Below are 48,493 nucleotides of genomic sequence, written 5' to 3'. Positions count from 1 at the left end.
CTTAAATGGGTAATTCTATTTAATAATACGATATCTATGGAATATAATTTTCGCCGTTGGTTTGTCTCGCTGACAGCTATGATCTGTCTTGCGCTGGCAGGATTTAATTATGCAGGTATAGACGTTGCTTACAATGATATAAGGGGAAACCTGGGCGCTACCTTAAATCAGGTCAGCCGGATCACAACTGTCTATATACTTGGTACTTTAATTATTGTTCCATTTAGCAGCTGGTTGTCTTCACAGCTGGGGCGAAGGAATTATTTAGGATGGGCTGTAATTTGTTTTACTGTCTGTTCTTTTTTTTGTGGTAATGCCACAAGTCTGGATATGCTGATAGTGTACCGGTTCCTCCAGGGGATGGGGGCAGGTGCAATGCTGGTATCTTCACATACTATTCTTACAGAGAGCTGGCCGATAGAGAAGTGTGCTACGTCTCAGCTATTAGTACTGGCGGGACTGGGTTTGGGAGCAGCATTAGGGAATCCTATATCAGGGTATATAACAGATGAATATTCATGGATCGTTATCTTTTTTGCAAATATTCCGCTGGGTATAATTGCCTGTCTGCTGGTATTTGTATTTGTGAAAAACGGCTCTGATAAAAAGGATGAGGATTGGCAGGCAAGGATTCTACTGACTGTAGGAGCATGTTGTCTATATGTAGGGTTGGAGCGATGTCAGTATGTAGGTGAGTTGAATGTGCCAGTGATGATATTGTTGTTGCTGGTGGGATTGACCGGGATAATTTTATTCATCTGGCGTCAATACCATTTATTGAATATTAATTTACGTGCCGGGTTGGTATTATTCTTATTTTATTCTTTTATATCAGGGATTCAGATAGTTATTTCCAATTCATCCTTAAATGCTTTGACCGCATCTAGTTACGATTCCTTTTGGGTGGTTGCATTGATACCTATAGTTGTCATACTTATTACTACTGCATTGATACAGCGGAACCGTAAGATGATCAGGCCTGTCATTATAGTAGGGATGCTGTTGTTGATGATTAGTTTATGTTTATGCTTGAAGGATGTGAGCTTTCCGGCGATACTGATCCTTAGTATAGCGGAGGCTATGTTATCTATATCAATCCTTACATTAGCGCTTTCAGAGCTGGAAGGGAAAGAGCTGGGTAGGGGAGTCGCTTATTATTATGTGATTGGGAAAATAGGTGGGGTTTTAACTTCACTGTTGTATTTTGTGATTCCTTATTTGTTGGAAATGTTTAAATAGTATGGATATAATAAGAATTTGAAAGATTGTATTGGATATCAGCATTCCATTGACGGCCATCATAATGCATTATAAACAATGGCACCTTCATAGTTATCATACTTTTATGCCATTGATATTGCCGATGGGTATTTTTTTATTAGCACACTGATATTTACTTTGTTGTTAGGGACCTGGAAATCCCGTCTTTACGATAGTTGGAACGAGTTTTTAATCGCCTATTTACTTGTTGGGTTCCTGATATTCTGGTTGCCATTGGCATTATTAATAAGTACGAATTATTATTTGGCAGATGAGGCGAAGCATTATGTAACAGTACCGGTGATAGCGCAGAGGACTGATACCAATAAATTAGGGAAGAGTTTTGGATGGGTAGAGGTAGAATGGAATGGGTATATGAAGCGTATAACTTTTTCTTATTGGAGGACCCTGAGAGATCGTCGTATAGATAGGGCTAGGTTTGTGATGTCTAGGGGGTATTGATGTGTATGATAAATATGAGTTGTTAACGGATAAATGAAATAATAAATTTCGATCAGGTGACGGTATTTGATGTGAATGAAATTAATTAACAATGACAGATACAGTTTTTTTTCACGAAGACAGTTATTGTCAGATAGAACTGCTACCTAAACAAAACTATCAGGATATTGGAAGCTTTCCTGTTCAGGAGGAAAACACATTTGGATTTGAGCATATGCTTGTTAGAGACAAACCATTGTTTCCAATAGTGAATTTGGGGATATCCACGCAGGAAATGGAATCATTGTTAGCCCGGAATGCGATTAATTATTTTCCGGTAGTGAATACCGGATATTCCACTTACCGTGTTGTAAAAGAGGATACTGTTGTGTATGGTTTTGAACGATTGTGGGTATTTGTTGAATCAAAGCAATCTATTGTAAAGAATGTATGGTTAGGATTTTCTTCTTTATTCACTGCTTCGGAAAGTTGTGATTACTTGTTTAAAGTGTTAGAATTGATAGGGGAGAAGTATCCATTGATACTTGTAGACTGGAATGGAGAGGTGATTGTCAGGTTGCAGGAAGTAGATGAGATACAGCATTATTTAGAGAGTGAATTTGGATTTAAGTTTTAATTGATTAATATAAGAAAATGAGAAAATTATTGGTAGAAACGAATGCATGAATTAAATTACTAAAAGTAAAGTTCCACTGGCTTAACCTATTAATACAAGTTCATGCAGTTAAACACCAAAGAAAAAATCTCGGGATTCCCCATTTTGAAAATCAGAAATCTTCTTAAGAGAAACCCAATTCTCAATGAGGTTATACATAATTTAAGTCCGGCTATATTGTTTAGGCTTCATACCAATATGCTCCTGAAACACTCTTGAAAAATGACTCAGGTTCGTAAACCCCAACTGATATCCTACATCCGATACCGACAGGTTGCCCTCTTTTAACAACAACGCCGCTTTTTTCATTCTACATTCCTGATAATAACTAAAGATACTATTCCCAAATATTTGTTTAAATAAAGATTTCAATTTAGTCGGGCTCATATTAGCCGCCAGTGCTAAATCATTTATCACCGGTGGAGTATCCAGGTGCTCCAACATCTCCTCCCTTATTTTGTAAATGGTAGCTATATCACGGCTATTCAACGCATACAAATGTTTTTCATCCCGCTTTTCCAATTCCATTAATAACCGGCACACCAGTTCCTCCGCTTTTATCCGCAGGAAAAACATTTTGAAACTCTCTGCCACAGATTGAGATACAATCTCGTTGACAATATCCTGCAAGGATGGATATATCATTTGTTCAAATAGCAAAGGTTGTGTATTCTGCAATAGACCTTCTAACACCGGTGACTTTGCGGACAAATCAAACAAACTCTTTAAATAATTTGAATCGACTTCGATGTTAATTGTGGAGGTATTTGTATGAATGGGGATAACAGTATCTGTATTCATACTTGTTGTAGTTATTAACACAGACGGTTGCTTTTCCGTTTCATCGAAAATATGCTGGAACTTAAAAAGGATCATACTCCTGGAAGCATTGATTTCAGGGTTTTCAATCACCAGGTTTTCCTTCAGTTCATAATTCATAATCATCATCCGGATGTGCTCATTAAAGACAAATCTGGTCACATATCCCTTACCAAACTGTTCAGGAATATCTAGTCTTCTATTCTTTACTGTTGTACCAAATAGGTGAGCGAGCGTATGGAGAACATTCATATAAAAGTCTGATACGACTATTTTTGAGTCAAAGGTAGCTATTTTATCTCTGATGGATGGTGGAACTTTACAGCATGAAAATAGCAATCCTCGGCGCAGGTCCCGTTGGCCTGACAATGGCCATCTTGCTTCAGCATCATGGTATAGATGTAACTGTTTATGAAAGAGATAAAGACCCGGAGGCAAGAATCTGGGGTGGTACGCTTGATCTACATGAAAGTTCAGGACAGCGGGCTTTGAGTAGAGCGGGCTTACTGGATAGGTATTTTGATAGGGCGAATACCATGGGTAGGAGTATAACTGACGAGTTGGGGAATTTACTTTTTAAAGTGAAACCGCATTATGACGCGCCTGAGATAAATAGGAATGAACTCAGGAAGATTTTATTGGAGGGTCTTAAGAGTGGGACTGTAGTATGGGATCGGAGGTTTGTTGGTCTCGAAGTAATCAATAACCAATGGCTCCTGCATTTCGACAATAGCACTACTGCTGCTGCGGATGTCGTAATTGGTGCAAATGGAGGTATGTCTAATGCCAGACAATATGTAACGGATGCTGTAGTTGAAGATACTGGTTCCTATTTCATCCAGGGCGAAGTTTATCAACCGGAGATAAAATGCAAAGCATTCTACGAACTGTGCGATCATGATATATTAATGACCGCAGCTGAAGGAAAGCAAATCGTAGCCAATCCCCGTAATAATGGCGCGCTTACTTACAATGTCATTTGCAGGAATGTTCCTGCATTAGATTATAAGGATACGGATAGTGTAGCCACTTTTCTAGCAGAAATGTTCCCTCACTGGGATGAATGTTACAGAGAATTGTTTCGTGCTACTTCATTCTTTGCAGGATTACCTACACGAAAGATATCATTGGATATTCCATGGAAAACCAATCGTCCATTGCCTATTACTTTGATTGGAGATGCCGCGCATTTAATGCCGCCTTTTGCAGGGCAGGGGGTGAATACAGGGTTGATGGATGCAATGATATTAGCAGAAAATATTACCAGTGGGAAGTTTGAAAGTGTTGCGGCTGCGATTGAAGATTATGAGCGGAAGATGTTAGTGTATGCTGGTGCTGCGCAGGCGGAAACTAGCAGGAATGAAATGGCTATGCAGGATAGTGGGTTTTCATTTATACGGAGATTTTCAGGGGAGAGTTAGATTGATGATTCTGGTAGGAAGAGAGGTCCAATAGAAAGGTGGATTAGGAATTTAATAAGCAAAAGATTTACCAGTGAAAGTTAGATTGATGATTTGGGCAGGAAGAGATGTGCAAGTGAAATCTACATTAGCAATTCATTAATGAAAAGATTTACCAGTGAGAGCTAGATTAATAGTTCTGTCAGGAAGAGATATGCAAGAGAAAGCTAGAATAGCAATTCAATAAGAAAAAGATTTACCAGTGAAAGTTAGATTAATGATTCTGTTAGGGATTGTGCTTATGAATGCGGTAGGTATGTCAATCGTTATCCCGCTGCTACCTTTTTTAATAGGTCAATATTTACCCAAACAACAAGTTGTTTTAGGTATGAGTGCTCTGCTATCTGTGTTTGCAGCATGTACATTTATCGCTGCCCCTATTTTGGGTGCATTGAGCGACAGGTATGGACGAAGAAATATCCTGATCATAAGTTTACTGGGTTCTGTCATCGGCTATGTCTTATTTGGCATTGGTGGCTCGTTATGGGTACTTTTTGTAGGAAGAATAATAGATGGGTTGACTGCAGGTAATATCAGTACGTTATTTGCCATCATATCAGATAGTACCAAACCTGAAGAACGTACAAAATGGTTTGGATATATGGGCGCCGTGATGGGAATAGGTTTGTTAACAGGTCCTGTATTAGGTGGGTTATTGGGAGCTATTGATTTGTCATTGCCATTTTTTATGACAGCTGGTATTATATCCCTTTCAGTAGTGGCCGTGTATTTTTGGTTACCGGAATCATTGCCCTCTGGAAAGCGTACAAAACAATTGAATGTTGATAGTTTCAATGTTTTTTCACATTTGAAGGATTTCAGGGAAATCAAATGGCTTCTGATTACAGGTATATTGTTTTATGCAGGTCTTGAAATATTCCAGTTCAATTTTACCATCTTCTTAAAAGATATTTTCAAATGGGGCCCAGCTTATATAGGCAGTACATTGACGGTGGCAGGTGCCTGTGAGATTATTTCCCGCTCATTATTATTGCCATTGTTACTAAAGCATTTTAGTGAAAGTATTGTGGGTGTTATAGGTTTAATAATGTTGGCTACAGGGCTTGCATTCATTGTCATCAGCATATTTATATCTTCTCTGATTATTATTACCCTTGCAGTAATATGCATCCTTGCTGGCGAAGGATTATTTGATCCTACTTATAATAGTCAGCTATCTCAATCTGTTGATGAAAGCAATCAGGGTAAATTACAAGGGGTTAATCAAAGTTTGCAATCCTGCACACGGGTATTGATCCCATTGGGCGCAGCCACTATTTATTATTCCAGTCCATTTTTGCTGTACACTATAGCAACACTCATTATCATCTTTTCAATTATTATCCATGAAAAAAGTCTTAGTCACCGGCGCCACCGGTAAAGTAGGTAGTCGCTTTGTAGCACGCCTGATAGAAAAGGGGTACGATGTTCGCATGTTGGTACGTAAGCCTATTACCTTAAATGCAAGTGGCATGATGGGTGATTTAGCAGCAATCATTAGTGATGGAGTATCAGTCAGCATCGGTGATTTAAATGATCCATCTACTATAGCGCCTGCTGTGATTGGTATAGATGCTGTCATTCACATCGCCGCGGCTTATAATCCTACACATGATACGAATCTAAAAGGGACAATGGCGCTGGTCAATGCGGCCATTGCTGCCAATGTTGAAAGGTTCATTTTCGTAAGCACCGCCAAAGTATATAGAAAAGACTATGGTCGTCCTGCTAAAGAAGATGATGTGCCGGATGTACATGAAGACAATGCTTACTTTGCTGGTAAAGTTGCTACAGAGCAGGCACTGCTTTCTTTACATAAGGATGTGCGTATATTAAGATTGGGTTTCGTCTATGGTGATGGGGATCTACATTTAAAAACAATGCAGGAGGACTTTCGCTTAAGGTCAATGGAAGAAAACCCGGACCCAAAGGCAACGGAGGAAAACTTGCAAGCAGAGGCAACGCAGGATAACTTGCGCTTAAGGACAAAGAAAGAAACCTCCCACCCCGCCGCCAGATTACACATGGTTCACCATCTTGATGTAGCTCAGGCTTTATTGCTATTATTAAATACAGATGGGCTGAATGGTGAAATCTTCAACCTGGGGGATGATGCACCTATGAGTTTTTATGAACTGGGGTTGGCAAATCCCACCAAAGAACCACTAATAGACCCATTTGCATACATTATGGATACTTCCAAACTTCGTTTTAAGATAGGGTTCCGTCCCCTCGTGCCCGCTTATCAGGTAGCCCGTGATTTGGATATTTTATAAATCATTGTAACTTTTTTGAGCTCATGCCCGTTTAATAGTCGACAACACCCACGATATATTCTGATTTGTAGCCGTAGCCGGGACAATAATTATCTCTTAAATTACTAATGGCATGAAACTTTCTAAATCGCTTCTTAGCGCCATCATGATTGGTATCGCCGTTCAAACTACTGTCGTTTCCTGTGGGAAAGACGAAGCGCCTAAACCCAAAAAAGATCAGACAAACAAACAAAATGTGTCTAAGCCAGATGAAAATCTGGGTAATTGCCCCGCTTGCGGAATGGGTTGATTACGTGTGATGGGGGCGTTGCATGAATGAGTTGATTGCGTGAAATGAATTCATTACGAGAATGGAGTCAATACAAAATATGGGTCAAATACGTGTAATAGGTCCATTACATGAACTGAGTTCATTACATGCAATAAGGTCATCCCCTGAAATGGCTTCATTTCCTGAAATAATTTGATTACTGAACATTGATATTTAACCGGTGCCCAAAGTATTATCTGCTGTCGCCTGTAATCTGGACGCAAACATCCTCGCTGCATGTTTGCCCCTCCTACAAGAATCCCGTATTGAAGCCATTGAATGGTCATTCGATGCCTTATACAAAATTAAAGAAGTACCTGACTGGTTTAGGGAACTGCTGACAGCCTTTAGCGATGAAAATCGCCTGATCGGTCATGGTGTCTTCTTTTCTCTCTTCTCAGGCAAATGGCTACCCGAACAGGAAGCCTGGCTCTCTCATTTAAAGCAGACATCCACTGCATTCAACTTTGATCACATCACTGAACACTTTGGCTTCATGACCGGAAAAGATTTCCACCATGGGGCACCGCTAAATATCCCTTATTCTGCTTCGACACTCGCCATTGGCAAAGACAGGCTGAAAAGAATCTACAACGCCTGCGGACGCCCTGTAGGTTTGGAGAACCTTGCCTTTTCGTATTCGCTGGACGAAGTCAAACGGCATGGCGACTTTCTGGATCAATTGCTTGAACCCGTGAACGGTTTTATCATCCTTGATTTGCATAACCTCTATTGCCAGCTTCACAACTTTGATCTGGCATTCGAAGAGCTGATAGCCCTGTATCCATTAGATAAGGTCCGGGAAATCCACATCTCTGGCGGTAGCTGGGACGATGTCGGCAACCGGACTATCAGAAGAGATACACATGATGAAGGAGTGCCGGCAGAGGTATTTCAGTTGCTTGAAATGACAATGCCCAAATGTCCACATCTGAAATATGTTGTGCTGGAACAATTGGGAAATGGACTCGTTACCGAGGCAAGCCGGTTGGGGTTTTATAATGATTTTTTGAAGATGCAGGAGATTGTGCACAAATCCAGCAATGAAATAGAGGCTAATCTTTTCCAAATGCAGGAGATCGTACCCAGATCCAATCATGATACTGGTGGCAATCTTCTTCAAACCCAGGAAATCGTACACAAATCCAATCGTGAAACTGAGGTCAATCCCTTTCATCCATTACTACCCCTCCCTATAGGCCCTGCTGTAGAAGACCTGCACCTCTACGAACAACAAATGGAACTCTCTTCCATCCTGGAAACAGCCCCTTCCAATGCCGCCGCCATGCAATTATTACAACACTCCTCCCTGGCTCATTCCGACTGGAAAATCGAACAATGGGATCCCTATATGATAGAAACCGCTGTTAAAATAGCCCGCAAGTGGAAGAAATAAAACCCTGGCTATATCTTTAGTATGATAATTTCAAAAACCTTCTTCATTTCTTTGCCGCTGCTATTTTGTCTTTAATATAGGTGATCTCATCAGCACCTAGTACATTTTTCTTCACTAAGTAACCTTCGCGTTTAGAAGGCTTTAAAATCAGGAACCCCGCCAGTTCTTTTGCTTCCCGGATATGTGACCAGGCCAGATCGCTTTTAAAATCTTCGCCCTGAATGTGTACGCCCTCATCATCAAACTCATACAGCATCTCCTGTTTCAGAAACGCATTTCTATATCGTTGTAATACCGCTATCACTGTGATAATGAACGGATAAAACAACATTGCCAGTGCATAGGGCATCGACATGTACAAGCCTTTATTGAAATTTGAAAGAAAACCATAATCTACCAGGGCTGGCATAATCAATGAATAGAGTCCCATTATTCCCAGTATAATAACAGTGGGTCTTCTGTACATATAGGCGATCAGGTATTTCGCATATTCAAGTCGGGTGATCTTAAAGCTGATAGAAAGTAGATTCTGCATGTTCCGAATATACTCATTTTACATAATACCAAATAAGTGCCGCCTGGCGGGCGGAACTGTGAATAGTACCTCCTGATGTAAAAGAAATGTCAGATAATAGGAGAATTGATGATTTTCGTCATTGAACATTTTGTCTTTTTTAGCTTTCGTAGTAATTTCGCGGCCGAATTTTCGAATAATTATCAAAGATCCCAACTGGAAATGAGTGACAGATTCTACTTTAGAGTCATAGGACTTTTTATTTTATTGAATGCCACTTTGTTATTTTGGAAAGCCTGGTTGTTAGACAATGGAGTTCACCACAATGTGTTACTTTTTGGCAACCTTGCTTTAGCTGCACTTTCAGCAGTAACCTACAACATGAGCCGTAAAGGTGTACAAGCCGAAAGCAACAGTGTATTTATGCTTCGGGTATACGGTGCAATGATTAGTCGTATGATGCTTTGTCTGGCTGGTATAACTATTTATGCCGTTGTGAACAGAGCACATACCAGCAGAATAACAATTTTTATGCTGATGGGCTTCTATGCAGTTTACGCTATTTGCGAGAACATCAGTCTGCAAAAGATCACCAGACAAAAGAATGAAACGTCTGTGAATCAGGAAGCTTTTTAAAAGCCTTAGCTGTACACCTGCCCGAACATTGCTTTGGGCAGGTGGATAGCTTATCCATCCAGATGAAAGCTCTTTTATTACTGCGTGGAATAGAAAAAGGCCGGAATTGCTCCCGACCTTTTTGTTAATTATATAATTGAAACGTATCCGGTTTCTTCTACTTCTTTCTGTCCATCTGCAGAAAGCAGGTAGTCCACGAATGTCTTCACTTTTGCGGCACTGCTGTTCTGATAGATGAAGAACAACGGACGCGCCAGCGGATAAGTCTTTGTCTTTACATGTTTAATATCGGGCGCAACATAGTTTTTGCCATCAAAACATACAGGCAACGCCTTTACTTTATCATTGATAAACGCCAGCCCCACATAACCAATTGCACCTTCCGTCGTACTTACTTTATTGAGGACAGTACCGTTTGTATGTTGGAACACCGCGAGTGTGGTGAACTCTTTCGTTTTCATGACAGCTTCTTTAAAGAACTCGTAGGTACCGGAGCTGCTCTCGCGGGAGATGATCATGATCTTCACATCTTTTCCACCCAGTTCTTTCCAGTTCTTCGCCTCACCTGAGAAGATCTTTTCCAGTTGTTCTCTGGTGATCTTTTCCACACCGGTGCCTGGATGTACGACTACAGCCAATGCATCGTCTGCGATCTTTACTTCGGTGATGGGGTGATTTGTTTCCTGAAACTGCTTCCTTTCTTTTTCGTTCATGTCGCGGGATGACATGGCGATATCGGTCGCACCTTTTTCCAGATCAGCAATACCTACGCTACTACCACCTTCGGTGATATTGATATCAAAGTTATCATTCTTCATGCGGAAGTAGCCTGCTACTTTTTGTGCCAAAGGCGCAATGGTAGTACTACCAGAGAGGTGGATGATGTTTACATTGGAGACCGCAGGTTTTGCTTTGAGGCTATCACCAACGGTTTGGTTTTTACTTTCATGGTTAGCATTACAAGCGCTCCACAGGGCGGCGCTCATCAAAAGCACAGTGATTCTTTTCATCTATTTTTCTTTTTCGTTTACGTCCTGGTGTCGGACTGTGTCCACTTACGGCGCAAGGTAAATACGAAAGATAAAACAGGGAAAATATATATATGAATATTAAGTTAAGTCTGAAAGCTTAATATGCAGGTACCGCTTTTTTGGCTCCTGCCACCTCATTACGCATGGGTTTTACGAGGTGCAGGACATTTTCAAGGATTTCATGCGCGGCATTTATTTCGTCTTTTTTATTGGATACGCTCTCGATATTGAACCCGACAGGCAGGTTTTTGGAGGCAGCGTAATTCAGTATTTCACCGGCTATATTGGTAGCGGTGTGGATAGACGATTGCAGGATATCTTTTGAATATTTCAGGTCGTTGTATACCCATTTAGGTACTTCGATGCCAAGCCATTCCATGAACTGAAGTGTTTTCAGGGAGCCGCAGGGTGTCAGTGTAAAAATGACCGGTGCCGGCCGGGTGTCATTGCTCAATGCATGGTAATGGTAGTCGGACATTACATTTTTGGTCTCGTTGATATTGTAAATACATTGAGATACAAAGAAGTTACATCCGTTCTGCATTTTGCTGAACATCCGGAGGTGTTCATCTCCTTTTTTAGTATGTCGCTCCGGAATGGCTACGCCACCCAAAAGGATATCCAGGCCCATTTCTCTTTTTACCTGGTAGGCGTCGGAGAGGGAGAAGTTGGTGGCCTGTAACTGTTGCTGGGATGAGGCACCTACAAATACAGTGGCTTCCAGATCGGTATTGCGTGATAACCAGTCGGCAAACATCTCTCTGGTATGGTTGGCAATACTCTTATATATTATTTTCGGTACCGGCAGGGTGGCCAGCAGTTCTTTGCTATATATTTCGGGTGATATAGTGGGGATAAAGGAAAAAGGACGCTCCTTATCGGTTCTAAGTGACTCATCCTGAATGTCGTATATGATCAGCCCATCGATTTCGAGGTCTTTTAAACGATCAATCTGGCCGCCGGCTATAATTGTCACCTTTTCACTTTCAGTAGTGATTTTTGGCGGGGTGAGGCTGTAAAAGACAATGCCTGACTTTCCGCTATTTATTTTGTGTTGTAAAGTTCCTTTCACGTTATTAATATACTTCGGAAAAGTATAAACTTGTCCGATTTTTCCAGGGAATTGTGAATTTTCATGTAAATATACTGCGAAGATGCTATTTTTTAGATTTTTATTATTGAGCCGGAGGGGTAAATTTTGAATTCACCTATGATCTATTTTGTTTCGGGGGTAGGTACCTTTCTGGCTTTACAGTCACGGAAGGGGTGGGGCTTTATGGAGAGGTTTCAAAGGTTGATCCTTGCGTTTAGCAGGAAAATCCCTTGTAATTACCGACTTTTGCATTTGGAAGGCATGCGCTGACCGCATTAAAATTGATACATCATTGGACCAATCAATTAGTTTAAACAAGTTTATCAGTGATACAGGGTATTGTTCACGTCGTGAGGCGGACAAACTCATCACTTCCGGCAGGGTATTATTGAATGACCGTCCGGCGTCGTTGGGTAACCGTTATAAGCCGGGAGATACGGTGGAAGTGGATGGGAGCCTGATCACTGCGGCGAAGAAAGAAAAATGTGTATACCTGGCGTTGAATAAGCCACCGGGTATAACAACGACGACTGAATTACATATCAAGGATAATATTATCAGCTTTGTGAATTATCCAAAGCGGATTTTTCCTATTGGCAGGCTGGACAAGGATTCTGAGGGACTGATCTTTTTGACGAATGATGGTGATATTATCAATAAGATCCTGCGGGCTGCGAATAATCATGAGAAAGAGTATATCGTAAAGGTAGATAAGGCGATTGATACTGCATTTTTAGACCAGATGTCTAAGGGTGTGCCTATACTGGATACGCGTACATTGCCTTGTAAGGTGCAGATGATGGGGAGACAGACTTTTAGGATTACGCTGACGCAGGGGTTGAACAGGCAGATCAGAAGGATGTGTGAATATCTGGGATATGAGGTGATTGGGTTGCAACGTGTACGTATTATGAATGTGAAGCTGGATAAGCTGCCGTTGGGGAAATGGAGGCATTTGACGGAGACGGAGCTGGCGAATTTGAATGAGAGCATAGCGGATTCAGGTAAGGTGAGTGAGAAGGAGAAGAAGGCGGTGGAAGAGGAAGGATTTGGGGCGTTGATACCGAATCGGCATAAGATGAAGGCCGGGAAGGGGAAGGCGGATGGAGAAGGGAAGTCTTTTGAGAAAGGGAAGGTAGATGGAGAGGGGAAACGGCTTGGGAAAGGAAGGTCAGAAGGAGAAGGGAAAGCGGTTGAGAAGGGGAAGGCAGGTGGAGAAGAGAAGCGGTTCTGGAAAGGTAGGTTAGTGGGAGGAAAAAAGCAGTTGGGTAAAGCGGATGGAGAAGGCAAGCAGCTTGGAAAGGTAAAGGGAAATCGTGAAGGCAAGGTATTTGAGAAGGCGGAAGGAGAAAGGAAACGGTTTGGGAAGGCGGATAGTGAAGGGAGGCAATCTGGAAAGGAGAAGTCTGCTGGTGAAGGGAAGCAATTCGGAAAAGGTAAACCAGCCGGTGAAGGGAAACAATTCGGAAAAGGTAAACCTGCTGGTGAAGGGAAGCGAATTGGTAAAAGTAAACCGGCAAGTGTAGGAAAGAAAACTACCCAGCCCGGGAAAAGCAAACCTGCCAGCGGTGGTAAAAAAACTGGCAATCAAGGGAACAATCGAGGTAGACGATAACTATAAAAGGAGAAGACGATAATAGCAAACGAGAGAGGCTAATAATAAAAGAAGGAGACAATAATAGCAAACTAGTTAGACGATAACAATATAAGAGGCAGACGATAACCAAAAAAGTTTTTTTCTTTTATCCCTGCCTCCATAATTTTGCGGTATGAGTCAGAGTATCACCTTATACCGCGTCTCTCAGGAGAATTTTGAGGTAATGAAAGCAAACCCGGAAGGGACCACTATATTAGAAATTTCCAAAGACAATATCGTCTTTCCACAAACTTTTGAAGGACTTAGATTTGTCTTATCCAAAGAGCAGGATGAAACAACCAAATCCTTACTGGACCAGTTGTTTTATCCTGTAACTTTTATAGGAAGAGAAGTGGATCTTGACAGCATTGAAATGTTGTCAGAAGATCTTGACCTGGAAAGTACCGCTATTTATTATAACGATGGGGAAGTTGTTGCAAACATGCACGCTTTTTTAAACAATATATCCATCGAGCAATTCCATCAATTATACGACCCACAGGAGCTCAACGAGAATGATGTTTATCCTCGCAATGTATGGATCGAAGATGGTGCACCTGATAGGGCATTTACCAGAAAACACCTGGCAAACGAATTTACCGGGCTGAAAGATTTTATGGCAGCTGCAAAGGCTGATAATGATTATGTTTTGTCGTTAGTCTGGTAGTATTTACCAAACTCATAGCACCCCAAAAAATGGAGCGAATAAAACGTTGATTGTCGTAAGCATTGTTTTAATTCAATCTCTCCCATCTACATTCATCTCTTCCATAGATGTATGTAAAAGTATCTCCTGAATCAGAATTTGGTATATTATAGGAGTGGCATTAAAATTCCTTTATTTTAGTGTTATGGATTCCATTACCCTTACAAAACACCAGGCCAGAAAGATCATCCTGAATGCCGCCGGACTTGCCCGTAAAGCCCAATTTGGGAAGGGGCGGGAGGCTGTTTACAAATTGATCGACCATTTAGGTTTCGTACAATTGGATACGAACTATGTAGTAGAACGTGCCCATCACCACGTGATGGCTGCCCGCATACCTGACTATCAAAATGAATGGCTGGCTGACCTGTGTGAAGACGGCCGCATCTTTGAATATTTTATATCAGATTCATGCTTTATGCCAATGCATGACTTCCGTTTTTCACTGCCCGTAAAAGAAGCTTTTAAGAAGCACGGAAAGGTAGCTACCCAGGCAGAAGGCAGGTTAATGAAGCAGATGATGGACCAGGTAGAAAGGGATGGTGCTGTGATGGTAGGCGATTTTGAAAATGACCGTCAGGAAGCCAGTTCCGGCTGGTGGGATTGGCGGCCGGCAAAAGTGGCATTGGAGCGGTTATATTTCACCGGAGAGTTGATGATCAGTCGTACGAAAACCTTTCAGAAGGTGTATGATCTACCCCTCAACTTAGTGCCTCAGGAAACCGACAAAACGATGCCTGGGGAGGCTGAATTTGCCCGTTATGTAATCCGCCGTACATTGGGTGCATTGGGAATTTCTACGGTCAGGGAAATGGCCTGGAGAGCCCGTAGGGTGAAAGGGAACCTGGTGAAAAAGGAGCTTGAAAAGATGGTGCAGACCGGGGAGGTGAAAAAGTTAGTTGTCGAAGGATTGAAGGGCCCTTACTATATGCTGCCTGACCAGCAAAAGGATGTGAAGATCTCCAATGAAGTCTTTATTCTTTCACCATTTGATATTCTTAATATCTTCCGTCACCGATTGAAAGACTTCTTCAATTTTGATTACCAGGTTGAATGTTTTGTGCCTGCGCCCAAGCGGGTGTATGGGTATTTTTCATTGCCGGTATTGGCGGGTGACACCTTTATAGCAAGGATGGATGCCAAAGCCGACCGGAAGCAAAAAGTGCTGATTGTGCATAACCTGCATTTTGAGGATGTTGATCCAGATGAAAGTGTGATTGACAAGTTGATCCAGTCTTTGAAGGCATTTGTGCGATTTAACGGATGTAAGACTATTGTTTTTACAAAATCTAATAAGAAAACTTATTTGAAAGCTATCCGCAGTGGGTTAACTGATACCCACATAAACTAGCCTGATGTTAATCATTTGACATATACTGATTATTATCGGTACATTCACCGTATGTCAAAGTCAAAAGATGTTGTAGTAGCGCTTTCAAAAAAGCACCCCGAAACAGGTGAGCCTGCCCAGACAGGTCACACTTTCGTAATTGGAACCTTAGGTAACAAAAAAGGATTCTATGAAATAGAAACTGAGAAACTGAATAAGTTTAAAGATGCAGATCTGCAACAGGAGCTATATAAGCTGTTGCACCCGCAGACGCATCATTAATTGATGTACATATCGTTTACGTTATGATTCCACCATTGTTTTTTAGTGGGACAGGGGTAATTTATTTTAAAAAGATATTGACTTTGTTCGAATGATGTGGTATTGTATCGTGGCGGTATTGTAAAATTTCCCCGTATCATCCCCTGCAAAGGAACGCGTAAAGAATTTAGAAAGATTCTTCTCATTTGTCATAAATTAACGCCAGTATCATTAGCACTATTGGCAATATCATAGCCAGTCTTATTACCAATTTCGAAGGCATTAGTTTTTCACCAATGTATACCTTGAATTTTTCAAGTATGGCGTGCTTTATTTCTGCTGGCGGCGCCTGCCAATCTACGTCATCCAGTCTTACTCTCTTAAGCAAGTAATTCAATAACCGCTTCTGCAATTTATTGGTATTTGTATCTTTTTGTACTTCCAGTTTCAGTGCTTTTATGGATTCCTTCGCATTAATTTGCTTTTCACCACGTAGCCATACCCGATCCAGATAATCGCTTATTTTATCAATAAAAAAATCGCCCAGCTTATTATCCCACACGAGGAACAACGCTGTTTTAATGGTATATCCCGAAGCCAGTGAAGGGAACAACACAAACCCTGCCAGTGAAATCACAAATAATAGGCAGGACCAGAATGCAACATTAAACAACACAAATACACCCAGGACTGCACCCACTCCAACAGCACGTGCGCCAGCATATCCAGGTCCCGGCTGGGACCCTATTATATTAATTGAAACAATTAATCCTACAACAGAAAGGAGTAAACCGGGTATAACAACGCGTAGCCATGCCAGTAGGGAACGGGTGGCGATCTTTGTAAATAGAGAAATATTGGTCTTCATGGGGCAAAAGATATAACAAAAAATCCGAAGATACAATCTCCGGCGTTTGCAAAATTAATTCGGTATTTTCTCAAACAGAATAGGATGAAGCAAAGCCCATCACTCAATCTTTTTGTAAAAAATACCCGTGGGAGATATTATGCACAGCCTCCCAATGGCCAGTTACGCCAATGATTGTTAGCTGGTTTTGTTGGTTTATAACAAGAGATATCTCCTGATTCCAGTAAGGTCGCAATCTGCTGAAACGTTTCATTCTCAGAAGGTTTTTCCTCCTCAATAATATCCGGATGGCACCATTCGTCCACCTGCATGATCATTGGAATATCCTGCCCAAAGCATTCGTATATTTCCTTTTTAGTGGCCAGAAATGATGCCTTGTATTCTGGAAGACAGGCACGCATAAATTCATATACTCTTACAGCAGGCGGATTTGTTAACTCCACATCCCGCGAAGCATAGAATGCCGGATCTTTTGGTATGCTTATTTTTTCGTCTCTGAGCAGCAAGGAATGTACTTCGGGATTCAGTGTGCCAAATGTATCTGTGATAAAGGTAGGACCTTCATCGCTGTCAGCCGTTGTGAGCAGGACGTTTGAGTTATTTAATCCTGGATAAAAGGGGAGACTGTTACCATAAATGTACAGGCAGTTCTCCACGCCGCTATGACCGTTAAAGCGGTAGTGATAGCCAACCACTTCAACGGCTATTACCCATCTTTCTGTATTACCGAATACAGAGAGTCTTGATACAACAGGGTAGATATATCCATTGTCAAGTATCGGGAAGTTGTAATCTTTTGCGCAGGTATCTAATTGATCGAGTATGTCACTGGCCGAATATTTTGCGGTTTGCATAAGGATTTTTAATAAGTATGAATATTTATAATTCTTTCCATTGGCGCTTACGTCTTCAATATAATTCAGTACTGTACGCGGTTGCATTGGTAATAGCCACGGAACCAATGTTAATATTATTTACTTTGCTCTTGAATATTGTTTTAGACGAGTTATTCGCATCATTTGCCTTTATCTTACCTAATTCCGGAAGCTGTATGTATCTGGAATTAACAATAGTTACCTCAGCTCCTCTATCGACAATAAAGCGATCATGCTGGCCATTGATGTCTAATGTGATAACCGGCACTTTTATGTCATCATTATAGGGGATCGCTACTATCTGGGATTTGGATACTACTGAAAAAACAATAAGAAGAAAAAGCAAGTAATTGAATTTCATATGTCAGGGTTAATAATTGGCATGGCAATATACAACATCTTGAACTAGTTCGACCTTTTTTCCTAATCTACTTCATTTTTCAGCGGCTCGTTTGTTGGCATTTTTGCATTATCAAAATTATATAATCATGAGCACTTTTAGCATACTTTAGAACGTCACAGATTTCACATCCACACACTCCGCACCGAAATATCCCAAAGCATTATTTGATATATTAGAAGGTGGATTCGAAGGTGTGGTACTGGACGCGCCGCTATTCGATTGTAGTACATTGTAGTAATTATAAACGTTCTTATCCACATTCGCCATCACCACTGTCACGAAATCATTCATTTGTATGTATGCACTATCCATATACAACTGCTGCCTGATAATATTCCCATCCGTCAACCTGTCATCCAATGCATAAAATGCTTTGTAAGGAACATCATTTACCAGCAATGTAAAAGTGTAGTAGTTGGTAACGCCTTGGGGATCCTTAAAGTTCACCTGTGGTAAATTCCTTACCTGATTAAAAATTTTGGTCTTTGTGAAGGTCAATTCATTTATCCCAACATAATCCGGCATCGTAGAACTGGATGTATATTCTTCCCCGTCAACGATCACTGATAACTTGTAAGTATGGCCAATCTGTCCTGAGAGTTTATTGGATGCATAATACCCTTCATTACCCGTCTGTGTAAAATAGTCTCTCACATTGGTATTGCTGTCCAAAACGCTGACTATGGCTCCTGAAACAGCGGGGTAAGTGTTATCAGCATCAAACGATACTGATTTATTAATCTTCACATAATAAGGGCCACCGAGATTCGTAATATTCCCCTGAATCACAATTTGGGAAGCCGCTGTTCTGAGATTGACATCAATCGTTTTGGTACAGCTGGCGAAGAATATGATGATAGAAGTTGCAATGAGGTTCGTCTTCATACTAAAAGGAGAAATTATAAGTAATGGAAGGTACCCAGCGGAAAAGTGCTGTTTGCTGAGCGATGGTGCGGGAAGGATTAGCAGGGTCATTTTTGAATTCTATGATGTAAGGGTTTTCTTTCCCGTAAGCATTATAGACTGAAAAGTTCCAGTTGCTATTCCAGCGTTTCTTTTGTTTGGCATATATGGTAACACCCACATCCAGGCGATGGTAAGCCGGCATACGGTAGCCATTTCTCTCGGCATAAAGGAATACCGTCTGTTCGTTGATTTCATATTTACCACTGGGATAAGTGACAGCATTACCTGTATTGTATACCCAGTTGGCAGACAGTGTCACTTTCCTGCTCAGTTGGTACATGGATACGATAGCAAGGTTATGCGTCTGATCCTGGCGGGTCGGATACCAGCTTCCGTTATTGATTTCAGCTATTTGTCGCTCTGTACGGGAGAGTGTATAACTGATCCATCCTGTGAGCCTGCCTGTTTTTTTCTTTGCAAAGAGTTCCAGTCCGTAAGCTCTGCCTTTTCCGTATAATAACTGTGATTCAACATAGTTGTTGACAGTTAGTGATGCACCATCTTTAAAGTCAATCTGGTTTTGTAGTTGTTTATAATAAATTTCAGAAGAGAACTCATAACGACCATGACTAAGATCACGATAGTAGCCCAGGGATACCTGGTCCGCTATTTCAGGTTTCACATTCGGACTGCTCAGTATCCAAAGGTCGGTAGGACTGGTGGAGGCGGAACTACTTATCAGGTGTACGTTCTGCGTGTTCCTTGAATAGGCAAATTTCAGGGAACTCACAGAGTCCAGCTGATAACTTGCAGCAGCACGTGGCTCTAAATTTATGTAAGTCTGTACAAGTTCTGCGGCAGCATATTTTGTAGAATCGGTTGCTTCGCCTGCGGAATTAAATTTATAAAAAGTACCGGGTCCAAATACATTGAAGACAGAAAGCCGCAGACCATAATTGATTTTCCACTTGCCGAAACCTTTTTCATGGTTTATGTAGGCTGCACTTTCCAATGCATACTTCTTATCTAATGTTTCAGGGTTATAACTGGAATTCTTACTTGCATCTACCATACCCGGGTCGAGGGTATGATGGGTGGCTGTGACACCGAATTTTATTTTATCATCACCCGCCATGAAATACTGGAAGTCTTCTTTGAACGAAAAGTCCCGGATCTTTGAGATGATTTTTGTATTGCTTGAATTATCTGCCACCTCTATGTGATGGTTGTAATCGCTATAAGCAAGTGTGGTGTTGGAAAACAGGTGACTATTGAAGTTGTGATTCCACCTGAAGGTTCCTGTTGTATTTCCATAGTAGAGTGCTAACTGATCAGATAGTTTCAGATTATCTTTTCCATTATAGAATGAAAGATAGATCCTGTTATGATCATTCAGATTATAATTAGCTTTTGCATTCACATCGTAAAAATAAAGATTAGAATTCCTGACATCTTCATTATTAGACAGCTTCAGGAAAACATCTGCATAAGTACGACGGGCACTGATCATAAAAGAACCTTTGTCTTTCACAATAGGGCCTTCGAAGTTTAGGTGAGAAGCAATGATGCCAAGACCACCACTACCATGGAATTCCTGGTTATTACCATCTTTTGTTCTGATATCTACGACGGAAGAAAGACGACCGCCATATTCTGCAGGACTGGCCCCTTTATAAAGTGTGAGGTCTTTGATCGCATCAGAATTGAAGGTAGAGAAGAAACCGAGTAGATGTGTTGCATTGTATACCGGTACTTCGTCCAGTAAAAGCAGGTTTTCGTCTATGTTGCCACCTCTTACATAGAATCCGCCACTGCCTTCACCTCCTGATTTTACACCTGGAAGCAGTTGTATAGTCTTAATGACATCTTTTTCCCCAAGAAATACCGGAACGTTTGCAATTTCAGCGGTGCTTATTTTCTGCGTACCCATTTGTGCAGTAGAAAGCCTGTCATGGCTGGCTGCAGATGTAATAACGATTTCCGAAAGTTGTCCGCTGGTGGGAATAAGCGACACATTTCGTATCAGATCTTTTGTAAGTGAAATCGATATAGTGTCTGCTTTATACCCTGTATAACTAATCACCATCGTATAATCGCCTTCAGGAACAACGATCGCATAAAATCCATAGTTATTACTTGTACTGCTGTATTTAGCCTGTGGAAGAATGCGTATAGAAGTGCCAATTAAAGTTTCGCCGGTAGTTTTATCACGAATGATACCGCTAATGGTATACCTATGCTGGGCCACGGCTTGCATGCTTGTAAACGTAGAAAATATTAGAGCCAGTACAGCAAAAATTTTCTGCATATGTTGGGTTCTGTTTGTAGGTATGGACGTTTCCGGGTTTTGTGCAATTTAGTATTCAGATTGTATATGGAATGTTAAAATTGGTTAGTTATGCTAATGAGTAGCTGTGTATTTCTGGATGTTATTTTAAAACTTATTACTCGTTATAACACCCATGAAATTTCATTTTATTATCCTCAATATTTTTGCAATAACCCAAATTACCTACAATGAAACATTTCTAACCTTTCTATTCAGTATGCCGGTTTGGATGCATCCAGTTCCTCTTATATGCAATTGACGAACATATACGGTGTTCCAGTTAAAACAGCATTAATAGGGAATGTTGATAATGGTACACAGACACTCGATGTAAGTAGCCTTGTTCCGGGCACTTATTTTTTAATCTTTAACAACGGAGCTATAGTATTTCGTGAGGAGATAATTAAGCAGTGATTCCAATCAGGACGCCTAAATTTTTTAGGCGTCCTGATTATATATATGATGTAGTATTATATATTTTCGGCATCGTTTGTTATTGGAAGTTTATTGGCAGCAGCAAGCCGATTGCCTCCTATAACCGCTTTACCAAACTTGCTTTGAAAGCAAATAACGGAACGCTTTCTTACCTGGTAAATGACGTCGGGGTGGTGTCTACATCTTATGGAAAAGTACAGATTGGTATTGTGAAGGATCTTATATTTTAGTTTATTCCTTTCCACCATTCACTGAACTCCTGTTTATCATTCCGCAGGTCTACGAGCTGACCGATCATAGGTGTAGCCAGTGGAATATCCGCAATAGCCTTTATTCTTCGTAAAGGTTCATCCCAGGGATGATTCCCCAGTGTAAACTTGGAAGAATGTACCGGGAGTAGTCTTTTTGCCTGCAGATCTTTTGCTGCCTGAATGACTTCTTCCGGCTGCATATGAATGTATTTCCACGCAAGGTCATATTGGCCATTTTCAAGAATTACAAAATCTATCGGACCGAATTTCTTTCCTATCTCTGCAAAATGAGTATCATAACCACTATCACCACCTATATAGATCTTCATGGCCGGCGTTTGCAATATGTAAGATTGCCAGAGTGTATTATTCCGGGAAAAGCTCCTGCCAGAAAAATGGCGGGTAGGAGCGGTATGTACAATAAATCCATCTCCCAGATCCACATCCTGCCACCAGTCAGTCTCAACGATCTGGTCAGGTGTATAGCCCCATCTTTCGAAGTGAGCACCTACTCCCAGTCCGCAGATCACTTTACCCACCTTGCTTTTTAGTGCGAGTATGGTCTTATAATCCAGGTGATCGTAATGGTCGTGTGATATGAAGAGATAGTCAATTGCCGGAAAATCATCAACCGTGTAAATATCTGCCCCTTTAAATGCCTTGGTTCCTCCGGGTAAGGGTGAAGCGCTGCCGGAAAATACAGGATCTACCAGAAAACGTTTTCCACCTGCCTGTATAAAATAAGAGGAGTGACCAAACCAGACCAATACATCCTGATTGTGGGTAAGGGCCAGTAAGTCAGTTTTTACCGAAGGCAATGAATCTACAGGGCGCGGGCGTAGTCGTTTTTTGAACATAAAATCGTATAAAACACCTCCCATGCTATACCCGTCTGACAATTGCGGTGTATTGTGAATGTTCTGGAACTGTCCGTCTTTGAAATGCGGCGATTGTTTAATCAATTCTAATCTCTTTCCCGAAGGTTTTTCTCCGAATAATGGGTGTTTCATGTATATTAACACTATGATTATCAATAATAATAGCCCTGAAAGTGCTATCTTAAGGCATGTGATAAATTTCTTCATACCAATTTATTGACGAATCAGGAGACTAAATATTTTAATGAAACATAAAAAATTGTCGTTCAATATTATATTTAGAAATATAATATGTAAAGTGATATAAAATCGATATATTTAGCCCTGAGCTTTACCTACAACTGTTATCACTTTAGAAATTGTTATTAAATAATGTCATTTATTTCGAATGTATTAGCTCCTCCCGGATACGGGTGGAAAACCAGCGATGGTGCACTGGTAAAACCTACGTCAAGACAGTTATTCACCGAGTTTTTTAGCAGGATCAACATTTTTGCTTCAAGAAAGAACTGGTTACCTTTCTTTTCATGGTTTAGCACTTTAAGCCTTGCCCCGTTTTTTTTCTTTTTTATCTGGAAAGAGATACACGACTTTAATGTATGGTATTTGCTGGTGGCTTTTGTGTATGGAATGATTTTCATGGGCACACATGGCACTATCTGGTATCATCGTTATGGCACACATCAGGCGTATACTTTTAGTAATAAATTCTGGCGGTTTTTTACTCAAAACCTTGTATTTAAACTAATACCGGAAGAACTGTATATCGTATCTCATCATGTGCACCATGCATTATCTGATGAGCCGGGAGATCCTTATAATGCAGAGGCAGGTTTTTTATATTGCTTTCTGGCAGATGCCAATCATCAGCCTATTGCGAAAGATCTCAGTGAGGAGGACTATTATAAAGCCGCAGTGATGTTGAGTCATACCGGTGTGAAAGCGAATGATTATGCTACTTATCAGAAGTGGGGTTCAATTGCGCATCCTTTGAATGCGTTATTATCTACTTTGGGTAATCTGGCTTTCTGGCTAACGATATTTTATTTTATAGGTGGAGTATATCTGGTAGTGTCTATCATGGCTGGTGCTTTTGTGTGGGGAGTGGGTGTGAGAACTTTTAATTATGAAGGCCATGCGAAAGGTGAAACGAAGCATGTATCCGGATTTGATTTCAATCATAAAGATAAATCTATCAATCAGTGGTGGCCTGGTATTGTGGCCGGTGAATGGCATAATAACCACCATCTTTATCCTGCCAGTGCAAGATCTGGCTTTCTGACAGGACAGGTAGATTTTGCCTGGTATTATATCAGGACGTTAAAGTTTATTGGTGGAGTGAGTTCATGCAGGGATGCTAAAAAGCAATTCCTGGAAAACTACAGGAAACCTTATCTGGAACAACAACAAATAAAAGATGGTGTACCTATAGTATAATCATATAATTAAATTTAAAACAAAACCCGCTCATCGAGTGGGTTTTGCTTTTTATAATCCTACCCGATTTTTTCAAACACCCCTAAACAATTGGAAGTGAACAGTTGTTATTTCAGCAGTTAGCATACCGATACCCTATTTGTAATACCAAAATAAATTTTCCACAACAAGAAGCCCTTAAGAACCAAACTCCAAAATCCCATTATATGACAACACAACAAATGGCTCAGGCTGCGCGCCAGGCCAGTGAAGATGTGATCGACCACGCGTTCGACCAGAGCACACGCTGGACACGTGACTATGTATTCGATATCCTGAAAGATCTGGGTATCCATTACATTTTCGGTGTACCGGGCACCAATGAAATCCCAATTATTGATGGTACTTCTTACCCGGAGAATGAAGTGCGCTATATTGAGTGTCTTCATGAAAACATTGCCATTGGTGCGGCAATGGGATCCGCCCGGATGACAGGTAAACCAGGTGTATTGGTTGTTCACGTTACACCGGGTATTGCCCATAGTATAGGCAATTTGTTCAATGCTTACCGTTCTCAGGTGCCACTGGTGATCCTTTGTTGCCAGCAACAGAATGAACTGGTCACCCAGGAACCGTTACTGGCATCAAATCTGGTAGACCTTGCCAGACAGTACACTAAATGGGCGCATGAAGTGCGTACCCCTGATGAAATTCCATTAGTATTACAACGTGCATTTAAAGAAGCCATGGCGCCGCCTAATGGCCCTGTATTCGTATCTATTCCATGGGATTTTACCATGGTGGCTATTGGAGATGAAGATAAGGTCAAAGGTGTGACCCGTATTTCCCCACATTTTACTGGAGATGATGCGTCTATCAAACAGGCTGCAGGTATTCTCGCGGCAGCTAAAAATCCAGTTATAGTAGCCGGCGATGCAGTAGGGTATGCTGATGCCTGGACAGAATTGCAGGAACTGGCTGAACTGCTGGGAGCACCTGTCGTATTGCAAAGTTTTAGTAGCGTGGCTAATTTCCCTAATAATGACTATCACTGGCAGGGAGAACTACCCGGTAGTCAGGCGGGCGTACAGGGTGTGTTTAAAGATCATGATGTGGCATTCCTGGTTGGATTTGGGGCACAGGCACAGCTGGCTGTATATAAATATTCCGACGGACCACTATTCCCTCCTGAACTGAAACAGGTATACCTCACAAACAATACCTGGGATATTGCGAAGAACTATTACGGAGAATCAGCGATTTTCGGTGATATTAAAGCAACGCTGCCTATCCTGAATAGTTATATTAAACCAACTCCTCCCGCAGGTGCTGGCGCCAGAAATGAACGGATGCAGTTGTTGTCTGTAAAAAGAGCGGCCGACTGGGATAAATATCTGCTGGAAGCCATGGAGCAGGAAGATATATGGTCTGTTGTAATCGCTAAAGCATTGAAAGAGGAAATTGAAGATAGGAAACTGGTGGATAACTTCGTATATGTGCATGAAGCAGTATCCGATGGCGCTCCTTTTCAATATTATCTGCCATTCAGTAACAATGGTGCGAAACCGGTAAGCTATTACTGTGTAGCCGGAGGTTCATTAGGTTGGTCAATGCCGGCATCTCTGGGCATTAAACTGGAAAATGCCTCCTCACAAGGTACAGGTACAAAACTGGTGATCAATGCAGTGGGAGATGGTTCTTCGTTATTCTATCCGCAGACCTTCTGGACAGCTGCACATGAGCAACTACCTATTCTGTATATCATTACAAACAACCAGGAGTATCATACCCTGCAACTGGGTTTACAACAGGTAGTGGGTTCTTATGGCAGTGCACCCGGTTATGGCTGGAAACCCAAAACGATGGATCCTCCATACCTGCGTCTCGAAAGACCCAAACTTGATTTCGTATCACTGGCCAAAGCTTTTGGCGGTGAGAACGGAGAAATAGTGAAAACACCGGGAGCAGTGAAAGACGCGATCAGAAGAGGTATTGAGCATGTGCTCACGCAAACCACTTCTTATATCCTGGATATGAGAATCGCTGGCAATACGCCAACCGCTCCCACCACATCTGATACAATCACCGCATATTACAGCCAGCAACCGGTATTGGATTATTTCCACCAGGATACAGTAAAAGCAAAACTGTTGTCTGTAGGTAATGCACATATACCATCCAACATTCCTTCAATCTTCTAAAACCATTAACCTTATGGCAAACGAACAAATCGATATCGCTATCGTAGGTGGCGGTGTTTCCGGTGTATATAGCGCCTGGAAACTGAAAAAGCAATTCCCTGATCAGAGGATCGTTGTATTCGAAGGCAGCGATCATATAGGAGGACGTTTACTATCAGTAAAACCACCTGAAATACCTAATATGACAGCAGAACTGGGTGGTATGCGTATCCTGGAAAATACCCAGCACCTGATCGTAAACCTGATTGATACCCTCAATGGAGAATTACCACCTGCGGAAAAGATCACACTCTATGATTTTCCGGTAGATGAACCTCAGAATCTGGCATACCTGCGTGGTGAATACCTGCGTTTGGTTGACTTTGCAACAAGACCTGATAAAGTACCTTACAATATGTCATTCCTGGAAAAAGGAAATGGTCCGGGTGCAATCATAGTGAACGCCATTGAACAGATAGTACCGGGTATCACAAATCCAGATCTAAAGGAAGAAGAACGTCGTGAAATGACAAAGGAAGCGTATTTTGATGGAGTACCTTTATACCAGTGGGGTTTCTGGAATCTGCTGTACAGGGTGATCAGCAGTGAAGGTTACCAGTTCAGTATGGATGCTGGTGGTTATGATTCTACACTGGTGAACTGGAATGCAAGTGACGCTATTCCCTGGTACCTATCAGACTTTGGTATGACGCCAAAATATAAAGGCTTTACCAATGGTTTCCAACAGGTGCCTATTGCGTTGGCAGAGCTGTTTGAAAAAGATAAAGGAGAAGTACGTCTGGAACGAAAACTCCGTGGATTTGAATATACAAACGGACAGTTTACACTCAATTTTAATGATGGACAAACTATTACTGCTGGAAAACTGATACTGGCTATGCCGCGTCGTGCCCTGGATCTGCTACAGCCTGAAAGTCCACTGTTACAACAGATCCAGCCATTGATCAAAAGTGTGACACCAAGACCACTGTTTAAACTCTTCACTACTTATGCAAATCCATGGTGGAGAATAGCTGGGTTTACTGATGCGAATGGTAAATTCGTTCCGGTACAATCAGGTCGTTCTGTAACTGACCTGCCTGTAAGACAAACATACTACTGGCCAAACAGTGATGGTACACCAGCTGTGAATGGCAGAGCGATGTTGCTGGCTAGTTATGATGATGGTAATAATATTGGTTTCTGGGATGGATTAAGACCTCAACGGTCTGAGGGCTGGAAGGCTGGCCGTTCGCATTCAAAGGTGGTAGATCCATTTATCGGAGATGATGATAAAAATGAAAAGTCTGCATTACCAGCACAAGAACGGCTGAATCAGACATGGGATGAATACCAGGCACCCCGTCGTATGGTGGATGAAATAGCCCGACAGTTGCAACAGATGCATGGATTGGATTATACGCCACTGGTGAAGAGTGCTGCTTTCCGTGATTGGGGTGAAGATCCATATGGTGGTGGATGGAATAGCTGGAATATCGGAGTGAAGAGCTGGGAGGTAAAGGACCAGATCACTAATCCGATAGCAGGCACACCATTATACATTTGTGGAGAAGCGTATTCTGATGGACAGGGATGGGTGGAAGGAGCATTGCAGACAGCGGAGATCATGTTGGGAAAATTTTTGCAGGCGCCAGTATCAAGTGCTAAGCAAACGAGTCATGTAAGTGAGCTGCAACCCAGCTGATAAGAGATTATATTCTAACGGCAAAGCAGGTATTAATCTGCTTTGCCGTTATTTTTTAAGTTTCAGGAGGAGTTGTTTTTTTATTTTTATCCTGTGAACTAAGTATTAAGCTGCATCAATAGCCCCGAATGCTTTATCTATCAACAGATCCATCCACCTGTTTACCTGCACAGGACTATATTCAGCAGAACACTGTAAACGATCTACTATCATTGCATCCGGCATTATCTTCAATAAACCTATAGTACACCCGGCATTGTCGGGTAAAAAGACAAGTAATTGACTATTATTCTGCACACTCATATCAGCAAGATTCATCAGCTCTGAAGTATGCTTTCTAAAATTCGTATTGTATGCAATTGTACTGATCACTGCCCATGGCTTATATAGTTCAGTCATTTCCCTGACTGTCAGGTAATCTATTTGATCTTGCCCATGCATTGAAACCATCTGATAAGGAATTGCTCTCGATCTGCAACATGTAGCAAAGGCGTTTGATAAATCAGTATCAGATTCAATTATTAAAACAGGTGCTACCGGCTCATCATCCATTTCATCGTCGAAACCGGAAAGCACTAATTCGGATTGATATTGTAATAAAAACCGGTCTGCTCTTTTCCAGAAACCTGGCTTATTCAATAATGGTATATCATAGTTATGCCCTTTAATAAGACCTTTCATCATCGTACTTAAGGCTGTAGGTCTTAGTGTATTATTGCTTATATCAAAAACCCCTGATTCATAAAAATGATCATTCCGGGTCACAAGGCTATTCCAGTCAAATGAACCTAAAAGTGACCAAACAGTGATTGCCTTTATGTCAATATCTTCAGTATATAATTGCTGGGCAGTTTCCCAGCATTCTTTTAACCAGCGTAACTGTTCTTCTCTATGGCCTCCCAGATGTACCTCTGTTATCGCAATTGGTAGCCCATATCTGTTCCAAACCTCTTTTAATAATGAGTAGAGCTGGCAGGAGTCGATATCAGGTACCCTTAAAGCTTCCACATCTGCATAGCGCTGGTAGGAGTTACCACCATGAAAGTGATCCGGATATAGACTAAGATTTTCATCCAGAAATCTGTTGCTGGTAAGGTAATGATTGATCCCTATTATTTCCGGCAGGCATATATTATCAGTAAACCAGGTTAAAGTGTCCGGGAGAATATTATAGGATAAAAGTTCATCCCACATGGGATGGTTTTCGTCCACTTTCCCGCATAACAGATCAAAGCTTAACCATCGTCTGTCATTTTCAAACGCTGCCTGATAGGCAAGTATGGGGGTGCTATAAATTTTGCAGAGATCTTCTGTTTGCACCAATTTTGCATCTGGTATTGTTCTCCTGATGGCCTGCATGGAAAGTACAATGGCCTTACATTGGTTGATCAATGCGATGGAAAATATATTATTATCATGCCCATGAGGATACCAGTGACCATACAAACCACTAAATCTTGCAGTAGTTAAAGGTTCATTCACTGGTGTGTAATATTTAATCCACGGATACCTTGCTGCAAAGACAGTTGCATATGCAGCCAGTTTAACCGGAAATTCAGGGTCTGTTAGATCTGTGTGTATCGGGCCACTGCCATGGTGCACGAACCCGATGATGGGACAAATTCCTAATTGACGCAATCTGTTCAGACGTTCATCTGCCCAGCTCCAGTCGGCGTCTTCCAGTTTACCCGGGGCTATCTGCTCCCATAAAATAGGGTACCTGATTGTTTTAATACCTAATGCTGCAAATTTATCCAGGTCATCCAGTCTATTTAAATGGCCACTTTTCTCCAGTTGCTGATGATAGACATTTCCGATACGATTAATAGTACATTCAATTCCGGCCCATATTTCCGGACCTGTATTATTGTGTTTCATTATCTGGTTTATGGTAATGTCTCTGCAATCGCCTCCCTTATCAGAGAATCATTGGTGATAAGCTTTTTGTAAAGCGTGAGGGCCTGTGCTACTACCTGATCCATATTGTAATAACGATACGTTCCTAATCTGCCTGCAAAATGTACATCAGGAACTTCTTTGGCCAAAGCTGCATACTTACGATATAGTTCCTGGTTTTCTGATTTTGGAACAGGGTAGAACGGATCTCCATCCCAGCATGGATATTCGTAAGTAATAGAAGTTTGGGCATGTACCTGGCCGGTTAGATGTTTATACTCGGTGATACGTGTATATTCCTGCTCATTTGGATAGTTTACGACTGCTACACTTTGCATAGCTGGCTGGTCCAGTGTCTGATGTTTAAACTTTAATGAACGATATGGTAGCTTACCATAGCAATAATCAAAGTATTCGTCAATAGGTCCTGTAAAGATCAGCTGTTTATATACAATGGCATCCTTGATATCATGATAGTCGGTTTGTAACATGATATTGATATTAGGATGCGTCAGCATATTTTCAAACATACGGGTATATCCATGTAATGGCATTACCTGAAACGAGTCTGAAAAATATCTATCGTCCCGGTTTGTGCGAACGGGAATCCGGGAAGTTACCATGGCACTTAATTCTGAAGGATCGGCATCCCATTGCTTGCGGGTATATCCACGGAAAAATTTCTCATACAGATCTCTTCCAATCTGGCTCACTATCACATCTTCAGAGGTATTAATGATATCAACATCTTCTGCTTTTTCAGCGAAGTAGGTAACAAGTTCTTCACTGGTGAGGTTGAGATTATATAGTCGGTTTACAGTATCCAGATTAATGGGCATAGGTAGTAATTGGCCATCTACAGCAGTTAAAACCCTGTGCTCATAACTCCGCCATTTTGTAAAATCAGATAAATATTTAAATATATCCGGGGAATTAGTATGGAAAATATGAGGTCCGTATTTATGAATAAGTATACCTGCATCGTCGTAATAATCATATGCATTCCCGCCTATATGATTGCGTTTATCGATCAATAAAACTTTCTTATTACCATCATTAGCGAGCCTTTCAGCAAGTACACTTCCTGCAAAGCCGGCACCGATTATCACATAATCATACATATATTTTAGTGTTTTTAGAATGAGCCTCTTGGTTACCTTTAATTAAGTCAATGCCGATCAATGTGGCCATTTTTTTCCAGGTAAGATCCCATGAATTAGCAGCCAGATTTGCATCAACAGCTTTTTTCCATTTTTGATTGTTTGGGTTATCCATAGCTTTTTGAATGGCTACTATAAAAGTTTCTGCACTGGTAGCTATCTGTACAAGGTCTTTTACTCCATATGCTTTAACTACATCTGCAATTGGGGTAGATACAACTGGTTTGCCTGCTGCCAGATACTCAGGCGTTTTCGTAGGACTAATAAACCGGGTTGATTCATTGAGTGCGAATAAGATTAATGCGACTTCCCAATTGCTAATATATGTTGGCAGCTGATCGTATGTCTTCATGCCCAGGTAGTGAATATTTGCATTATTGGGTAATGAAGCCGGATCGATTTTAACGATTGGTCCCAGCATAATAAAATGCCAGTGTGGCCTTTTATTAGCCATTTTCTTCAATAGTGAGATGTCAAATCTTTCATCTATGACACCGAAGAAGCCCATTCTTGGAAATGGGATATCACGCTGATCCTCGGGATCGGGAAGGGAAGACCGTGCTGATGAAAAGTGCTGAAAGTCTATGCTACTTGGAAATAAAAACACAGAATCATGCTGATTACGTTTGATCTGAAAAAGACTATCTCCGCCTGTAAAAACCATGTCGCACCGGTTTAGTAATTCATGTTCCCGTTGTTTTAGCTCCGGTGGTGAAAACTTAAAAGCAGACAATTCATCCATGCAATCAAAAATCATTTTTTCAGGTTGCAGGTTACGGCTATAATTCATGGCCATAGGAGTATAGTACCAACTAATAAATCTGGTTATTTGGTACGTTTCCATTAATTGCTCGATGAGTCCCGTTATGATATTTTTCTCTTCTTTAATTAAGTTTTCAGGTAAGTTTGGTGTGACAATCCAGAGATTTTCATCAATGTTATTCACCTGAAGAAAAGGGATCTCTACGTTATCAATTACATATTCTTCTACATAAAATACGCGCATATATCCGGTAAATCTCGTCATTAGATGTTGTGGCCGCTGGAATACGAAATTCCAGCGCAGATGTGAAAAGCAAATTAAGTCAGCCTTTGGCTGTCTATTTGGTAAATTATTCATACGTAATTATTTATAATGATAGTGTTCCTGGAGACTCGTGAAGGCGTGAAATAAGAAAAATTATGTTTTAGCACTTACATAGTTAAAAGGACATATCCAAAAAATATACCCGGTTTAAGCTACAGTGATTATTTTAAAGCATTAGTTTGATAGGCGTGCATTTACAGGAAGTGAGAGAAAATGGCGCAGGACTGAATAAATCCCTGAATTCCCGTTTTGGGCAATAATAACAGCGACATTACTGCGAAATGTATCTATATAAAAATATAATTGACCCCTGTTTTATTTGCCAGGTTGTCTATAGGCAGGCTTCTTCACTGACTGGTTCCCCATTATTCTGAGTGTAAGTAATAATGGGGGAACGATATTGGGGGCATTATATATAAGTTCACAATAAATTTTATACTTATGTTTTACCAGAAAAAGGACTTTAGATTGCATAGAATGCCATCGCGATCTGTTGCCATTGCTATTGAATTGCCTGAAAGGTATAGGGGGAGCATTGGACCATATGCTGACGTAATAAGATATTTTGATAGGGTGTTATTGCCTGCCATCTTTTTGCGGATAAATACTATATGCTCTTTTGCATCGAAAGGGAGAATTTAATTACTGAGGATATAGCAATTCTTAGTAGAAGGAAAAGAGGCCGGAATTATTTCTGGTTTCTTTTTTTATAATTGGTTTATCAGGAGCAAAAAAGAAGCCTGTACCATTGTTTGATACAAGCTCCGGGAGTAACGCTATATTTTATAAAATAATGTTCCTTATTCTTCGCTGGCAGTTTCGTTAATACTTGCTTCTGCTATTTCAGTCAGTGCAACGTCTGTCGCTTTTTCATTTTCCAACGTCTGTTGTAATAAATCTTCGACATCTGTATTACCCATGTTCTGAGCGAAAGCTCTTAGTGTTCCATAAGTAGCAATCTCATAGTGTTCTACTTTTTGCGCTGCGAGAATCAGACCCGCATCTCTGATCATAGTATCCTTATCGGTATCATCAATTATTGAATTTGCTTCAGCTAAGAGGCCTTCCATTGCATCACATTTTTTCGTCGCTGGTTTTTCTCCTAATAGGCTAAATACCTGTTCCAATGTTTCGATGTGAGTTTGTGTCTCTTGTGTATGCTTTTCGAATGCACTAGCCAATTCAGTACTGGTAGCTGCTTTTTTCATTTTAGGTAAAGCTTTTACAAGATGTTTTTCTGCCCAGTAAATATCTTTTAGTTCGTCAACAAAGAATTTATGGAATTCGTTATTTCCCATTTTTTCATTTTTGCCGGTAGACTTTGCTAAGGACTTATTGTCTTTTTCAGTTGTAGGTTTTCCACCTGTGATATTTGCCATAAATTTTTTTTGATTATTATTTACAACTGAATGAGCCAATATTCATGCCCTCATTGGTAAAGTCACTGCCAGATGGAAAACGGGGCTTTTTTAGGGTTTTGTTTTGTGTAGATAACCTTGCCCATAGGGAGAATAAAACCGTCTAATGTAAAAGGAATTGATTGGAGGTTTGCTTGAAATTTGTAGATAATATGGCTTATTTTTTAAAAGAGAATAACCATGGCAGAAGATTGGGCTCTGCAAAAGCATTCACCCAGCTATTGTGGTATACGCCGGATATTCAGTGTATTTCACGTTTTTAGCTCCATGATCTTTTAATGATTTATACAGTTGTCTGTTAGGGTTAACAGGAATTACATTATCTACCTCACCGTGAAAGATCCATATGGGAACATGGCGTGCCTTTTCTGTAAATAATTTGATGTTGGCTTGTCCGCAAATGGAGAATGCCGCTGCAAAATAATTTGGGTGTCATTCCCTCTTTCGCCGGCTCCATGAAGGAAAACGACTAAAGGGTAGGAGTGTTCTTTATAATTTTCAGGGTATAAAATTCTGTAGCGTAATGTATCAGCACCATGAATAAAAACATGTTTTTGATATGCGCCGAAATCTTGTGCTTGTAAGCAATGCGTGTATATCATTAGTGCAAGTAGAGATAAGAGCTTTGCCATATGGAATTTTTGGGAGTAAATATTTGAGTGCTGAATGCTTTTTAGACAACAACTAAATGTAGACTTTTAAAGTTTCAAAAAGGAATGGTATCATGTAATTGAAAATACTCATATAGTTATCAATTACTTATGAAAATTATCATGACAAAGTATGGATTTGTTGCAGTTTTATGACAAATAGGCTTACTTTTACATCCGAAGACGGAATACTCCAATAGATGAATTACTCCACTCATCTCCCCGTTTTTTCTATCAGAAAGCATAATTAAATAATAATGAAATACTTGAAAAGATTCACGGGTCTGCTGGCATTCCTGACTGTTTTACTCACTATGCCTCTTGGACATGCCCTGATGATTGTAATGGAGAAAACCTTTGGTCATGCACATGTTTACCTGGCTGCCTTCCTGCTCGGATTGGCAGGATTACTGCTCCTTATCATCGGTAGCAGACTGAAAACGGAGAATAAAGGTACATTTGCCGGACTATTTGCCGGCTTATTCATTTGGACAGGCTGGATAGAATTCGGTTTCGTTTACATTGCACACCGGTACAATGTACAACCCCTCATTGAAAATGGAAAAGTAGTTACCAAACCTGAGTACCTGATCATGCCTGCATCAGCGGGATTTCTTGTGATCATGATATTGCATTACCTGTTCAGCGCAAAAACAGGATGTGTATTCTTCTCCTGGTTACAGACACATTTAAGGATACCTGTTCCCCGTAATCAACCCATTAAAGCACAAAAGAACTTTGCTGTTATTACGACAGTAGAATTAATAGCATTACTCTGGACATTCTACCTGGTATTATTATTCTCTTATGATCATACTTTCTTGGGAGATCGTCATCCCGTAACATACCTGATTGCCTTCGGATCATTGTTATGGTCGTTATTCCTGATCCGCAATTTATTCAGGGTAAAGCAAATGGGTTATGCCATCCGATATGCTATCCCAACGGTAATAATATTCTGGAATTTCGTGGAGATAATGGGAAGATGGAATGTTCTGGATGAGATATGGGTTAAACCTTACGAGTACTGGTTGGAGATGAGTTTAACATTGGGGATATTTGTGGCACTTTTTGGGGTATCGCTACTGGAGAAGCGGACAACCTAAATTTATATATTTAACTGAAATCCACCTATGTTTGTGATCTCCTGAATAAAGCATGTATGTTCCGAAAGGAGCTTTTGCAGTGAACGAGCTTATGGTTTCTAATATTGAAAAAATTGTGTTGACAGGGATTGCAACCATCGGTGTGGTGCGTATTGTTTCGTAGCTTTTAATAATTTCAGAAGAGGTACATTATTAGAATATAGATCACTGCAAAGGGAATGATAATGGTTCTGGCTATTTGTCTATACCCAACATAGGCGCCAAAATATTCGGCTAGCGGATCTATGCATAAGCAATAAACAAAGAATCCCCTTATCATTACTGGTATCAGAAAGCCGCTGATGCTGCCATTGCCTGTGAAGTAACTATATGCCATTCCTAAGTGAATGACCAGAGAGAACAGTTGTTCAGCATAAATGTAGATCCAGCCCCACAGTTTCTTCGGTTTTGACAGTTTATAGAAGGCACAGGGTATGTAGAACAGTGAAAAGAATTTCAGGAATAAGTAGAGGCCAAAATGGCAACTTTTACATTGTAAATAATCGACTACTATATTGAGTGTGCTGGCAATAGTCCATGCATAGAAAATAACAAGGAGAATCAGCAGAAATTTTACCCATATTATAGGGTTTTCTTTTTTAATTGGATGTATAAAAGGCTTCAATATTGAGGTGTTAAAGCCTTAAAGGTAATACTTTTTATGTATTATTTTCTATTTTCATAAGTATTGGAGCGCTATTTTCTGCAAATTGCATTAACAGTAAAAAGCAATGTCCCTCCCAAAGCACATTATTGACGGATAAATTTCAATATCCGTGTTTCACCTTTATCATTTATTACCTGCAGTATATACATACCATTTGGCAATTGGCTTACATCTGCGGTGAATGTTTGCTGTTTCACAGCTACTACTTTACCATTCACATCCATCACCCGCAGTAGTTTAGGAAGCTGGGTACTTTTTACCTGCAACTGATCGCCTGTTACCGGGTTGGGATATATGCTCACCTGCCATGCCGTTGTTGCTTTGCTGTAGGTAAGAGCACTGGCTGTGTGCAGACTACCATATACCTCCAGTTCATAAATGGAATAACCATACACCGTAATTCTGCTGGTACCATATACCCGCAGGTATCGTCCATGACCTGATAAACCGGTGAGGTCATTATTCAATGTGGAGTTTCCGGTGACTGTTTTTATGGTATCCCAGTTGTTCAGATCTGTAGAAGCGAGTACCAGGTAATTCTGTGCCGCTGCTGCTTCCCATTTAATTTTCACTTCCCTGATGTTGTAATCAGCTGCTAAGTCAACAGTAATATATTGCGGATCAGCGAAGGTACTGGACCAGCGGGTGGTAGTATCACCATCGACTGCATTTGCACCTGTATACAGATCGTTTTCCAGAGAAGATACAGTCACCTGTTTATTCAATGCAAGATTATCACCACTTACTTCATTTTCTGTGGTGGTATAATAAACATTGTCGATGTAAAAATCAGCAGCCGTTGCAGGCGCATCACCAGAGAAGGTAAATGCCTGTGTAATAGCGGTGAGATCGATACCACTCAGACTGCTCACAGGTATTGTTACTTCATGCCATTGTCCATCACGAATCAGTCCGAGTTTCTGTTCCCCGGCTGCATATTCAATGGCGGCACTTGCGTTTGAAGCAATGATAGTAAAGCGGAATGATCCTGAATAGCTGGTCTTAAACCAGAATTTCAGGTAGCCGTTCGTGAAATGAGACAGGTCTCTCAGGTCATTGGCTACACCAAGTCCGAACCAGTTGCCTGCTGCCGCTGTAAATGCCATGACATCGCTACCTTCATAAGGAGTCGCGTTGCTGATGGTAGTCAGGTTATTCCAGACATACAGATTGGCATCCTGTCCGAAAGTCAGTTTGGTGGCAATACCGGCATCATTGGAGTAAATACCGTATTTATCAGCCGTGATGACATTACTCTGGACCGTAAATGTAACAGGAACGGATAGGGTGCTCAGTTTCCCGTTATCAAAGGCTTTTGCTGTAATGGTATAAGTACCTTGTGCAACATCACTCCATGTGAATGAATAAGGCGCTTTGTCGACTGTACCTAATAATGTAGTACCATTATAAAATTCCACTTTATAGATAGTACCGTCATCAGATATAGCTGTGGTGATGGTTACATCTGCAGGTTGTATCAAAGCGGAATTAGCTGTAGGAGCTGTGATACTGATAGCAGGTTGTGTGTTGCCCGGTGCAGCAATGAATACGGTGACAGGTTGGGAGGTAGTCAGTTTCTGCTGATTGTCTGTAGCTTTGGCAATCAGTGTCGCTACCTGTTGTGTACTGGTCTGCCATGTAAAGCTGAAAGGCGCAATGCTGTCTGTACCCAGGTAATTTTCACCATTATAGAAATCTACTTTACTTACACCACCATTGCTGTCATTGGCATTGGTAATGATAGGAATGGCAGCAGGTGTGGTGAATAGGGTATCGTTGCTCAGGTTCGTGATAGCTACGGTAGGAGCGGGGTTGTCAGATACGCCGCCGGTATAGTAGATGTTGTCAATATAAAAATCGGCATCTGTAGCAGGTGCGTCGCCGGAGAGCATGAATAGCTGATTTACTGTCATGAGGTCGATGGCAGTACCAAAGTCACTGACAGGTATTGTCACTTCATGCCATTGTCCGTCGCGTACCAATCCATGTTCGTTTGTGCCATTGAATTGTATCCAGCCTTCTGCTGCTTCAGTAGAAATGCCGACTTTAAACGTGCCGGTATAACTGGTCTTCATGTGAAACTTCAGGCTACCACTGGTTGCGTAGTTGGCCATATTCCTGTTGTCATTGGCTACCCCCAGTCCGAACCAATTGCCGGCGGCGGCGTGTAAGCCCCAGACATGACTGCCTTCGAAAGGAACCGGGTTGGGGATGTTGGTAATATTATTCCAATAATAAAGGTTGGCATCCTTGCCCAGGGTGACCTGATTGTTTACAACCGTGTTGTCAGTAAAAATACCAAAATTGCCTTCAGGGGCATCATTGGTACCCAAAATCAGCTCATCTCCTTTGGTGATGTCCTGATAAAGCCGGATGTAATCAACCTCCATATGGCCTGGTAATGGGGCTGTAACGTCATTTTCAGAATAGATACCGGGGTAATTGCCACCTACTGCCAGATTGAGTAGTATATAAAATGGTTGCTGAAATGCATCCAGTCCATTGCCGCCATTAATCCCGATTTTGTAAAAAGGGTTGCCATCCAGGTAAATGGTCAGGAAGGCGGTGTCCCATACCAGTTTATACAGGTGGTAGTCATCGTTGAGATTGGTGCCTTGCGTAACGGTATCTTTGGCATAGGTTGCGTGGCCGGTATAGCCACCCGGATTTTCCGTCCACCAATGGGTCGCGGAGCTGAGAGTACTGTTGGGTTTTCCTGCTGCAATGGCGCCGGCAAATCCCATTTCCAGGATGTCTACCTCTCCATTGTGTGGCCATTCGCCACCTGTGCTACCCAGCATCCAGAAGGCTGGCCAGAGGCCGTTACCTACCTGAGGTACTTTGATTCTGGCTTCCAGCGTGCCGTAACGGAAGGCCACGCGTCCGTTGGTTTTAATTCTGCCGGAGGTAAATGGTTTGCCTCCCACAGCTTCCCGGCGGGCTTCAATGACGAGGTGACCATTTTCCACTCTTACATTGTTGGTACTACTGGTGTAATATTCGAGCTCGGCATTGCCCCAGCCGCAATTGCCTTTGGAACAACCATCGCCGGTCTCATAGGTCCAGTTGAGTGGATTAAGGGTGGTGCCGTCGAAATTTTCTTCCCAGACCAGTTTTTGCTGGGCCAATAAAAGCATGGGGGTCAGGATAAGACATTCCAGCATGCACATAGGTGTTTTCATATGTATGGTATTTAATGAACGTGGTTCCTGGATGATAGTGCAGCAATAACGGATCAACAAACAAGTCATAATAAAGGTAACAAAAAACCGGGAAGTCCTACTTTGGTTACCGATTTAATTATTTTATTAAAAATGTTGTATTTGCAGTAGTTCTATACTATACGTGGAAAGATTGCTGCAATACCTGATCCTGGTCATGCAGGCGATGGATAATTGCAGGCTTTTTATTTCTTTTGTGGAAGGCATTATAACTTTATTAAACTTTTTGCAAACACCAGGTGGTCATGCACCGTAGGTTTTGCACATTGGTAGTTTTTATCGGTTCATGGAGTCGGGCGTTGAGGTTTTCGGTATATTGAAGCAGCAATTGCAGGTTCACCAAAAAACGTTCGCTGCCATCGGGCAAACGATAGCGACCATTGCCTATGCTATGCACCAGCGTTTCAATCCCGATATCCGATGCAAGTCTTACAAATAAATAGCCGCCGGGTTTCAGCACCCGCCACATTGAGTGGATCATATTATCAAAATGTTCAGGCGTGTTGGCGAAGTGCAACACTGCGCTACTGATTACCAGGTCAAAATAATTATCATCAAAAGGCAGGTTTTCAGCCGGAGCAACTACAAAATTCTCTTTAGGGTTAGTATGGGACAGTATTTGTGATAATTCTTTAACAGCTGATATCGCATTGGGATTAGGATCAATGCCATATACATCATAGCTGTTTCTTAAGAAATAAATCAGGTTACGTCCGCCTCCGCAGCCTGCATCAAGCACCTTTTTACAATTATCATAAGTACCTTTAAGTAGTTGGTCGAAGAGGTAGATATCTATATTCCCGTAAAGGTCCTGAAGTTTTGATTGCATGGATCAAAGTTAGAGGATTAGCCTTGAATATCAAGACTGACTGATCCGGGGAAGGCAATGATTATTATTACAATACAATATAACCCCGTCATATTAAAATAAATAAATCTTTGCACTGCTGACATAGGGTTGTCACTACCCTATATTTCCTTTGTGTCATAAAATAAAATCATGAAAAAAGATATCAAGAGCATACCTGATCATTACACAGCTGTAACGCCATGGATCATATCTCCATCATCGGCTAAATTAATTGAGTTTTTAGAAGCTGCTTTTGATGCGCAGGAAATTCCAAACAGCAGGATAGTGAATGCTGATGGCATGATCATTCATGTGGTGGTTAAGATAGGAGATGCGATGGTCATGTTGTTTGATGCAAGAGCAGGCTGGGCGCCTACGCCGGTTTTTCTGAGTTTATATGTGGAGGACATTGAAGCAACCTGTCAAAAAGCAATCAGGCTGGGCGCTACATCAGTTACTAACATTACCAGTTTATGGTTTGGCGAAAAGGTTAGCAGAATTTTAGACCCGTTTGGTAATCTTTGGTGGATTAACGAACGCGTTGAAGATGTGGACTTTACCAATCCTGAAGAAGTTGGAAAGCGGGCTTCCACGCCAGATGCTGTAGCCGGTATAATCTATATTCAGCAATCGCTGGACGAAGCACTGAAAGCGCAGAGGGCATTTTTAAACTATTAGTCTTTCTGATCAAAAAAGAGGGGCTGACCATTATGGTCAGCCCCTGATATTGTTTATGAATAGTTCTTTTAAAACTTGAAGGTCATGCTACCCGTAACACGAGTAGGATTTTGCGCCGCCAGACGATATGACCAGTACTTTTCATTGGTCAGATTATCCACCTTTAACCCAATTCTGTAGCTCGGTTTGTCATAGAAAACAGCCGCATCCAACACTGTATAAGATGGGATACTAAACTTAAAAGAAGCGGTATTTGTCTGGTAATATTCACTGGCATAGATGCCCCCAAAACCTAAACCAAGTCCTTTAGCTACTCCGGAAGCCAGACGGTAGCTGATCCACAGATTCCCTACTTTAGGAGGACCGGCTGTTGTGGGTCTCAGTCCCAGTATAGAAGCATTGGCCTTTGTGTATTTACTATCATTGTAAGTATAACCAGCTATAATGTTTAGACCTTTTATCGGATTCGCAATTACTTCTACCTCATATCCTTTACTTAACTGTGTACCATCCTGAATGGAGTAGGTAGCATGGTCTGGATCATCACGGGTAACATTAGTAACAGAAATATTGTAGTAGCTCAATGTTGCACTCACTTTGTTGAGGTCTAATTTCACCCCACCTTCCCATTGATTAGCCTCCGTTGGCTTAAAAGTGTTACCCTCAAAGTCAGATCCCGAAACGTTGTTGAACCCGTTCATATAGTTACCGAAGATGGAGACCTTATCTTTAACAATCTGGTATACAGCACCGAATTTCGGTGACAGCGCGGTCTGATTATAATTCCCTGCTGTTGAATCCTGAGCAGGATAATAAGAACCTTTGTTCATATACCTGTCCACCCGCAGGCTGGCCATTACCAATAATTTATCAGTAATGTTCAGTACATCAGATACATAAGAGCTATAGGTTTCTTCTCTTCCGGATACAAAATTGGTATATGTAGCATTTGCAAAGAGCGGCCTTACCTTTTCACGTGTAAAGTTATTATATCCTGTACCGGGCTTTCTGACATCAATAGGGGTCATGTTTACAGTAGCATCATTCCGGTTTGATGTGAGGCTGTAATAATCCAGACCAGCAACAATCCTATTCCTTAATCTGCCAATTTTAAAGTCGCCGATGAAATTCTGCTGAATATCGGTTCCATAATAAGGATAATCCTGGTTAGTGACAGACTGGCGTACTGTTGTATCTGATGTCATTGTTAGTTGCACAACATATCCTTCAGAAGAAGATCGTGTTCGCGAAACAATTGTCTGAGAAGTCCAGCTTTTGGAAAGTATATATTTCGCTTGCGCAAAGATGTTATACTGCTGGCTGTTATAGTTGATAGTATTATTCGCAAAAGAAAGCTTGTAAGGAATATGGTAGTCCACAATGCTTTTAGCCGTTCCATTGGAATAAGGCGCCAGACGGGTAGGAGAAGTGGCTTTATTTAAACCGAATTCTATATCCAGGGAAAGCGTCAGTCTGTCGTTCACTGCATATGAGAAACTGGGTGCTATCAGAAAACTTCTGGTGAAGCCTGCATCCTGGAAACTATTCTCACTATGTAAAGCTGTATTTACCCTCAACAATGCGGTTTTCTCTTTATTTAGCGGGGAATTGATATCCATAGTGAGACGGTTCAGGTTCCAGCTCGCACCAGAATATGAAACTTCCCCCCAGAAATTCTCAAAAGGTTTTTTTGTTACCCTGTTAAACAGGCCTCCGAAAGAAGATACAGTACTACCAAACAATGTAGCAGATGGTCCTTTGATCACCTCTATACGTTCAAGATTTACCGGATCAATAGTTGTGTAGGTAAAGCTGCTTACACCATTACGTACGAGCTGAGGTGTCGCAAAACCTCTTGAAATAAAGGTTGTTCTACCCTGGTTTCTTATTTCTGCGATACCGGCGCCTGGTACATTCTTAAAAGCGCTGTTATAGTCAGTGATCAGCTGTTCTTTCATCAGCTCTTTGCTTACAACAGTATATACCTGTGGGTTCTCCATATTGCCGAGTGGCATTTTGGAAACATCCATGCTTTCCTTTCTTCCAAAACGGTTACCACCACTGGTTACCACCACTTCTTCCAGCTTTTGTGAAGAAGCACCTAATACAATTTTAATATGGTTTTCCCGGCCTTCTTCAGCCTTCACTTCTACCACAACAGCCTCCAAACCTATTAATGATGCTTTCAGATGATAGGTACCGCCCCGGATATTTTTGAAATAAAACATACCATTTTCATTGGTAATCGCCCCTTTTGATAGTTCCTGAATAATAACTGTTACTCCCGGAGCAGGTTCTCCATTATTAGTAACAACGATACCAGAAATACCTGTTGGCTTGTCGTCTATATCATTTCCATAGCTGGCAGACTTATTAAATAAGAAAAATGATAATATTAGCGCAAGAACTGAATACAGTTTCCTCAGATGCATTCCCATTACAAAATTAAATTAGAATGCAAAAGTGCACAGGCCGCCGGAAATAATTATATCCAAAGTGGAAACTTTTTAATCGGATCGGGAATTTTTTCATCCTTTTCTATTTAAAACCTGTTTTGCCTGTGAGGGATTGTTATCTTTACGATATACAGATGGTACCACGCCTTTGTACTTTTTAAATATTCGATTCAAATGGCTTTGATCGGTAAAGCCAAATTCGAAGGCAATTTCATTTATTCGCATATCGGTAAGCCGCAGGCGGCTTTCAATTAATTTTATTTTATACAGCGTAATGTATTGTTGCAGGCTTTCGCCCGTATGCTTTTTAAAATATTCACTGATATAATTAGGTGATAGATTGAATTTTGCTGCAATTTGTTCAATTTTTAATTTCTCAGGTTGAAATATAAACTGGTGCAGATAATTTATTACCGGCATTACATTGGTTATATTTCCGTTAAGAACTTCTATTTCCTGTAAGGTAAGGTTACGGGCAGCAAAAGAGATAATGGTATTGATAAGCTGTTGTGTAATCTTTTCCTGGTGGGGAGATTTGGTTTCTTTTTCCCTGATCAATGCTTCAACGGCCGCTCTGATGAATGGTTTATCTGTAATAGTTTTTAGTATGCAGCCCGGCAAGTGATTATAACTGTTGAAAATATATTCCAAATCCTTAATGTTTTGACTCGTTTGTAGCTTTAGATAGTCATTACTGAATCGGATAAAGAAAAATCGGCTATAAGAATCAACTTGAAAACTATGTTGATCCTGCGGGAAAATGAGAAACAACTTATTAGGTGCATAAGGAAGTTGATGCCCATTGATCATTTGGATTCCGGTACCATCCAGCACAAATACCATCTCGAAAAAGGTATTTTTATGTGCCCTTGCGCTGTAATTGTAAGTTTCTAATAATTCCAGATCGTACGTAGTATATAAGTTCTTTGTTTCCACACCTGCAATTTTACAATTTTTTCCTGCATATATCCTTGCTCCGGGCGGGCTTTTTAGTTGAAATTTGTACAAAAATTATGTTTATGACTGATTTATGTTATCTCCTGTTACGCCTGGTGGCTGGTGTAAGTCTTTTTGGGCACGGATTAGTTAGGCTACCCAAACTTGCTGGATTTAGCCAGTGGATGACCGGTACCTTTGCAAAATCAATGTTACCTCAAAGCCTGGTTATGCCCTTTAGTTATATGTTACCAATAGCAGAATTTATAATAGGTCTTCTATTGATTCTTGGTCTGTTTTCCAACAAAGCCATTCTAGCGGGCGTAATCGTGATGCTGCTACTAATATTTGGTACTTGTATGATTGAAAACTGGGAAGCCCTTCCTTCTCAAATTATTCATGCGCTTGTACTCATTATGCTGTTGCAGTTTATAGCCAGCAACAATATTTCTCTCGATAAATTTTTAAGCAAATACTAGAATTATGAATAGTAGAAGAACATTTATTCGACAAAGCGGATTACTCACAACTGCGGGTTTGCTGGCTGGCGTCGTTCCATTGTCTGCTGTAGCACAACCACAAACAAATTCAGATACCGCAACTCAACCGAAAAGATCAAAATGGTCTGATGGTTCGAGGTTAGTGATTTCGGTTTCTATGCAGTTCGAAGCTGGCGGGCAACCTGAAAATGCTGAAAGTCCATTTCCTCAAAATATGCAGAAAGGTTACAGGGATCTGCCATCTGAAACATGGTATCAATATGGATACAAAGAGGGAATTCCCCGCATGTTGGACAATTGGGACAAATTAGGTGTCAAAGTTACTTCGCATATGGTTGGTAGTGCTGTACTTAAAAATCCTAAGCTCGCAAAAGAAATTGTTGACCGGGGTCATGAAGCTGCAGCACATGGTATGAACTGGTCAACCCAATATACAATGTCTTATGAAGAGGAGAAAAAGTTCATCAAAGACGGTGTAGATGCAATTAAACAGGTAACAGGTTTTACTGCGGTCGGTTATAATGCAAACTGGCTTCGCCGGGGCGAAAACACACTAAAGATTTTACAGGAATTGGGTTTTTTGTACCATATTGATGATTTAAGCCGTGATGAGCCTTTTATACAAAAGGTAAACGGAAAAGATTTTGTAACAGTTCCTTACACACTACGGTGTAACGATATCCAATTAATCGAGGGGAAGAATTTTTCGACAGAACAATTTCTAAACCAGGTGAAAATGGAGTTTGATCAGCTATACGAAGAAGCCGAAAATAATCGCAGACAGATGTCTATCAGTTTTCACGATCGTATCGGTGGCACTCCCCAAATGGTACAGGCGACCAAAGAATTATTTACTTATATGAAGCAACACAATGGTGTGAGCTTTAAACGCAAAGATGAAATTGCACGCCAATCGATGGAAGACAAAACAACCATTAGAGAATAGCGTAATTGGGACTATTTATCCTTACAGTTTCAGGCATTGTTATATAGACTATAAATCTTTTATTTCTTTTGAAATCCCNNGGGATTTCAAAAGAAATAAAGATTCAAATAAGCGTCAGATGGAGTCTAAGCCACATTATGCTAGCTGTCGGAGTATTTGTGTCAACAGATCATCAACAACCTATTCTGTCCGGATTTTTCCTTTGGCGCACGGTGAAGACAAGGAGGAACCTTACTTTCAGGATGATCAACCGCCAACCTCCATAGGTTACCAAGGCCTAAGCTTATTATACGCGCATCAGGTTCAGCCTGATAGTGCAGATCAAAGAAATGTTCACTTAAGAATGAATCAAAACCTTCATCTGGTCCATGATATAGTTTTTTGAGTTCATCACGTATTTCTGGAATAAGTACTTTCTTTTTGCCTTGTGAATTTGGCAATATTTCACTTGACTCGCCATAGTAAGTGCATAAAAAGGTATTGGTTGGTATAGGAGAACGATCTACATGAAAAGAATAAACATCTGTTGGAAAAAAAGGGTAGGAGTCATCCCGATCATAGTAGTTAATTACATTAAGGATTGGCGATGCGCCATGAGCTTTCAATAACTTCAGGTCATTTAAAAGAATTTCACGGGCAAGTTGTCCTTGTTCACTCAACTGAAGTTCACAAAGGTCCTCTTGTTCAATGACCGTTATATTTTCGTTTAGCGTTACCTTTTTAACAATCTCAGAAAAATCACCAATTAGTTTACGAGTCCAGCAGATGGCATTAACTTCTCCACTAAATGGCGTAGCAACGAGGTCTTGAAAATTCGAGACACGGTGAATTTGATTCTCAGTATGAGATAAGTCTATCATGGTACAATTCTTTGATAACGAAGTATGCGGATAACAGCCAGTTGATTGAAATTTTTTTGATGAAGATAATAACAAAAAATGAGAGATAATCACTAATAATAGGTGGCAATAAGTCAACAGTATGTAGGGCGTTTAAAAGAAACATTACTAAACGATGAGCTGGAGCTAAAGTCTACATTGCTGTCCTTGCCCAGGAGAAGACAGACTTAAGGTATAATGAAAAGCATAAACTTATTGTATTTTCATTTGATCTGAAGGAGCAAGCCCGGAAAAAGATGATGATAGAAAATTTAGTCCTGAATTCATCTCATCTCAGTGGCGTAAGGATGTGGCCCTGGGTGTATCCTATGTATAGTTTTATATAAAAGGGTTTCCATAATTATTTTTTAAATGATATAATTGAGGATTTTTTCAGCGATCAGAAAATACCCCGAGTAGTGGTAAGGCTTTTGGTAGTAATTGATCGCACCGTTGTTCATACATTCTTCTCTGATTGTAATGTCTGTTCCTGTACTCCAGATTATCTTAGGTATGCCTATTAGATTATTCTGGTCTTTTAGTCTTTTTAATACCTCCACACCAGTATAGAAAGGCATATTGTAGTCGAGAATAATTAGTGATGGCTTATCATCATTGTCGTTCTCGTTTATTTTGTTCATAAAATTTTTTCCATTATCAAAAACCTGCATTTTAATGCCTGGGTTGAGCGCATTAATAACTGCTATCAAAATTTCCTGATCATCTGAATCGTCATCTATAATATAAATTAATTTTTTTTCTTCTTTTTGCATTGTGGTAAAAATTAAAAATAAGGAATGATGAATTAATAAATAACAGTTTCATAGATGTCATAATCTAATTTGCCAGATGGCGTGTCTCTGTAAGGAGAACAAGCTTGGATCTGTTAGTCCCATCCGGTTGGCCAGCTGATAAGCTTAGGAACAATCAGCCGGCCTTAAAAATATTTAACCCAGGTTCATCCTGTGCGCTAAATAATAATATAAAGTGTTTGATTGTTTTTCCAGGCTTAGTCTGCAATATTGCGGGAAATGTGATAATAACAGGTATGAGTGATTTTTGCTCATTTATAGATATTGGGTAAAAGGTATTAGGTTTAGTTGGACCATTTCATCCGCCTACATGTATAGTTGGATAGTGGAAAGATTATTCATACAACTTTCGATTTATCTGGTTCTCTGGCGAGGTTGTATTTATAAATATCCTTCATTTTGGCACGACCTCCAATTACGTAGAAATCGATTACTATTTGTATCTGGGTGTAGGTTCGCATTCTCTTATGGTAAAATTCTATTTGAATTTTTGTTAAAATCAATATTGTAATTAAGATCTTCATTAGGTAATGTTTAAATCTTTTGCAAAGAAGATAATTAAGTCATTCTTGTGAGGTTAGTATGAACACCTGGTAAAACCAGTGAAGATTTTAACAACATTGTATAATTTATTTGTGCCTTAATTTGGATCATTATTGGTGGCTTAAATAGAAGTAAGCCTTTTTTATTAGGTTACAATTGTCAGAAATTTGAGGTACATGAACAAGATTTTAACTAGCGTCAGGGATCGAAAAAGAAATAATATAAATATTTTTTTATCTGTGTACAAGATAGTATCCAGATGGCCGACGAATCAATGATATTTGTCAACCAGTGCGGTGATGTTGAATGAGAAATGATAATAAATATGGGTTAAATTATTCAAATTGCCCATGGTGTGCTCGATTTGCTTTGGAGAACAAGGGAGTTAAAAGGACGTGGAATTATAAATATTAATAGGACATATGATGAATGTTATTTTTTTATATTGATTCCAGAAGATTTATATATGTCGGGAAAACTATAGTAGGAATATTGGGAAATTATTTTTGACTCAAAAATCATCTTTAGTATTAATTTGATAATGAAGTTGTTTATACTT

At 40.6% G+C, this 48,493-nt stretch carries 42 protein-coding genes; 20 read left to right on the top strand and 22 right to left on the bottom strand.

Annotated features, from left to right (window positions below):
* Positions 1-1,239: MFS transporter (locus BW716_RS28670; RefSeq protein ID WP_220388856.1), on the top strand; the 1,239-nt coding region annotated here is incomplete at its 5' end.
* 574 nt (positions 1,240-1,813) lie between these two features.
* The gene (locus tag BW716_RS28660; RefSeq protein WP_083729480.1) at positions 1,814-2,338 is read left to right on the top strand and encodes a hypothetical protein; all 525 of its coding nucleotides are present in this window, start codon (positions 1,814-1,816) and stop codon (positions 2,336-2,338) included.
* Between the two features lie 201 nt (positions 2,339-2,539).
* Here BW716_RS28660 and BW716_RS28655 read toward each other — a convergent pair whose 3' ends face one another.
* Positions 2,540-3,448, bottom strand: coding sequence for an AraC family transcriptional regulator (locus BW716_RS28655; protein ID WP_083729478.1), 909 nt, complete (start codon positions 3,446-3,448; stop codon positions 2,540-2,542).
* Between the two features lie 74 nt (positions 3,449-3,522).
* Between BW716_RS28655 and BW716_RS28650 the strand changes: the two genes are divergently transcribed.
* The 5 genes from BW716_RS28650 to BW716_RS28635 all read left to right on the top strand — a co-directional run bounded on the left by BW716_RS28650 (position 3,523) and on the right by BW716_RS28635 (position 8,638).
* Positions 3,523-4,617 carry an NAD(P)/FAD-dependent oxidoreductase gene (locus tag BW716_RS28650; RefSeq protein WP_235643968.1) on the top strand — a complete coding sequence of 365 codons (1,095 nt, stop codon included), beginning with the start codon at positions 3,523-3,525 and terminating at the stop codon, positions 4,615-4,617.
* Positions 4,618-4,873: 256 nt separating this feature from the next.
* Complete coding sequence (locus tag BW716_RS28645) at positions 4,874-6,037, top strand: MFS transporter (protein WP_083729474.1); 1,164 nt, start codon at positions 4,874-4,876, stop codon at positions 6,035-6,037.
* Positions 6,003-6,932, top strand: a complete 930-nt coding sequence (locus BW716_RS28640) for an NAD(P)-dependent oxidoreductase (protein ID WP_083729472.1) — start codon at positions 6,003-6,005, stop codon at positions 6,930-6,932. Before BW716_RS28645 ends, BW716_RS28640 begins: the two co-directional genes overlap by 35 nt.
* A gap of 112 nt (positions 6,933-7,044) precedes the next feature.
* On the top strand, positions 7,045-7,221 hold the full coding sequence (locus BW716_RS37100) for a hypothetical protein (protein WP_179091312.1): 177 nt from the start codon (positions 7,045-7,047) through the stop codon (positions 7,219-7,221).
* Between the two features lie 202 nt (positions 7,222-7,423).
* On the top strand, positions 7,424-8,638 hold the full coding sequence (locus BW716_RS28635; protein WP_083729470.1) for a DUF692 family multinuclear iron-containing protein: 1,215 nt from the start codon (positions 7,424-7,426) through the stop codon (positions 8,636-8,638).
* 43 nt (positions 8,639-8,681) lie between these two features.
* On the opposite strand, the gene BW716_RS28630 is transcribed toward BW716_RS28635, so the two are convergent.
* A complete protein-coding gene (locus tag BW716_RS28630) occupies positions 8,682-9,173 on the bottom strand; it encodes a YcxB family protein (RefSeq protein WP_083729468.1) in 492 nt (163 codons plus the stop codon).
* Between the two features lie 201 nt (positions 9,174-9,374).
* On the opposite strand from BW716_RS28630, the gene BW716_RS28625 reads away from it, so the two are divergent.
* Entirely contained in the window at positions 9,375-9,788 is a 414-nt protein-coding gene (locus BW716_RS28625; protein WP_083729466.1) for a hypothetical protein, read from the top strand.
* Positions 9,789-9,916: 128 nt separating this feature from the next.
* Here the strand turns inward: BW716_RS28625 and BW716_RS28620 are convergent, their stop codons facing one another.
* Positions 9,917-10,798 carry a phosphate ABC transporter substrate-binding protein gene (locus tag BW716_RS28620; RefSeq protein WP_083729464.1) on the bottom strand — a complete coding sequence of 294 codons (882 nt, stop codon included), beginning with the start codon at positions 10,796-10,798 and terminating at the stop codon, positions 9,917-9,919.
* A 118-nt stretch (positions 10,799-10,916) separates the two neighbouring features.
* Positions 10,917-11,891, bottom strand: coding sequence for a methylenetetrahydrofolate reductase (locus BW716_RS28615; RefSeq protein ID WP_083729462.1), 975 nt, complete (start codon positions 11,889-11,891; stop codon positions 10,917-10,919).
* Positions 11,892-12,204: 313 nt separating this feature from the next.
* Here BW716_RS28615 and rluF point away from each other — a divergent pair, with 313 nt between their 5' ends.
* The 4 genes from rluF to BW716_RS28595 all read left to right on the top strand — a co-directional run bounded on the left by rluF (position 12,205) and on the right by BW716_RS28595 (position 15,866).
* Positions 12,205-13,527 carry a 23S rRNA pseudouridine(2604) synthase RluF gene (gene rluF, locus BW716_RS28610; RefSeq protein ID WP_083729489.1) on the top strand — a complete coding sequence of 441 codons (1,323 nt, stop codon included), beginning with the start codon at positions 12,205-12,207 and terminating at the stop codon, positions 13,525-13,527.
* Positions 13,528-13,681: 154 nt separating this feature from the next.
* A complete protein-coding gene (locus BW716_RS28605; RefSeq protein WP_083729460.1) occupies positions 13,682-14,215 on the top strand; it encodes a DUF1877 family protein in 534 nt (177 codons plus the stop codon).
* Positions 14,216-14,399: 184 nt separating this feature from the next.
* Entirely contained in the window at positions 14,400-15,605 is a 1,206-nt protein-coding gene (locus BW716_RS28600; protein ID WP_083729458.1) for a winged helix-turn-helix domain-containing protein, read from the top strand.
* Positions 15,606-15,656: 51 nt separating this feature from the next.
* Positions 15,657-15,866: a hypothetical protein gene (locus BW716_RS28595; RefSeq protein WP_083729456.1), complete on the top strand. Its 210-nt coding sequence runs from the start codon at positions 15,657-15,659 to the stop codon at positions 15,864-15,866.
* A gap of 181 nt (positions 15,867-16,047) precedes the next feature.
* On the opposite strand, the gene BW716_RS28590 is transcribed toward BW716_RS28595, so the two are convergent.
* The 5 genes from BW716_RS28590 to BW716_RS28570 form a co-directional block, all read right to left on the bottom strand.
* On the bottom strand, positions 16,048-16,713 hold the full coding sequence (locus BW716_RS28590) for a hypothetical protein (protein ID WP_083729454.1): 666 nt from the start codon (positions 16,711-16,713) through the stop codon (positions 16,048-16,050).
* 137 nt (positions 16,714-16,850) lie between these two features.
* Positions 16,851-17,567 (bottom strand): hypothetical protein, encoded by a 717-nt coding sequence (locus BW716_RS28585; protein WP_143709090.1) that lies wholly within the window; start codon positions 17,565-17,567, stop codon positions 16,851-16,853.
* A gap of 55 nt (positions 17,568-17,622) precedes the next feature.
* Positions 17,623-17,949 carry a hypothetical protein gene (locus BW716_RS28580; RefSeq protein ID WP_083729450.1) on the bottom strand — a complete coding sequence of 109 codons (327 nt, stop codon included), beginning with the start codon at positions 17,947-17,949 and terminating at the stop codon, positions 17,623-17,625.
* A gap of 147 nt (positions 17,950-18,096) precedes the next feature.
* Positions 18,097-18,876 (bottom strand): DUF4249 family protein, encoded by a 780-nt coding sequence (locus BW716_RS28575; RefSeq protein ID WP_083729448.1) that lies wholly within the window; start codon positions 18,874-18,876, stop codon positions 18,097-18,099.
* A 1-nt stretch (position 18,877) separates the two neighbouring features.
* Positions 18,878-21,205 carry a carboxypeptidase-like regulatory domain-containing protein gene (locus tag BW716_RS28570; protein ID WP_083729446.1) on the bottom strand — a complete coding sequence of 776 codons (2,328 nt, stop codon included), beginning with the start codon at positions 21,203-21,205 and terminating at the stop codon, positions 18,878-18,880.
* Between the two features lie 246 nt (positions 21,206-21,451).
* Between BW716_RS28570 and BW716_RS39215 the strand changes: the two genes are divergently transcribed.
* The gene (locus BW716_RS39215; protein ID WP_368678045.1) at positions 21,452-21,640 is read left to right on the top strand and encodes a T9SS type A sorting domain-containing protein; all 189 of its coding nucleotides are present in this window, start codon (positions 21,452-21,454) and stop codon (positions 21,638-21,640) included.
* A 247-nt stretch (positions 21,641-21,887) separates the two neighbouring features.
* Here BW716_RS39215 and BW716_RS28560 read toward each other — a convergent pair whose 3' ends face one another.
* Positions 21,888-22,922: an MBL fold metallo-hydrolase gene (locus BW716_RS28560; RefSeq protein ID WP_235643967.1), complete on the bottom strand. Its 1,035-nt coding sequence runs from the start codon at positions 22,920-22,922 to the stop codon at positions 21,888-21,890.
* A gap of 240 nt (positions 22,923-23,162) precedes the next feature.
* On the opposite strand from BW716_RS28560, the gene BW716_RS28555 reads away from it, so the two are divergent.
* The 3 genes from BW716_RS28555 to BW716_RS28545 all read left to right on the top strand — a co-directional run bounded on the left by BW716_RS28555 (position 23,163) and on the right by BW716_RS28545 (position 28,091).
* Positions 23,163-24,227, top strand: coding sequence for a fatty acid desaturase (locus BW716_RS28555; protein WP_083729440.1), 1,065 nt, complete (start codon positions 23,163-23,165; stop codon positions 24,225-24,227).
* A 206-nt stretch (positions 24,228-24,433) separates the two neighbouring features.
* Entirely contained in the window at positions 24,434-26,407 is a 1,974-nt protein-coding gene (locus tag BW716_RS28550; RefSeq protein WP_083729438.1) for a thiamine pyrophosphate-binding protein, read from the top strand.
* Positions 26,408-26,420: 13 nt separating this feature from the next.
* Complete coding sequence (locus tag BW716_RS28545) at positions 26,421-28,091, top strand: FAD-dependent oxidoreductase (RefSeq protein WP_083729436.1); 1,671 nt, start codon at positions 26,421-26,423, stop codon at positions 28,089-28,091.
* 105 nt (positions 28,092-28,196) lie between these two features.
* On the opposite strand, the gene BW716_RS28540 is transcribed toward BW716_RS28545, so the two are convergent.
* The 6 genes from BW716_RS28540 to BW716_RS28520 form a co-directional block, all read right to left on the bottom strand.
* Positions 28,197-29,969 (bottom strand): family 1 glycosylhydrolase, encoded by a 1,773-nt coding sequence (locus tag BW716_RS28540; protein WP_083729434.1) that lies wholly within the window; start codon positions 29,967-29,969, stop codon positions 28,197-28,199.
* A gap of 8 nt (positions 29,970-29,977) precedes the next feature.
* A complete protein-coding gene (glf, locus tag BW716_RS28535; RefSeq protein WP_083729432.1) occupies positions 29,978-31,108 on the bottom strand; it encodes a UDP-galactopyranose mutase in 1,131 nt (376 codons plus the stop codon).
* A complete protein-coding gene (locus tag BW716_RS28530; protein WP_143709087.1) occupies positions 31,101-32,267 on the bottom strand; it encodes a glycosyltransferase in 1,167 nt (388 codons plus the stop codon). The genes glf and BW716_RS28530 overlap by 8 nt, the downstream gene beginning before the upstream one ends.
* A gap of 767 nt (positions 32,268-33,034) precedes the next feature.
* A complete protein-coding gene (locus BW716_RS28525; RefSeq protein ID WP_083729487.1) occupies positions 33,035-33,613 on the bottom strand; it encodes a ferritin-like domain-containing protein in 579 nt (192 codons plus the stop codon).
* Between the two features lie 249 nt (positions 33,614-33,862).
* Positions 33,863-33,967, bottom strand: coding sequence for a hypothetical protein (locus tag BW716_RS39210; RefSeq protein WP_368678051.1), 105 nt, complete (start codon positions 33,965-33,967; stop codon positions 33,863-33,865).
* A gap of 8 nt (positions 33,968-33,975) precedes the next feature.
* Entirely contained in the window at positions 33,976-34,284 is a 309-nt protein-coding gene (locus BW716_RS28520) for a hypothetical protein (protein WP_220388854.1), read from the bottom strand.
* A gap of 275 nt (positions 34,285-34,559) precedes the next feature.
* On the opposite strand from BW716_RS28520, the gene BW716_RS28515 reads away from it, so the two are divergent.
* Positions 34,560-35,408, top strand: a complete 849-nt coding sequence (locus tag BW716_RS28515; RefSeq protein WP_083729428.1) for a hypothetical protein — start codon at positions 34,560-34,562, stop codon at positions 35,406-35,408.
* Positions 35,409-36,197: 789 nt separating this feature from the next.
* On the opposite strand, the gene BW716_RS28505 is transcribed toward BW716_RS28515, so the two are convergent.
* Together BW716_RS28505 and BW716_RS28500 are read right to left on the bottom strand one after the other, a co-directional pair.
* Positions 36,198-39,296, bottom strand: a complete 3,099-nt coding sequence (locus BW716_RS28505; RefSeq protein ID WP_179091311.1) for an Ig-like domain-containing protein — start codon at positions 39,294-39,296, stop codon at positions 36,198-36,200.
* Positions 39,297-39,552: 256 nt separating this feature from the next.
* Entirely contained in the window at positions 39,553-40,164 is a 612-nt protein-coding gene (locus BW716_RS28500) for a class I SAM-dependent methyltransferase (RefSeq protein ID WP_083729422.1), read from the bottom strand.
* A 171-nt stretch (positions 40,165-40,335) separates the two neighbouring features.
* Between BW716_RS28500 and BW716_RS28495 the strand changes: the two genes are divergently transcribed.
* Positions 40,336-40,863, top strand: a complete 528-nt coding sequence (locus BW716_RS28495) for a VOC family protein (RefSeq protein WP_083729420.1) — start codon at positions 40,336-40,338, stop codon at positions 40,861-40,863.
* 68 nt (positions 40,864-40,931) lie between these two features.
* Here BW716_RS28495 and BW716_RS28490 read toward each other — a convergent pair whose 3' ends face one another.
* Complete coding sequence (locus BW716_RS28490; protein WP_235643966.1) at positions 40,932-43,295, bottom strand: TonB-dependent receptor; 2,364 nt, start codon at positions 43,293-43,295, stop codon at positions 40,932-40,934.
* Positions 43,296-43,391: 96 nt separating this feature from the next.
* A complete protein-coding gene (locus BW716_RS28485) occupies positions 43,392-44,255 on the bottom strand; it encodes an AraC family transcriptional regulator (protein WP_083729416.1) in 864 nt (287 codons plus the stop codon).
* Positions 44,256-44,338: 83 nt separating this feature from the next.
* On the opposite strand from BW716_RS28485, the gene BW716_RS28480 reads away from it, so the two are divergent.
* A complete protein-coding gene (locus tag BW716_RS28480) occupies positions 44,339-44,734 on the top strand; it encodes a DoxX family membrane protein (RefSeq protein ID WP_083729485.1) in 396 nt (131 codons plus the stop codon).
* Between the two features lie 4 nt (positions 44,735-44,738).
* A complete protein-coding gene (locus BW716_RS28475) occupies positions 44,739-45,701 on the top strand; it encodes a polysaccharide deacetylase family protein (RefSeq protein WP_083729414.1) in 963 nt (320 codons plus the stop codon).
* Positions 45,702-45,862: 161 nt separating this feature from the next.
* Here the strand turns inward: BW716_RS28475 and BW716_RS28470 are convergent, their stop codons facing one another.
* Complete coding sequence (locus BW716_RS28470) at positions 45,863-46,561, bottom strand: hypothetical protein (protein ID WP_083729412.1); 699 nt, start codon at positions 46,559-46,561, stop codon at positions 45,863-45,865.
* A gap of 386 nt (positions 46,562-46,947) precedes the next feature.
* Entirely contained in the window at positions 46,948-47,352 is a 405-nt protein-coding gene (locus BW716_RS28465) for a PleD family two-component system response regulator (protein ID WP_083729410.1), read from the bottom strand.
* Positions 47,353-48,493 lie beyond the last annotated feature (1,141 nt).

The sequence above is a fragment of the [Flexibacter] sp. ATCC 35208 genome, from assembly GCF_001975825.1.
Lineage (GTDB): Bacteria > Bacteroidota > Bacteroidia > Chitinophagales > Chitinophagaceae > Chitinophaga.
The sequence above is the reverse complement of the archived record's forward strand: the minus strand, read 5'-3'. Positions and strand labels throughout refer to the sequence as shown.

Bases quoted from the DNA above. Each gene is read 5' to 3' on its own strand.
- BW716_RS28560 (WP_235643967.1), bottom strand. From the start codon at position 22,922: ATGAAACACCCATTATTCGGAGAAAAACCTTCGGGAAAGAGATTAGAA.
- BW716_RS28500 (WP_083729422.1), bottom strand. From the start codon at position 40,164: ATGCAATCAAAACTTCAGGACCTTTACGGGAATATAGATATCTACCTC.
- BW716_RS28575 (WP_083729448.1), bottom strand. From the start codon at position 18,876: ATGAAGACGAACCTCATTGCAACTTCTATCATCATATTCTTCGCCAGC.
- BW716_RS28645 (WP_083729474.1), top strand. From the start codon at position 4,874: ATGATTCTGTTAGGGATTGTGCTTATGAATGCGGTAGGTATGTCAATC.
- BW716_RS28620 (WP_083729464.1), bottom strand. From the start codon at position 10,798: ATGAAAAGAATCACTGTGCTTTTGATGAGCGCCGCCCTGTGGAGCGCT.
- BW716_RS28470 (WP_083729412.1), bottom strand. From the start codon at position 46,561: ATGATAGACTTATCTCATACTGAGAATCAAATTCACCGTGTCTCGAAT.
- BW716_RS28465 (WP_083729410.1), bottom strand. From the start codon at position 47,352: ATGCAAAAAGAAGAAAAAAAATTAATTTATATTATAGATGACGATTCA.
- BW716_RS28540 (WP_083729434.1), bottom strand. From the start codon at position 29,969: ATGAAACACAATAATACAGGTCCGGAAATATGGGCCGGAATTGAATGT.
- BW716_RS28600 (WP_083729458.1), top strand. From the start codon at position 14,400: ATGGATTCCATTACCCTTACAAAACACCAGGCCAGAAAGATCATCCTG.
- glf (WP_083729432.1), bottom strand. From the start codon at position 31,108: ATGTATGATTATGTGATAATCGGTGCCGGCTTTGCAGGAAGTGTACTT.
- BW716_RS28490 (WP_235643966.1), bottom strand. From the start codon at position 43,295: ATGCATCTGAGGAAACTGTATTCAGTTCTTGCGCTAATATTATCATTT.
- BW716_RS28640 (WP_083729472.1), top strand. From the start codon at position 6,003: ATGAAAAAAGTCTTAGTCACCGGCGCCACCGGTAAAGTAGGTAGTCGC.
- BW716_RS28525 (WP_083729487.1), bottom strand. From the start codon at position 33,613: ATGGCAAATATCACAGGTGGAAAACCTACAACTGAAAAAGACAATAAG.
- BW716_RS28505 (WP_179091311.1), bottom strand. From the start codon at position 39,296: ATGAAAACACCTATGTGCATGCTGGAATGTCTTATCCTGACCCCCATG.
- BW716_RS28660 (WP_083729480.1), top strand. From the start codon at position 1,814: ATGACAGATACAGTTTTTTTTCACGAAGACAGTTATTGTCAGATAGAA.
- BW716_RS28570 (WP_083729446.1), bottom strand. From the start codon at position 21,205: ATGCAGAAAATTTTTGCTGTACTGGCTCTAATATTTTCTACGTTTACA.
- BW716_RS28585 (WP_143709090.1), bottom strand. From the start codon at position 17,567: ATGCAAACCGCAAAATATTCGGCCAGTGACATACTCGATCAATTAGAT.
- BW716_RS28655 (WP_083729478.1), bottom strand. From the start codon at position 3,448: ATGAATGTTCTCCATACGCTCGCTCACCTATTTGGTACAACAGTAAAG.
- BW716_RS28650 (WP_235643968.1), top strand. From the start codon at position 3,523: ATGAAAATAGCAATCCTCGGCGCAGGTCCCGTTGGCCTGACAATGGCC.
- BW716_RS28520 (WP_220388854.1), bottom strand. From the start codon at position 34,284: ATGGCAAAGCTCTTATCTCTACTTGCACTAATGATATACACGCATTGC.
- BW716_RS28605 (WP_083729460.1), top strand. From the start codon at position 13,682: ATGAGTCAGAGTATCACCTTATACCGCGTCTCTCAGGAGAATTTTGAG.
- BW716_RS28590 (WP_083729454.1), bottom strand. From the start codon at position 16,713: ATGAAGACCAATATTTCTCTATTTACAAAGATCGCCACCCGTTCCCTA.
- BW716_RS28495 (WP_083729420.1), top strand. From the start codon at position 40,336: ATGAAAAAAGATATCAAGAGCATACCTGATCATTACACAGCTGTAACG.
- BW716_RS28630 (WP_083729468.1), bottom strand. From the start codon at position 9,173: ATGCAGAATCTACTTTCTATCAGCTTTAAGATCACCCGACTTGAATAT.
- BW716_RS37100 (WP_179091312.1), top strand. From the start codon at position 7,045: ATGAAACTTTCTAAATCGCTTCTTAGCGCCATCATGATTGGTATCGCC.
- BW716_RS28515 (WP_083729428.1), top strand. From the start codon at position 34,560: ATGAAATACTTGAAAAGATTCACGGGTCTGCTGGCATTCCTGACTGTT.
- BW716_RS28530 (WP_143709087.1), bottom strand. From the start codon at position 32,267: ATGAATAATTTACCAAATAGACAGCCAAAGGCTGACTTAATTTGCTTT.
- BW716_RS28595 (WP_083729456.1), top strand. From the start codon at position 15,657: ATGTCAAAGTCAAAAGATGTTGTAGTAGCGCTTTCAAAAAAGCACCCC.
- BW716_RS28550 (WP_083729438.1), top strand. From the start codon at position 24,434: ATGACAACACAACAAATGGCTCAGGCTGCGCGCCAGGCCAGTGAAGAT.
- BW716_RS28555 (WP_083729440.1), top strand. From the start codon at position 23,163: ATGTCATTTATTTCGAATGTATTAGCTCCTCCCGGATACGGGTGGAAA.
- BW716_RS28625 (WP_083729466.1), top strand. From the start codon at position 9,375: ATGAGTGACAGATTCTACTTTAGAGTCATAGGACTTTTTATTTTATTG.
- BW716_RS28475 (WP_083729414.1), top strand. From the start codon at position 44,739: ATGAATAGTAGAAGAACATTTATTCGACAAAGCGGATTACTCACAACT.
- BW716_RS28545 (WP_083729436.1), top strand. From the start codon at position 26,421: ATGGCAAACGAACAAATCGATATCGCTATCGTAGGTGGCGGTGTTTCC.
- BW716_RS28480 (WP_083729485.1), top strand. From the start codon at position 44,339: ATGACTGATTTATGTTATCTCCTGTTACGCCTGGTGGCTGGTGTAAGT.
- BW716_RS28580 (WP_083729450.1), bottom strand. From the start codon at position 17,949: ATGAAATTCAATTACTTGCTTTTTCTTCTTATTGTTTTTTCAGTAGTA.